This window comes from Streptomyces sp. NPDC046876 (genome assembly GCF_040645035.1).
Lineage (GTDB): Bacteria > Actinomycetota > Actinomycetes > Streptomycetales > Streptomycetaceae > Streptomyces.
Genome location: NZ_JBEYXK010000064.1, coordinates 1 through 41,680, shown reverse-complemented (window position 1 = coordinate 41,680; position 41,680 = coordinate 1). Strand labels below are relative to the sequence as shown.

35 protein-coding genes are annotated in these 41,680 nt (G+C 74.0%); 17 read left to right on the top strand and 18 right to left on the bottom strand.

Translation table 11 applies throughout. From position 1 onward, the window contains the following. Positions 1-357: 357 nt before the first annotated feature. Entirely contained in the window at positions 358-1,065 is a 708-nt protein-coding gene (locus ABZ924_RS26920; RefSeq protein WP_361914879.1) for a hemerythrin domain-containing protein, read from the bottom strand. A gap of 109 nt (positions 1,066-1,174) precedes the next feature. Between ABZ924_RS26920 and ABZ924_RS26915 the strand changes: the two genes are divergently transcribed. Both ABZ924_RS26915 and ABZ924_RS26910 read left to right on the top strand, forming a co-directional pair. Beyond that, positions 1,175-1,927: an IclR family transcriptional regulator C-terminal domain-containing protein gene (locus ABZ924_RS26915; protein WP_361914876.1), complete on the top strand. Its 753-nt coding sequence runs from the start codon at positions 1,175-1,177 to the stop codon at positions 1,925-1,927. A 94-nt stretch (positions 1,928-2,021) separates the two neighbouring features. After that, a complete protein-coding gene (locus ABZ924_RS26910) occupies positions 2,022-2,348 on the top strand; it encodes a putative quinol monooxygenase (RefSeq protein WP_361914874.1) in 327 nt (108 codons plus the stop codon). 21 nt (positions 2,349-2,369) lie between these two features. On the opposite strand, the gene ABZ924_RS26905 is transcribed toward ABZ924_RS26910, so the two are convergent. After that, a complete protein-coding gene (locus ABZ924_RS26905; RefSeq protein ID WP_361914871.1) occupies positions 2,370-3,998 on the bottom strand; it encodes an AMP-binding protein in 1,629 nt (542 codons plus the stop codon). Positions 3,999-4,032: 34 nt separating this feature from the next. Next, positions 4,033-5,850 carry a hypothetical protein gene (locus ABZ924_RS26900; RefSeq protein ID WP_361914868.1) on the bottom strand — a complete coding sequence of 606 codons (1,818 nt, stop codon included), beginning with the start codon at positions 5,848-5,850 and terminating at the stop codon, positions 4,033-4,035. A gap of 230 nt (positions 5,851-6,080) precedes the next feature. On the opposite strand from ABZ924_RS26900, the gene ABZ924_RS26895 reads away from it, so the two are divergent. After that, on the top strand, positions 6,081-7,673 hold the full coding sequence (locus ABZ924_RS26895) for an alpha/beta hydrolase (protein ID WP_361914865.1): 1,593 nt from the start codon (positions 6,081-6,083) through the stop codon (positions 7,671-7,673). A 13-nt stretch (positions 7,674-7,686) separates the two neighbouring features. Here the strand turns inward: ABZ924_RS26895 and ABZ924_RS26890 are convergent, their stop codons facing one another. The 3 genes from ABZ924_RS26890 to ABZ924_RS26880 all read right to left on the bottom strand — a co-directional run bounded on the left by ABZ924_RS26890 (position 7,687) and on the right by ABZ924_RS26880 (position 10,058). Continuing rightward, a complete protein-coding gene (locus ABZ924_RS26890) occupies positions 7,687-8,379 on the bottom strand; it encodes an RraA family protein (protein WP_361914862.1) in 693 nt (230 codons plus the stop codon). A 108-nt stretch (positions 8,380-8,487) separates the two neighbouring features. Beyond that, positions 8,488-8,736 (bottom strand): hypothetical protein, encoded by a 249-nt coding sequence (locus ABZ924_RS26885; RefSeq protein ID WP_361914859.1) that lies wholly within the window; start codon positions 8,734-8,736, stop codon positions 8,488-8,490. 95 nt (positions 8,737-8,831) lie between these two features. After that, a complete protein-coding gene (locus ABZ924_RS26880) occupies positions 8,832-10,058 on the bottom strand; it encodes a cytochrome P450 (protein ID WP_361914857.1) in 1,227 nt (408 codons plus the stop codon). 327 nt (positions 10,059-10,385) lie between these two features. Between ABZ924_RS26880 and ABZ924_RS26875 the strand changes: the two genes are divergently transcribed. After that, positions 10,386-10,886, top strand: a complete 501-nt coding sequence (locus ABZ924_RS26875) for a hypothetical protein (protein WP_361914855.1) — start codon at positions 10,386-10,388, stop codon at positions 10,884-10,886. Between the two features lie 101 nt (positions 10,887-10,987). Here the strand turns inward: ABZ924_RS26875 and ABZ924_RS26870 are convergent, their stop codons facing one another. Then, positions 10,988-12,649 carry a phospholipase D-like domain-containing protein gene (locus ABZ924_RS26870; protein ID WP_361914852.1) on the bottom strand — a complete coding sequence of 554 codons (1,662 nt, stop codon included), beginning with the start codon at positions 12,647-12,649 and terminating at the stop codon, positions 10,988-10,990. Positions 12,650-12,957: 308 nt separating this feature from the next. On the opposite strand from ABZ924_RS26870, the gene ABZ924_RS26865 reads away from it, so the two are divergent. Then, entirely contained in the window at positions 12,958-13,608 is a 651-nt protein-coding gene (locus ABZ924_RS26865) for an RDD family protein (protein WP_361914850.1), read from the top strand. Between the two features lie 258 nt (positions 13,609-13,866). On the opposite strand, the gene ABZ924_RS26860 is transcribed toward ABZ924_RS26865, so the two are convergent. Next, positions 13,867-14,844: an MASE1 domain-containing protein gene (locus ABZ924_RS26860; protein ID WP_361914847.1), complete on the bottom strand. Its 978-nt coding sequence runs from the start codon at positions 14,842-14,844 to the stop codon at positions 13,867-13,869. Positions 14,845-14,900: 56 nt separating this feature from the next. After that, positions 14,901-15,746: a PP2C family protein-serine/threonine phosphatase gene (locus ABZ924_RS26855; RefSeq protein WP_361914845.1), complete on the bottom strand. Its 846-nt coding sequence runs from the start codon at positions 15,744-15,746 to the stop codon at positions 14,901-14,903. 247 nt (positions 15,747-15,993) lie between these two features. On the opposite strand from ABZ924_RS26855, the gene ABZ924_RS26850 reads away from it, so the two are divergent. Both ABZ924_RS26850 and ABZ924_RS26845 read left to right on the top strand, forming a co-directional pair. Then, on the top strand, positions 15,994-16,926 hold the full coding sequence (locus ABZ924_RS26850) for a MurR/RpiR family transcriptional regulator (protein WP_361914842.1): 933 nt from the start codon (positions 15,994-15,996) through the stop codon (positions 16,924-16,926). A 317-nt stretch (positions 16,927-17,243) separates the two neighbouring features. Further along, positions 17,244-17,609 (top strand): hypothetical protein, encoded by a 366-nt coding sequence (locus tag ABZ924_RS26845; protein WP_361914839.1) that lies wholly within the window; start codon positions 17,244-17,246, stop codon positions 17,607-17,609. 51 nt (positions 17,610-17,660) lie between these two features. Here ABZ924_RS26845 and ABZ924_RS26840 read toward each other — a convergent pair whose 3' ends face one another. The 4 genes from ABZ924_RS26840 to ABZ924_RS26825 form a co-directional block, all read right to left on the bottom strand. Then, a complete protein-coding gene (locus tag ABZ924_RS26840) occupies positions 17,661-18,716 on the bottom strand; it encodes a serine protease (protein ID WP_361914836.1) in 1,056 nt (351 codons plus the stop codon). 24 nt (positions 18,717-18,740) lie between these two features. Continuing rightward, positions 18,741-19,904: a trypsin-like peptidase domain-containing protein gene (locus ABZ924_RS26835; RefSeq protein ID WP_361914833.1), complete on the bottom strand. Its 1,164-nt coding sequence runs from the start codon at positions 19,902-19,904 to the stop codon at positions 18,741-18,743. Positions 19,905-19,910: 6 nt separating this feature from the next. Continuing rightward, complete coding sequence (locus tag ABZ924_RS26830) at positions 19,911-23,942, bottom strand: hypothetical protein (protein ID WP_361914830.1); 4,032 nt, start codon at positions 23,940-23,942, stop codon at positions 19,911-19,913. A 74-nt stretch (positions 23,943-24,016) separates the two neighbouring features. Next, positions 24,017-25,003 carry a hypothetical protein gene (locus ABZ924_RS26825; RefSeq protein ID WP_361914827.1) on the bottom strand — a complete coding sequence of 329 codons (987 nt, stop codon included), beginning with the start codon at positions 25,001-25,003 and terminating at the stop codon, positions 24,017-24,019. Positions 25,004-25,203: 200 nt separating this feature from the next. Here ABZ924_RS26825 and ABZ924_RS26820 point away from each other — a divergent pair, with 200 nt between their 5' ends. After that, complete coding sequence (locus ABZ924_RS26820; RefSeq protein WP_361914824.1) at positions 25,204-26,013, top strand: caspase family protein; 810 nt, start codon at positions 25,204-25,206, stop codon at positions 26,011-26,013. Between the two features lie 127 nt (positions 26,014-26,140). On the opposite strand, the gene ABZ924_RS26815 is transcribed toward ABZ924_RS26820, so the two are convergent. Continuing rightward, positions 26,141-27,112, bottom strand: a complete 972-nt coding sequence (locus tag ABZ924_RS26815) for a MerR family transcriptional regulator (protein WP_361914822.1) — start codon at positions 27,110-27,112, stop codon at positions 26,141-26,143. A 166-nt stretch (positions 27,113-27,278) separates the two neighbouring features. Here ABZ924_RS26815 and ABZ924_RS26810 point away from each other — a divergent pair, with 166 nt between their 5' ends. Further along, positions 27,279-27,470 (top strand): DUF5302 domain-containing protein, encoded by a 192-nt coding sequence (locus tag ABZ924_RS26810; RefSeq protein ID WP_361914819.1) that lies wholly within the window; start codon positions 27,279-27,281, stop codon positions 27,468-27,470. A gap of 214 nt (positions 27,471-27,684) precedes the next feature. After that, entirely contained in the window at positions 27,685-28,095 is a 411-nt protein-coding gene (locus ABZ924_RS26805; RefSeq protein ID WP_361914816.1) for a rodlin, read from the top strand. Positions 28,096-28,203: 108 nt separating this feature from the next. On the opposite strand, the gene ABZ924_RS26800 is transcribed toward ABZ924_RS26805, so the two are convergent. The 3 genes from ABZ924_RS26800 to ABZ924_RS26790 form a co-directional block, all read right to left on the bottom strand. Further along, positions 28,204-30,984, bottom strand: coding sequence for a LuxR family transcriptional regulator (locus ABZ924_RS26800; protein WP_361914813.1), 2,781 nt, complete (start codon positions 30,982-30,984; stop codon positions 28,204-28,206). A 215-nt stretch (positions 30,985-31,199) separates the two neighbouring features. Next, positions 31,200-32,987, bottom strand: a complete 1,788-nt coding sequence (locus ABZ924_RS26795) for a S8 family serine peptidase (protein ID WP_361914882.1) — start codon at positions 32,985-32,987, stop codon at positions 31,200-31,202. Positions 32,988-33,517: 530 nt separating this feature from the next. Beyond that, positions 33,518-34,282 (bottom strand): DUF1838 family protein, encoded by a 765-nt coding sequence (locus ABZ924_RS26790; RefSeq protein ID WP_361914810.1) that lies wholly within the window; start codon positions 34,280-34,282, stop codon positions 33,518-33,520. A gap of 114 nt (positions 34,283-34,396) precedes the next feature. On the opposite strand from ABZ924_RS26790, the gene ABZ924_RS26785 reads away from it, so the two are divergent. The 7 genes from ABZ924_RS26785 (at position 34,397) to ABZ924_RS26755 (ending at position 40,279) form a co-directional block, all read left to right on the top strand. Further along, a complete protein-coding gene (locus ABZ924_RS26785) occupies positions 34,397-35,389 on the top strand; it encodes a DUF1996 domain-containing protein (RefSeq protein ID WP_361914807.1) in 993 nt (330 codons plus the stop codon). A gap of 117 nt (positions 35,390-35,506) precedes the next feature. Further along, positions 35,507-36,106, top strand: a complete 600-nt coding sequence (locus ABZ924_RS26780) for a sigma-70 family RNA polymerase sigma factor (protein ID WP_361914804.1) — start codon at positions 35,507-35,509, stop codon at positions 36,104-36,106. Then, positions 36,103-36,837: a zf-HC2 domain-containing protein gene (locus tag ABZ924_RS26775; RefSeq protein ID WP_361914801.1), complete on the top strand. Its 735-nt coding sequence runs from the start codon at positions 36,103-36,105 to the stop codon at positions 36,835-36,837. The genes ABZ924_RS26780 and ABZ924_RS26775 overlap by 4 nt, the downstream gene beginning before the upstream one ends. A 181-nt stretch (positions 36,838-37,018) precedes the next feature. Continuing rightward, a complete protein-coding gene (locus tag ABZ924_RS26770) occupies positions 37,019-37,924 on the top strand; it encodes a hypothetical protein (protein ID WP_361914798.1) in 906 nt (301 codons plus the stop codon). Beyond that, positions 37,921-38,772, top strand: coding sequence for an alpha-L-glutamate ligase (locus ABZ924_RS26765; protein WP_361914795.1), 852 nt, complete (start codon positions 37,921-37,923; stop codon positions 38,770-38,772). The genes ABZ924_RS26770 and ABZ924_RS26765 overlap by 4 nt, the downstream gene beginning before the upstream one ends. Before the next feature lie 97 nt (positions 38,773-38,869). Beyond that, positions 38,870-39,751, top strand: coding sequence for a DMT family transporter (locus ABZ924_RS26760; RefSeq protein WP_361914792.1), 882 nt, complete (start codon positions 38,870-38,872; stop codon positions 39,749-39,751). Between the two features lie 96 nt (positions 39,752-39,847). Continuing rightward, a complete protein-coding gene (locus ABZ924_RS26755) occupies positions 39,848-40,279 on the top strand; it encodes a hypothetical protein (protein WP_361914789.1) in 432 nt (143 codons plus the stop codon). A 15-nt stretch (positions 40,280-40,294) separates the two neighbouring features. On the opposite strand, the gene ABZ924_RS26750 is transcribed toward ABZ924_RS26755, so the two are convergent. Next, positions 40,295-41,383: a DUF2330 domain-containing protein gene (locus ABZ924_RS26750; protein ID WP_361914786.1), complete on the bottom strand. Its 1,089-nt coding sequence runs from the start codon at positions 41,381-41,383 to the stop codon at positions 40,295-40,297. Positions 41,384-41,680: the final 297 nt, after the last annotated feature.

Here is a 41,680-nt window from a genome sequence, read left to right as displayed (position 1 = left end):
CCGATGGGGGGGAGGGTCCGGGCAGAGCCCGGTACCCGGCGGAGCCGGGTTCCTTGGGGCTCCGCCCCAAACCCCGCGCCTCAAACGCCGGCGAGGCTGGATTGGCCGGGCCCCCGTCGCAGGGCGTCGGCGGAGCCGGCTGAACCTCTGGGGCTCCGCCCCAGACCCCGCTCCCTTCCGAAGCCGGGGCCCGGCATTTCCAGCCTCGCCGGCGATTGAGGCTGGGGGTACCCCCAGCGGTAGCTGGGGGAGGGTCCGGGCAGAGCCCGGTGCCCGGCGAAGCCGGGATCCCTGGGGCGCCGCCCCGAACCCCGCGCCTCAAACGCCGGCGGGGCTGAAATGCCCGGGGCCCGCGGGTCAAGCGGTGGGGAAGACCGTTGAGGCGTCTGCCGCGTAGGCGCGCAGCAGCGGCTGGATCCCGCCCACCGGATCGTCCGCGGGGCACGGCGGCAGCAGGCGCCGCAGTTCCGTAGGGGTGGCGTGGCTCAGCAGCCAGCCGCGGGCCCACGCCGGATCCGCGGCGCGATCGGCACTGCGGATACCGGCCTCGGCGGCGGCGTACGCGGCGCCCGGCACCTGCCCGGTGATGACCGGGAAGAGGTGCTCCTCCTCGGCCTCGATGTGGTCGACCAACAGGTCCCGCTGCCGGGCGAGGACGTCGGCCAGCGGCCGGGCATGCCGCCCGGGCTCGGCGGCGAAGCGGTCCGCGGTCTCGTCGCAGTCGGCCTGGAGGGCGTCGAGCGCCTCGTGGTCGTCGACGAAGCGCACGATGTCGGCGACGGCCTCCGCCGCGTCGGCCACTGCGTCGAGGACCACGGGCCACAGGATCTCGTCCTCCCCGCGGTGGTGGCCGCGTACGACCTCGTTGTAGCGGTGGACGTACGCGGCGATGGCGGCGGCCCGCGCGGGCGACACCTCGTCGGCGGCCGTGGCGAGGCCGTCGAGCAGCCGGGCGAGGCGGTCGATGTCGGTCAGGATCGCCCGGTGCGCCAGCCGGATCCCGGTCAGGTCGGGAACCGCCGGAAGGTGGTGCCGGGCCGGCGTGGTGTGGTGTTCGCTGTCCATGGCTCGACTGTGCGGGGTCGGGGTCGGCGTCCGGTCAACGTTCGATGAACGCCGCGGCCGCCCGTAGGCTCGTACCTCCGCCCCGCCCTCCTGATCCTGGGGAACCACCATGCCGTACACCGGTCCGCAGTCCGTCGACCGCGCACTGGAGATCCTCGACGCCGTCGCCGACGCGGGCGCTCCGGTCAGCGCCAAGGCACTGGCGCGCCGGCTGGAGTGCTCGCTGTCCACCGCGTACCACCTGCTGGCCCCGCTGACCGAGCGCGGCTACCTCGTGCGCACCGCGCAGGGGTACGCGCTCGGGCCCCGGATCCCCGGGCTGCAGCGGAGCCTGATGCAGCATCTGGAGCCGGTCCCGCGCATGGCGGACCTGCTGGCCCGGCTGCGCCGCGCGACCGGGGCCGAGGCGTACTACACCGCCTACCGCGGCGGGCTGATCACGGTGGTCGACACGACGGCCCCGGTCACCGACACCGGCAACCCGTTCGCCCCGGGCCGGGAGACCCGGGCCCATGCCACCGCGCACGGCAAGGCGCTGCTGGCCGAGCTGCCCCGGCCGGTGCTCCGCCGGTACCTGGCCGAGCACGGGATGCCCCGGCTGACCGGCGCCACCATCACCTGCGCCGAGCTGCTGGAGGCGGAGCTGTCCCGGGTGCGCGGGCAGGGCTTCGCGCTGTCGGTCGGGGAGGCCGATCCCGCGTACACCTGCCTGGCGGTGGCCCTGCCGCACGGGCCGGGGCGGGGCGGCGGTGACGGCGGGGCCGTGCACGCGCTGTCGGTGTCGCTGCCGACCGTGGAGTTCCGGCGGCGCCCGCAGCAGGTCCGGGCCGCGCTGGCGCAGGCGGCCGCGGGCTGCGGGTGACCCGCCTTCGGGACCGGGACCGGTTTTCCGATGCTGCCGGAAAACCGGGCGCCGCGGCGTGCACGGGGCCCGGCCGCCTGACAGGGTGGTCCGCATGATCTTCATCGCCGTCAGGTTCGACGTCCGCCCCGAGTTCAGCGACGACTGGCTCACGCTCGTCGACGACTTCACCCGTGCCACCCGCAACGAGCCGGGCAACCTCTTCTACGACTGGTCGCGCAGCGTCGACGACCCGAACAAGTACACGCTCCTGGAGGCCTTCGTGGACGCCGAGGCGGGCGCCGCGCACGTCGCCTCGGACCACTTCAAGGCCGGGATGGAAACGCTGGCCGGCGCCATCGCCACCACCCCGGAGATCATCCACGTCGAGGTGCCCGGCCAGGGCTGGAGCGCCATGGCCGAGCTGTCCCCGCGCGACTGACCGGCCGTAAGACCCGCGTCGTCAGGCGGGGAGGTCCAGCAGGCGCACGGCCATCTCGCGCATCTCGACCTTGCGGATCTTCCCGGTCACGGTCATGGGGAACTCCTCCGCGACGTGGACGTAGCGCGGGATCTTGAAGTGGGCCAGCCGTCCGTCGCAGTACGCGCGGACGGCTTCGGCCGTGAGCGGCTCGGCCCCCTCGCGCATCCGCACCCATGCCATCAGCTCCTCGCCGTACTTGGCGTCGGGCACACCGATGACCTGGACGTCCAGCACGTCGGGGTGGGCGTGGAGGAACTCCTCGACCTCCCGCGGGTACACGTTCTCCCCGCCGCGGATCACCATGTCCTTGATGCGGCCGGTGATGCTCAGGTAGCCGTCGTCGTCCATGACCGCGAGGTCCCCGGTGTGCATCCAGCGCGCCGGGTCGACGGCTTCGGCGGTGCGCTCCGGTTCGGCCCAGTAGCCGAGCATCACCGAGTACCCGCGGGTGCACAGCTCCCCCGGCTCGCCGCGCGGGACGGTCCGGCCGGTCTGCGGGTCGACGACCTTGACCTCCAGGTGCGGTCCGACGCGGCCGACGGTCGAGACGCGGCGCTCGACGGAGTCGTCGGCGCGGGTCTGCGTGGAGACCGGCGAGGTTTCCGTCATGCCGTAGCAGATGGACACCTCGGTCATGCCCATCCGGTCGATGACCTGCTTCATCACCTCGACCGGGCACGGGGAGCCGGCCATGATGCCGGTGCGCAGGCTGGACAGGTCGTACGAGGCGAAGCCGGGGTCGGCGAGTTCGGCGATGAACATGGTGGGGACCCCGTACAGCGAGGTGCAGGCCTCCGCTTCGACGGCGGCGAGGGTGGCCGCCGGGTCGAAGGCGGGCGCGGGGATGACCATGGCCGCGCCGTGGCTCGTACAGGCGAGGTTCCCCATGACCATGCCGAAACAGTGGTAGAAGGGCACCGGGATGCAGACCCGGTCCTGTTCGGTGTAGTGGCACAACTCGCCGACGAAGAAGCCGTTGTTGAGGATGTTGTGGTGCGACAGGGTCGCGCCCTTGGGGAAGCCGGTGGTCCCCGAGGTGTACTGGATGTTGACGGGGTCGTCGGGGCTCAGCCCGGCGGCCGCGCGCTCCAGGTCGGCCCGGTCGCCGCGGCGGCCGCGCTCCAGCAGGGAGGTCCAGTCGGGCCCGTCGAGCAGGACGGTGAACTCCAGCTCCGGGCAGCGCGGCCGCACCTCCTCGATCATGCCCGCGTAGTCGGAGGTCTTGAAGCGGTCCGCCGCGACCAGCAGCCGGATCCCGGACTGCCGCAGCACGTACTCCAGCTCGTGGGCGCGGTAGGCGGGGTTGACCGTGACCAGGACCGCCCCGATCCGCGCGGTGGCGTACTGCACCAGCGTCCACTCGGCGCGGTTGGGGGACCAGATGCCGACCCGGTCCCCCTGCGCGATGCCGAGGCCGAGCAGGCCGAGTGCCAGGGCGTCGACGTCGGCCGCGAACTGCGCGTACGTCCACCGCCGCCCCGTGGCCACCTCCACCAGGGCGTCGCGGTCGGGGAAGCGGCGCACGGTGCGGTCCAGGTTCTCCCCGATCGTGTCGCCCAGCAGCGGCACTTCGCAGGCCCCGGACGCATAGCTCGACGCGGCAGACACACGTACCTCCTGGATCGGTGGCGGACCTGCGTCCTCAGCGCAGGCAGCCGATGATCCGGATCGGGATCTCGGCGCTGCCGGTGAGTCCGGAGGCCGGGTCAGTGGCGGTGAATACTAGCGGGTACGTGCCGTCGGGCAGCAGGGGTACGAGGAAGCGGCCGGACGCTCCCGAACCCAGCGCCACCGGCCCGTTCGGCCCCTTGATCCGCCATGCCGTGTACTGCGGATCGGTCAGCGGGCGGTCGCCCGGCCGGGTGCGGGCGCTGCCGGTGAACGACTCCTCGCAGCCGCGCCGCAGGGTGGCGCCCTGCTGCGGCTGGGAGATGGCGACCTGGGGCGACTGCGGCCGCGGCGAAGGGGAGTTGTTCCCGGGCGGAGGGGACGACTGGCCGGGGCCCGGGGTGACCGATGCGCGGGGTGTGGCCGAGGCGCCGGGTGAGGCGGACTGGCCGGGTGAGGCGGAGGGGCCGGCGTCGGGCGATCCGGAGGAGCCCGCCCCGGGGGAGGCCGCGGAGTCCGAGGGGCCCGCCGACGTGCCCACGGGCGGGACCTGCGGGTGCAGGGGGGCCAGGGAGGTCTTCGACGGCGACGTCGGCTCGGCGTCGAAGCTCGCGCAGACCGCAGTGGCGATCAGCGGCTGCTGCGCGGGCATCGTGGCGCCGCGCAGTTCCTGGTCGTCGGGGCCGTGCCCGTGGTTGTCGAAGTAGGCGTTGCCGGTGAGGGTTTCGCGGTCGCTCTTCTCCAACCAGGCCGAATTGCGGTACAGATCGCCGGACTTCTGCTGGTTGACGCCGGTGACGTGCCATGCGGTCACGGCCCGGCCCGTCGGCTCGCCCCGGGCGGGCGCGTCCGCGGCCGCGTACAGGAAGCCGTCGCCGAGGAAGCGCTGCGGGGCCTCGGCGCCGTCCGATTCGTTGGGTGCGGGGAAGGCGAAGCCGCCGCCCACCACGAGCGTGCCCTTCGGGCAGCGTGCGACGGCCTCCGCGCGGCCGCCCGCGGCCACCGCCACCTGTGCGGTCGCCGTGGCCGACGACTTCACCCGCACGCAGACCGGCCGGGCGCCGACCGCGAAGTTCGCCTGGGGCGGCTGCGGGTCCAGGATCCGGGTCTCGCGGATCACGTCCTCCGACCTGGGGAGCCGGAAGGGGCGGTCGCTCAGCGCCGTGCCCGGGTTGACCGTCACCCGCCACTGGGTCGGGGTGGCGCCGGGCGCCGCGGCCCGGGGCGCCAGTTCCTCCAGCGGCACCGGGGCCGCGGCTTTGCCCGTCACGGTCCTGTCGGCCAGGAACTCGGTGGCGACGGGCGTGTAGCCACCCGCGCAGGACGGCTGGGTGGTGGGGTGGTGGGCCGCGTACGCGTACGGCCCCTCGGTGGTCAGATCGCGGATGAGGGTGCCGTCGCCCATGGCGGTCACTTTGTTGTCCCGGTCGCGGAACGCGGGCGCCTGCCAGGTGAAGTCCAGTCCGGACTGGCGCTCCACCCGCGCGTTGATGCACAGGGCGTAGACGGTGAGGGTGGCCGCCGCCTCCCCGGGGTTGGAGGCGACCGCCCGCCAGTGGTCGCCGAGGAAGTAGCTGCTGGTGGCGAAGGCCGCGCCGTCGATGGCGTACCCGCCGCCGATCGGGGTCTCGTGCGCCTGGCAGCCGACGAGCGTGCTCTGCTCGCTGCCCGGCGCGACGGCGACGGACTGGCTGCGCTGTACGACGGCGAGCCGCGGCCCGGTGTCGTTCGCTGCCGCCCACCACACGCCGGCGCCCACGGCGCCGGTCACCGCCAGGGCGCCGGCCGCCGCCACGGCCGCCGTCTTGGTGCCGGCCGCACCGCCCAGTCTCGCGAAGAAACCCGAGCCCATCGCCCCCGCCCCCCTCACGCCGCGATCAGTGCGGCGTGGGCAATGTAGCGCCGGTCGGGAAACGGCCACAGAGGCCTGAAGTATCGGTTTTCCCAAGGCTTTCCCATGGGCCGGGCGGGGGCGGGGGTGGCACTGGTGCCACCCCGGAACGGATGGCAGTGCCATCGAACACGGGCGGGCCGCCGGGCGAGGATCGAGGCGACCGACCGGCCCCGAGGGGGAGACACACCATGCACCTGTTCACCAAGCCCGCCCGCTGGCTCGCGGCCGCGGCCTGCGGACTGCTCGCCGCGGCGGCCCTGCCCGCCGGAGCCGCGGGCGCGGCAACGGCGGCAACGGCCGCCGCCGGAAGCGGAACCGGAGCCCGAGCGGCGTTCGGCGCCGGATCCGCTCCCGCTGTCCCGGCTCGCTACCTCCGGCAGAAGCTCGACTGGCAGCCCTGCGCCTCGGCTCCGCTGGAGTGCGCATCGATGACGGTGCCGCGGGACTGGTACCACCCCGACGCCGGCCCCTCCCTCACCATCGCGGTCTCCCGCCGGCGCGCGCCGGATCCGGCCGCCCGCAAGGGCGTGCTGATGATGGCGGCCGGCGGACCCGGTGCCTCGGGGCTTCCGCGCCCGGCCCGGCTGGCCTCGTACAGCCAGAAGCTGGCGGCCGCGTACGACATCGTCGGCTTCGACCAGCGCGGCGTCGGCGCGAGCACGAACGTGGTCTGCTCCGGCCAGGAGCAGGTCGACGCCCTGTTCTCCGGCGGCGACCTGCGCGACCGTTCGCCCGAGGCGGTCCGGCGGACCGTCGACCGGGCCCGTGACTTCGTACGGGACTGCCGGCGCAACTCGGGCGACCTGCTGCCGTACGTCACCACCGACCAGGCGGTCCACGACATGGACCTGTTCCGCCAGCTGCTGGGCGCGCCGAAGGTCTCGTACTACGGGCCGTCGTACGCCGGCTTCCTCGGCGCGTACTACGCCACCGAGTTCCCCCGCAGCGTCGAACGGGTCGTGCTCGACAGCAGCGTCGACTTCTCCGGGAGCTGGGAGTCGTTCATGACGGGCCAGCCGCTGAGCTTCCAGCGCCGCTACGAGCAGGACTTCCTGCCGTGGCTCGCCCGCAACGACGCCTCGTACCACCAGGGGCACACGCCGCAGGAGGTCCGCGCCGGGTACGAGCGGCTGCGGGCCGCCCTGAGCGAGCACCCCCTCGACATCGAGGGGACGGTCATCACGGCGAACCACCTCGACGCGGCGGCGAGCGACGCGATGTACAGCGAGGAGAAGTTCCCGGCCCTCGCGCAGCTGCTGGGCCTCCTCCAGCACCCCGACCAGGCCCCGGCCGCGGCGCGCAAGGCCGTTGCCGAACAGCTCAAGCACCCGCTGCAGGCCGGCTTCGCCGCGGACTTCTTCACGGTCACCTGCGGGGACACCGCCTGGAACCGCGACACCCGCGCCTGGGTACGGCACAGCGAGGAGTCCACGCGGACCCACCCGCTGGTCGGGGCGCGCGAGCTGACGTTCGCGTCCGTCTGCGCGAACTGGCCGCGCATGCGGACGCCGCAGGTGAAGGTGACCGGCGAGGGGCTGCCGCCGGTGCTGATGCTCGGCTCGCGGAAGGACCCGGCCACGCACTACGAGGGCGTGCTGCGCGCCCACGGGGCGCTGGCCGGTTCGCGGCTGGTCACGGTGGAGGGCGGTGACCACGGCCAGTTCCAGAACCACAACGCCTGCGTCGACGCGCACGTCGAGGCGTACCTGCTGGACGGCACCCTGCCCGCCGGGGACACCACGTGCCCGGCGCCGGTCCGGGCGGCGGCGGCCACGGGCTGACCGGCGGGGGCCGTCACTCCTCGATGGCGCCGCCGGTGCGCCGCAGGTGGCGGCGGAAGGTGTACGAGGGGTCGGCCTCGCGCAGGACGAGGTAGTCCTCGAAGGCGGTCTGGTGGCGCAGGGTCTCGCCCGTGCGGATCCGCCGGGCCTGCTCGCGCTCGGTCGCGCCGATCCGCAGGGCGGTCTCCAGCACCTCCTCGACCACGGCGGCGCCGACGAACAGCACCCCGTCGGCGTCGCCGAAGACGAAGTCCTCGCCGGTCACCCGGTGCGGACCGAACCGGGCGCTGCTCAGCGCCTCCGGCTCGCGCTCGTCCAGCCGGACCGGTCCGGCCGGGTAGGCGCCGTAGCTGAACACCGGGAGGCCGATCTCCGCCAGCTCGGGCGTGTCGCGGTGCAGCCCCCACACCACCAGGCCCGTGATCTCGGCGGACGCGGCCTCCAGGACGGCCAGGTCGCCGACGCAGGCCTCGTCGGTGCGGCCGCCGTTGTCGATGACCAGGACGTCGCCGGGCTCGGCCCGCCCGTACGCCTCGAGGAACACGTCGACGCTGCCGTAGTGGCGTACGGGCAGTACGGGCCCGGCGACCCGCCCGCCCGTCACCACCGCCCCGATGCCGGGCGGTGCCACGCGCAGCGGCACGCCGGTGCGCACGCACGCGTCGGCGATGAGCGGCGTGGACAGGTCGGCGAAGTCCTTCAGCATGGTGCCGGCTCCCCTTCTCTCCGGGCTCTCCCGGACCGGTGCGCTGCGGCCGCGGTCGGCCGCCGTCCTCCATGGTGCCGCGCCGGTGCCCGGGAGGGCGGGGCCGCGTCAGGGGATGTCGGTGTCCGAGGGCTCCGCGTCGTAGGCGTGCGGGTCGTCGGTCATCCACTCGATGAGGGCGGAGTCCCCGAGGACCACCTCGTCGGGGTCGGGCACGCCGGCGCGGCGCAGGAACTCGATCACGTCGGCGTCGCTGCGGGCGAGGCCCAGGACCGAGTCCTGGCCCTCGGCCCGCAGGGACACCCGGCGGCCTCCCGCCGGCGCGATCCGGTGGACGGTGATCGGCGCATGGTGCATGGGCCCAGCCTCCGCCCCCGGCGGCGGGGCCGCATCCGGACGCGGCCCCGCCGTCCGCCATCGGGGAGCCCGCCTCCGCCCGGCTCCCCGCTCGGCTACGGGGTCCCGGCGGGCGCGGTGGTGACCGGCAGGGCCCGCAGCGCGTGGAAGCGGAACGTGGCGGCCCAGGGGAGCTCGTCGACGGGCCGGGCCGGGCGGAGGCCGGGCAGCACGTCGAGGAGGGTGTCCAGCGCGATGGTCAGTTGCAGGCGGGCCAGCGGCGCGCCCAGGCAGTAGTGCAGGCCGTGGCCGAGGGCGAGGTGGGCCTTGTCCGCACGGGTGAGGTCGAAGCGGTCGGGGTCGGGGTAGCGGGCCGGGTCGCGGTGCGCGGAGGCCAGGCAGAACAGGACGGTGTCGCCGGTCGGGATCCGTACGCCGCCGATTTCGACGGGCTCGGTGGGGAAGCGGCGGACCGCCGTCTGGTTGGGGGAGGTGTGGCGCAGCAGTTCCTCGACGGCGGCGGGCAGCAGTCCGGGGTCCGCCCGCAGGGCGGCCAGCTGCTCGGGGTGGGTCATCAGGGTGAGGGCGCCGGCGCTGATGACGTGCTGGACGGTCTCACTGCCGGCCATCAGGATCAGGAAGGCGAGGGAGACCAGCTCGTCCTCGGTCAGCCGGTCGCCCTCGTCGCGGGCCGCGATCAGGTCGGACAGCATGTCGTCGCCCGGGCGGGCGCGCCGCTCGGCCACGAGGTCGACGAGGAACCGGTGGACGGACCCGACGGCCGCGCCCAGCTCCTCGCGCGAGCGGGGCGCGAGCATGGTGGAGATCCAGCCGGCGAACCGCTCCTGGTCGGCGTCGGGTACGTGCAGCAGTGCGCCGATGACCCGCAGGGGCAGGGGGTGGGCGTAGGCGGCGACGAGGTCGGCCTCGCCGTCGTCTGCCATCGCCTTTTCGAGGCGGGCGGCGAGGTCGCGGGCGCAGGCTCGGACGCCGTCGCCCAGCATCTCGACGTGGCGGGGGGTGAAGCCCTTGGAGACGAGGCGGCGCAGGCGCAGGTGGTCCTCGGGGTCGATGTTGAGGAGGTTGCTGTCGAGGGCGGGCGGCAGGGAGAAGCCGCTGAAGCCGGTGGTGGAGTGCCGCTTGTTGACCGAGAGCCGCGGGTCGGTGAGCCCGGCGCGCACGTCCGCCTCGTGGGTGACGAGCCAGACGGGCGAGCCGTCGGGCAGGGCGATGCGGTGCACCGATCCGGCGGCGCGCAGCCGGGCGTAGAGCGCGTGCGGGTCGGCCGCGAACGACTCGTCGAAGGGGCGCGGGAGTTGTGCGGTGTCGGGGTGCTGGTTCATGGGTGTCCTGGGTGTCCTCACGGGTCGAATGCCCCATGATGCACGGGCGATGGCCGGGCCCGAACCGGCGCCTGCACGAGCGGCCGTGCCGGCGCCCGCACTGGCGGCTGTACGGGGCGCCGGAATCACGCCATCGGGAGCCATCCGGCCATTCTCTTGGCATGGCCCTGACATTTCATGGTCCTCGTGGGACCTTCCGTGGCGCAACGCAGAACCCTCTCCCCCGGCCGGACGACGAAAACCGCCCCCGCCGGCCGGGTGCACGCCGGCGCGGCCCCCCGGGCCGCGCTCACACCCCACGAGGACGTGGCGAAGAGGAGCGACAGCATGAGGATTTCGACCTGGACGGGCACGGCCGCCGTGGCCGCCGCGCTGCTCGTCAGCGGTGCGGTGCCGGCGAGCGCCCTGGGCCCCGCGGCCGACCAGCAGCTCGACGGCGTCATCGTGGTCGCCGGCAACACCTGTACCTGGACCAATGCACGGACCAGCGCCAGCCCCCCGAGCACGCTCAGCGTCGACCGCACGACCATCAACTCGCCCGGCGGCAACCTGAGCTGCGGCGGCGGCATCACCGCCACCCTCAACAACAACCCCGTCTTCACCTTCGACGACGCCGCCGGCACCGCGAGGACGGACGTCATCGACATCACCGGCAAGCAGTCCTTCATCAGCTGCCGCTTCAAGGCGACGAACATCGTGTGGAACCGTGACGCCTCCACCCGCAAGTACGTCAACCAGGCGTTCACCGCCACCAAGGTCTCCGGCAGCTTCCTGTGCCCCGGCTCGGTGACCACGGCGGCCGGCGACGCCTCGATGCTCTTCCACTGACGCCCCGCCGTCCTCCGACCGCCGACCGCCCGGCCCGTACGACACGTACGGACCGGGCGGTCAGGCGACGATGCGGTCAGGCGGTCGGGCGGTGAGCCGGTTCAGCCCTGGCAGAGGCCGCGCTCGTGGTCGACCGTCGCGGTCGCGCGGGAGTACTGCCACTGCGGCGCCAGCAGCTGGTCCTTCAGCTGCACGGCCGCGGCCGGGTCCTCCACCACGTAGCCGAAGTCCTGGAGCCATGCCGGGTAGAGGTTCTTCGAGCCGATGTAGAACGCCGAGTCGTCCACCGAGACCACCTTGTGGTGCTGCGCGTACGGACGGCCGTCGGCCCACTTCGGGCTCTGCGAGCTGCGGAAGGTGGCCAGCTGGAGGTTCGAGCACATCGCGGCCTTCGCCGTGCCCTGGTCGCCGGTCACCAGGGCGAGGCGGTCGCGGAGGGTGTCGCTGATCTCCGACAGCGACTTGATCTGCGAGTAGCCGCCGCTGCCGACGGCGCCGCGGTTGGCGGGGTCGCTGACGACGATGCGCACCTTCACACCGCCGGCGATCTTCGCGGCGAGGGCGTCGTAGACGCGGATGTCGTAGCGGGGCAGCGGCGGGCAGGTCGCGTTCATGTCCTGCTGGGAGATCTCGATGTGCGAGGTGGCGCTGGAGATCAGCGTCCGCAGCGCGCTCTCCTCCGGGTTGACGGTGTCGTAGTCCCGGTCGGCGTTGGTGTTGTCGTGCAGGCCGACGACGCACTTGGTGTCGGGCGCGCTGGGGAGGGTCGGCCGGAAGGCGGAGGCGGGGTCGTTGCGCTTGACGCCGACGCCGAGGCCGCCGACGGCGATGGCCTGCACCCCGCCCGCGTTCGCCGGGCTCGCCGAAGAGCGCGAGGGCGCCGAGGGGGCCGAGGGGGCGTTGTCCTTGGCCATCGAGGGCATGCAGCCGGCGCCGTTGGAGGAGGCGAACCAGACGCTGGCGATGTTGCCCTTGTTCTGGCAGGTCCAGGACCACAGTTCGTCGAGGTACTTGCCCGCCGAGGCGGCGGCCGGACCGCGCAGCGCGAGGTCGACGTCGGCGACCGGGTGGGCGGTCTCCAGGTAGTCGTCCTTCCAGCCGTTGATGCCGCCGGTGATCACGGACTGGCCGTCCACCACCAGCAGCTTGGAGTGGTTCCACGAGAACGCGGTCTTGGAGGTGGTCATGGAGGCGACGTTGAGGTCGACGTTCGCGGCGTCCGGGCCCAGCTTGGCCACCAGCTCGTCGCGGTACTTCGACGGCACCACGTTCAGGTGGTAGACCGGCGCGGCACCGACGAGGATGCGCACCTTGAGCTTGTTCCCGCGCCCCGCCGAGGACTTCAGGCCCGCCACGATCGCGTCCTGGAACGCACCGTTGGGGAAGGGCGCGAGGGTCGATATGTCGACGGTCCGCGTGGCCTGGGAGATGTTCTCCGTCATCTTCGCGAGCAGGCGCTGCGTCCCGGGCCGCGTTGCGCAGGTGTCGTCACCCCAGCAACCGGGCGTCTGCAGCAGCCAGTCGCCGCCGCCCGCGGCCGAGGCGTCGAGGGTGTTGCCGGCCGTGCGCTCCCACACCTGGCCTTCGAGGCCGGGGGACACCTGGCGCAGCGACTGCTCGACCGTGTCGAGGTGGGGCGTCCCGGTGGCTCCAGCGCCGGGTGCGGCCGCGGCCGGGACGGCGGAGAACAGGGCCAGCAGCGCCGCCGAGGCCGCGGCGCGCGTGACGAGGACGGAGGGGCGGTGAAGGAAATGGCGGTGCAATGTGACTTCCTTGAACGAGGGATCACCGTCGCGGCATCGAGACCGCAGGCAAGATCAACTCGCGGAAGTTACCACCCGGTCACCGGAGTCGGCGCCCGGAGGAATCGAATCCGGCCACCTATGACGGGCCCCCGCGCGGGCTGCCGCACCGTCCGCGCAGGGGCGAGGATTGGACAAGCGGTCGACCGACCGACCACGATGAGCCAGCAACATCGCGGCAGCTCAGGGGGGCAAACCGGTCACTTGGTGTCGTTTCTCCGCTCGGTTCCGCATCGTCCCCGTTTCCGACACCGGAGAGATTTCGCCACATGAGCTTCGGCGACCCGAACAACCCGTACGGCCAGCAGCCCCCGCAGGGTCAGCCCGGTTACCCGCAGCAGGCCCCCCAGGGTGTCCCCCCGCAGTACGGCTACCCGCAGCAGCAGCCCCCGCAGGCCGCCCCGCAGTACGGCTACCCCCAGCAGCCGCCGGCGGCCCCGTACGGCGGCTACCCCGCCCCGGGCATGGTGCCGGGCATGCCGGGCATGCCGGGTGCCGGGATGCCGCCGCTCGCCCACTGGGGCCAGCGCGTCGGCGCGTACCTGCTCGACGTCCTGATCACCGTCGTGCCGATGTACCTGCTGGGCTTCATCGACCTCGCCACCGGTGACAACCCGGACGAGCCGGGCGTCTTCTTCATGATCGGCGTGCTGTACACGATCGGCATGGCCTTCTTCCAGCTGTACAAGGAGGGCTCCACCGGCCAGACGACCGGCAAGAAGATCGTCGGCATCAGCCTGCGCCGCGAGGCCGACGGCAACGTCCTCGGCTTCGGCATGGCGTTCGTCCGCAAGCTGGCCCACATCCTCGACGGCATCCCCTGCTACATCGGCTGGCTGTGGCCGCTGTGGGACGACAAGAAGCAGACCTTCGCCGACAAGGTGTGCAGCACCGTCGTCATCCAGGTCCCCAAGGGCTGAGACCGCCCCTCCCCCGCACCTCCACCCGGCAGCGCCCCCCGCGCTGCCGGGTGGACCCGTTTCCGGGCCCGGGGCCGGGTGCGCCGCGGTACTCCGCGCAGTCCGCGGCCACGCGGCCCGGCAGTGAGGGCGCGAGGGTGTGCGCGGGCGAGTGCCTGCGCGGCTCGGCTTGCGAACCGGCCCGCCGGGCCCCGCCCCTGACCACCCGTCCGCCGACTGCTCCCGTCACCCTCCCCTCACCCTCCCCTTGCAGTCCCCTCACCCTCCCCGCTCGCTCCTCCCGCGGCCCTCCCTCCGCTCCTCCGGCCGGCCGGGGGCGAGCCGGTCGACCACCTCGGCGAGCTCTTCACACAACTGCTCGATCTTCAGGCGGATGTTGTTCTGCTCGGTGACCAGCGCGGACAGCAGCAGCACGGTCAGCGCGGCCGATCCGTTCAGGCCCTGGAGGTTGACCATCACGTCGAACAGGGTGTGCCCGGCGAAGGGCCCGGCCTGGTCGATGGCCGCCCAGATGGCGAGGACGGACACCAGCAGCGCGCACGGAGCCCCCATGGAGTGCTGGAAGCGCACCGCCACCCAGATCAGCATCGGGAAGACCAGGAAGAGCAGCGAAAGGGAGCTGCGGGCGGCGAGGACGGTGACGGCTGCGCAGCCGGCGAACAGCGCCGCCGCCTCGGCCACCCGGAGCGGGTCCTCGGGCCTGCGCAGCCGCGGCAGGACGAGCAGCACCGGGGTCACCAGGAGCACGCCCATCGCATCGCCGGTCCACCACGCCGCCCACACGGACCAGAACTGGTCCGGCGGCAGGTCGCCGGTGGCCTCGAGCGTCGCGGCGCCGACGGTGGCGCTGATCAGCATGGGCAGCAGCCCGCCCAGGAAGACCAGGGCCAGCCCGTCCCGCAGCCGGTCCATCTCGGGGCGGAAGCCCACCCGGCGCAGCATCAGGTACGCGCACACGGGCGCCAGGGTGTTGCCGACGAGGAGCCCGAGGTCAGCGGGCTGGAAGGTACTGATGTGCTCGATGGAGAGGTACGCGCCGAGGGTGATGCCGGGCCACACCCGCAGGCCCCACCACAGCAGGGCGGCGACGGCGATCCCGGTGGGCGCCCACAGCGGGGTGACCTCGGCTCCCCCGACGACGACGCGCAGCTGGAGGCCGATCCGTCCGGTGGCGTAGTAGGCGGCCGCAACGGCGAGGATCCGGAGGGTGTCTGCGAGGAGACGTCGCCATTCCACGGTGCGCACCACAGCATCAGACAACAACCGCAGCCCCGGGGCGGGCGTGACACGCGCTAGCGGGATGCGGGTCCGCCCGCGTCGTGGCTGATGACGAGGACGGCGGCGTCGTCCGCGTGGCCGGTGGAGTCGGCCACCTTCATCACCTCGGCGGCGAGTTCGTCCGGGTCGGCGCCCGCCGCCTCGCGCACCACCTCGACGACGCGTTCGAGGCCCACGTCGATGGGGAAGGACGGCCCTTCGACGACCCCGTCGGTGAGCAGGACGATGGAGCCCGCCCGGTCCAGTCGGCGGCGGGTGACGGGGTATTCGGCGCCGGGGAGCATGCCGAGCGGCAGGCCGCCCTCGTCCTCGGTCATCCCGTAGCGGCCGTCGACCGTGGCCCACACGGTGGGTATGTGGCCGGCCCGGGCGCTGTGCAGCTCCCAGGTGCCGGGGTCGAAGCGGAGCAGGCTGCAGGTGGCGAAGAGTTCGGGTCCCGTCGAGAGCAGGACGTCGTTGGTCTTGCTGAGCACCTCGCCGGGGTCCGCGACGACGGAGCCGACCGCGCGCAGCCCGATCCTGACCTGCCCCATGAAGGCGGCCGCCTCCGCGTCGTGCCCCTGGACGTCGCCGATGGAGAACGCGAGGGCGCCTTCCGCCAGCCGGAAGCCGTCGTACCAGTCGCCCCCGATGTCGAGGCCGTGGCGGGCGGGCGAGTAGCGGGCCGCGGTGCGCAGCCCCGGGAGGGAGGGCAGCGAGGCGGGCAGCATCTCGCGCTGGAGGGCCTCGGCGAGCTCGACGCGGGCCAACTGGTGTTCGGCGCCCGCCCGCGCCCGGGCGGTGAGCCGGCCCAGCGTGCTCAGCAGGTCGTCCGCGCTCACCGAACGCGGGGTGCGGCGCGGTGCACGGCGCGGGTTCACGGACCGCTCCCGGGTGCCTCCACGTCCATAGGCCGCTTGTCCCCTGTCCTCGGCGCCCTCGGCTCAGGGCCGTCACGGCGCGGCGCGCCGCAGTGCCCGGCCCATCATATTTCCAGGGCTCCGCAGGCCGCGACAGCTGCGGGCCGGGGCTCCGTCTCACGGGTCGGTCAGGACACCGCCGACCTGGCCGCCGACCACAGGGCGTGAGCTATGTTGGAGGAAGAGTGACGCGAGAGGGAGGCCACCGGTGTCATCGGGGCAGCAGGAACGCGCCCAGGCGGCTGCGATCACGCCGACGACCGGGCCGACGACCGGGCAGGCGCCGGACCACGGGCGTGCTCCGGGCGACCGGGTCCGCGCCCTGTTCGACGGCCACCGCCTCTCCCCCGGCCAGCGGCGCATCGCCCAGTACCTGGTCGACCACCTCACCGAGGCGGCGTTCCTGTCGATCACCGAGCTCGCTGAGCGGGTCGGGGTCAGCCAGCCCTCGGTGACGCGCTTCGCCACCGCCCTGGGGTTCAGCGGCTATCCGGCGCTGCGGGACGCCCTGCAGCCGATGGCGCTGAGCGCGGTCGCGGGCTCCCCGGAGAGCCGTGAGCAGTACCGGCGCAACGAGCTCCAGGCTGCGGTGGACGCCGAGATCGAGAACCTGGAGAGCGTGCGCAGGCTGCTGGCCGACACCAACCAGGTGCTGGACATCGGCCGCGAGCTGGCCCGGTCGGTGCCGCTGACGGTGCTGGGCCTGCGGATCTCGGTGTCGCTGGCGGAATACTTCGCGTACGCGGCCCGGCGCATCCACCCCGACGTGCGGCTGGTGACGAGGGGCGGCAGCGTGGCCTACGACGCCCTGCTGCAGTCGCGGGAGGCCGGCGGGACGTGGGCGCTGGCCTTCGCCATGCCCCGGCACGCCAAGGAGACCCTGTCGGCGCTGCGGGCGGCGCGGCACGCCGGGCTGAAGATCGCGCTGATCACGGATTCCGCGCTGGGGCCGCTGGTGGAGGAGGCGGACGTGACGCTGGCGGCCGGGACGGGGGCGCGGCTGGTGTTCGACTCGTACGCGGCGCCGGGCGTGCTGTCGGCGGCCCTGCTCCAGGCGATGGCCGATGCGGACCCGGAGCGTACGCAGGCGCGACTGGAAGGTTACGAGCAGGTGGCGGACCAGCACGGATTCTTCCTCTAGGTCCGGATTTCAACCGATATAAGGCCGTCCTTTTTCATGCCGCCGAGGCGTATGTAATTTTTCATTCTCTTGTTTACTCGACGGTATATATGTTTACTGAGCAGCGCGCCGGATCCAGCAAGCGCCAAGGAGAGCGACCCCTACGCTCTCCCGGAACAGATACCCGGGCGGGACGACTCCTCCTCACGTCCCGCCCGGGTGCCGGTCCCCGGCATGAGGATCCACCAGAGCGCTCCCGGCGGCCCCGGTCAACCCCTGGACCGGGGCCGCCCACCCACGTCTCGATCAGAGTTCGACACCATTCGGAAGCGACGAGAATGAGCCAGACGCTCTCCCCCACGCTCAGCCCGGACTGGCCCTGCCAGGTCAAGGCCCCCGGCACGCACGACTGGGAACGCACGGCCATGCGGTGGCTCCGGGACCTGCTCCCGGCCCGCTACGGCGCGTACTCCACGCTGACCCGCAGCCCCGTCCTGCTCGCCCGGCACGCGCAGCTGCAGCTGCAGCACGAGATGCGCGCCGTCCGGGTGGCGCTCGAGACGAGCCGGGCCGAGCTGCCCTCGATGGGCGTGGCCGAGACCGTCATCGAGAACTCGATCCGCATGTACGCCGTGGAGCTCCAGCAGCTCGGCCGCCTCTCCCGCGCGGTCCGGCTCGTCGGCGACGCCCTGCGCGTCAGCTGAGCGCCGCCCGCACACGTCGGACAACTGTCGGACCACGCGTCGGACCACGGCTCAGACCCAGTTGACGCCCGCGCGGTCGAGCAGCGGGTCGTCCACCAGCTCCCAGAGCGGGACCGCGTAGTTCCCGAACCCGTACCGGCCCCCGTAGTGCAGGCCGAGGACGCGGTGGTCGGCCAGGTCGAAGACGGGTGAACCGCTGTTCCCGCCCAGCGTCGAGCAGTCGTGCTTGACGGTGAGCGTGTCGGGGAGCAGCCCGGTCGTCGTACCCGGCTGGAGGCGCTTGACGTTGTAGACGTCCATGAAGATCCTGCGCATGGCCTCGGGTTCGTTGCGGCGGCCGTCCTCCGCCGGGTAGCCGATCACGTACACCGGCCGCCCGGGCACGTCGCCGGGCGGATCGGCCGCCACCGCCAGCGGGGTCACCGGCGCGCGGCCGCCCGCGGCGGCGGTGTCCACCCGCAGCAGCGCGAGGTCGGCCTCGGGGTGGATCCCGACCACCCCGGTGACCGCGTACTCGAACGAGGTGTCGCCCGGGACGGCGGACAGCTCCTCGGCCAGGTCCAGGCGGGCGGTCATCCCCGGCTGGAAGGTCCAGCCCGCTCCGTCCTCACGGGCGAACTCGACGGCCACGTGGCGGTTGGTCATCACCACGTCCGGGGCGACGAGGAAGGCGGTGCCCACCCAGTCCAGGCGGGCGTGCCCCGTGACGTCGACGCGGCCGACGCGTGCGATCGACTCCCGGATGCCGGCCCGCTGGCCGTCGAGCACGGCCCAGTCGCCCTGCTGCGAGGGGAAGTCCTGGCCCTGGATGACGATGGCGGGCCTGCCCTCGAGCAGGACGATCGCCTCGACGCCGAAGTACTCGTCGTCCTCCACCTCGTCCTCGCGGCCGGCCGCGATCTTCTCCAGCCCGCGGGCGCCGGCCGCCAGCACCTTCGCCCGCTCCTTCCGGGCGAAGGCGCCGATCTGGCCGTCCGGCGGGAGCTCCTGGAAGGACTCGTCGACGTCCTCGTCCGCCCGCAGGCCCCGGCGTACGCGGTCGGCGACCTCGCCGAGGTCCCGGAAGACCTCCTCGGGCCGTGTCGCCACGGGTGATCGGCTGCCCATCGCTCCTCCTCTCACTGCCCCGGCTCACTGCCCCGGCGCGCCGTTCGGCCCGCCGAGCGCGGACTGCGCGGCCGCGATCTCGGCGTGGACCGCGGGACTGTGCTCCGCGAGGTGCCGCATGACGCTGCTCATCTGGGTGCCGAGGTTGACGAACCCCTCGGTCCGGCCCTGGAACACGATCCCCTCCTCGACCCGCCGCGTCCCGCGGTGCAGCGCGACCACCGTCCAGTCGTCGGTGAAGACGGGCGAGCCGGAGGAGCCGCCGCGGGTGTCGGTGAAATAGCGCAGGTCCTTGTCGTCCGCGTCGAAGACCAGGTTGTTGCGCAGGCCTACGCGCTTGGGCTGGCCCCCGGGGTGCTGGATGATGTTGACCGGCACCGGCTGGGCCAGCGCGGCCTGCAGCGGCTCGGTGGCCACCCGCAGGGCGGGCCGCGGCGACTGGTCGGCGATCCGCATGACCGCGTAGTCGAGCTCCTCGTCCCAGGCGAGCAGCTCACCGGCGGTCACCTCCTCGGTCTCCGTCTCGTCGGCGCCGTAGTCGAAGCGCGAGCGGGAGTTCTTCGCCTGGAGCCGGAGGTCGGCCGGGTCGACGGTGCCCCGGTCGCCGGCGGTGCGGGTGCGGGCGTAGACCACGTGGTGATTGGTGATCAGCAGGCCGGGGGCGATGAGCCAGCCCGTTCCGGCGTGCGGGTAGCCGTTCGGCTGGAGCGGGGCGCCCGCCTGGTACGGGGTCACCTTGAGCCGGGCCACCGAGGCGCCCGCGAGGAGCCCGCGCTGCAGGAACTCGAAGGGCACGGTGTCGTCCAGGTAGACGATCTCCTCCTTCGTCTCCCCCGCCGGCGGCGACGCCACCGGTACGTCGGGTTCGCCGGCCGCGTCCCGGGCCACCCGGTCCAGGGCCCGCTGGAAGACGGCCAGGGGGCCGGCCTCGGCCGTCTGGGCGACGGCGTTGCGCAGCCAGATCTCCAGCGGGACCGAGCCGTCGACCAGCCGCTCCGTGCGGTTCATCTCGTTCAGGTCCGAGGTCACCTGCATGCCGGGGGCGTCGACGAGCGGCAGCACCCCTGCGTACTTGGGCAGGATGCCGTCGAGGAGGAGCCTGCGGGCCGCAGGGTTGGCCAAGCCCGCTTCCAGGGCGGCGTCCTTGATCTGGGCGATGTCCTGCGTCGGCAGATACGGGTCGCTCATGCCTGCTCAGGCCGCTTGCGGGCCGTTCCTTTCCGCTGTGCGCCGGGGTCGGTGCGGCGTCGGGCCGGGGGCGTCCGGGGCGGTCGCCGCCGCCACACCGGCGACGAGCAGGCCGCTCGGGTCGCGCAGCACGAGCAGTCGGCGGGCGAGGGCGAGGAGGCCGTCGCGGCCGCGGGCCTCCCGCAGGACATCGGCCGCCCGCAGCGGCGGCGGCGCGGGTCCCTGGGCGAGCCCCTGCGCGGCCGGGGCCGGTATGCGGCCGGCGGCCTCCGCCAGGATCTCCTCCAGGGCCGGGCGCAGTTCGGGCTGTTCCTGCGCGGCCCCGTCGATCGCTTCCCCGAGCGTGTCCGCGACCGCGTCGGCGGCCTCCGGGAGTCCCACGGCCTGCAGGACGCGGTCCAACGCGGCCGGGTCCTGGCGGGCCGCCTCGGCCGCGGCGTCCCGTACGAGGTCCGGCCGTTCGCGCAGCAGCTCGTCGGACAGCTGCCGCAGCATGCCCGCGAGGCTGTGGTCGAGCTCCGCCCGCACCTCCTGCTCGGGGGCGAGCCGGGCCCGGCGGAGCTGGGCCTCCACGGCGTCGAAGGGCCGGCCGAGCGCCGTGGCGACGTCCTGTGCCGCGGCGAGGTCGCGTCCGGCCTCCTCCAGGTCGCCGTCCTCCTCCGCCAGCTCCGCGGAGAGCATCAGCAGGTCGAGCTGCGCCTCGGCCTCACCAGCCTCCTGCGCGCGGTCCACGGCTTCCTGCGCCAGCTGCCTCGCCTCCGCCCGGCGTCCGCTGCGCCACATGGTCGCGACCTGCAGGGAGTACAGACGGCTGCCCGGGGTCCAGGGCGGGCGGGCGGCCAGCCGGGCGGCGGCCTCGTCGACGTAGCCCTGCGCGAGCAGGTCCTCGACCTCGTGGGCGATGATGCGCTGCCAGTCCTCCGGGTCGGCTCCCCGCAGGTCCTGGTCGGAGATGTGACCTCCCAGGCGACCGACCAGGAAGGCCGCGGAGCGGGGTGCCATGTCCGCGGCGGCGTCGCGGAGGTGGCGTTCGACGCCTGCCTGCCAGCGTTCCTCCACGGCCCGCGGGTTCTCGTTCAGGCGCAGCCGGTGGTAGATCTCCTCGGCGCGGTCGTCCACACCGCCGCGGGCGGCGTAGTACTGCACGGCGCGCTCCGCGACGGACCGCATCAGGCCGGTGTGTGCGGTGTTCGCCAGGCGCAGCATGTTGGACCGCAGGTCGCCGGTGTGGCGTACGGCGTCGGGGCCGGCCGGCTCGGTGAGGTCGAGCCGGGCAAGCTTCTCGAAGAGGCGCCGGGCCTGGGCCTGGGAGTCGACCCGCAGCCCGCACGCCCCGGCGAGGACGTCCTTGACCAGGCCGGGGGTGATGGTGCGCAGGGCCAAACCCGCCTCGGCGAGGGCCCGTACCGCGTCGTCGGGGATGTGCTTGAGGATCCGGTCGTACAGGATGTGCTGGACGAGCATCTGGTCGACCTTGCGGTCGAAGTCCCGCTGCCGGGCGGGCAGGCTCTCGACCAAGTCGCTCAGCGACCCGGCCTCGTCGGCCACGGCCGCGGCGGCCCGGGCCGCGAGTTTCAGGCTGAGCGGATGCCCGCCGACCCGCTCGGCGAGCGTACGGGCCACGGCGGCGTCCGGGACTCCGCACGCCGTCAGGAGCCCCACGGCGGCGTCGGCTTCGAGCTCGCCGAGTGCGATGGTGCGCAGGTCGACGACGCGCGCCGGGTGGTCGACCGGGGCGCGTCCGGCGACGATGAACCGCAGCCGCGGGCAGGCCTCCTGGAGGGAGGTCCACAGGGACCACAGCCGTCCGATCGCGATGCTCGCGCGGTACTGGGCCGTCTCGAAGGAGTCGATGGCCACCACCAGCAGCGGGCCGTCCCCGTCCGCCGGTCCCGCCGCCTCCGCGAGGAGCTGCGCGACCCGCCGGACGAGGACGCTCTCCCGTTTGCGGGCCACGGCCTGGAACCGTTCGGCTGCCGTGCGCCCGTCCTGTGCGCGGACGGTGGACAGCTCGTGCCTGTCGTCGAGGGTGTTCTGCTCGTCCCGCTGGGTGCGGGCCGTCTCCTCGCTCTCGCTGGCCAGCGCCTCGAACGCGCCGCGGTGGCCGGGGTACTGGACGGCGAGCTGGCGGGCCATCTCGGCGATCAGGGTGGCCGGCTCGTGGACCGAGAGGGTGGGCCGGTCGAAGTCGATGTAGGCGAAGGGGAAGGAGAACGGGGATCCGGCCGGGCCGTCGGTGCTGTCGAGGAGGAACTTGGCGAGCAGGGTCGTCTTGCCGATCCCGCCGACCCCGTGGACCACCAGCGGCGGGCGGCGGGCCGGGCCGTCCTGGCCGAGGACGTAGGACCGCAGCTCGGCCAGCGCGGCAGCGCGGCCGCAGAAGGTGTCCTGCACCAGGCGGCGGAGCGGCTGGAGCAGCCGCGCCCGCTCCAGCTGCCGCTGGACGTGTTCGGGGGCGGGGAATCCGGTCGTGCCCGGGATCAGCGAGAGCCACAGCGCCGCTTGGAGGGTGGCGGTGAGGGTGTCGACGTCCCCGTCCTCCAGCGGGGCCGGCGGCTTGCCGCAGAGGTGGTCGAGGGCGATCCGTTCCGGCCCGGGGCCTTCGGGGACCTGGTCGAGGTTGGCCTCCAGGGCGCGACGGGCGGCGTCGGGGCCGGTGAGACCGCGCAGCGCTTCGCGGCGGACCTCGTCCTTCAGGGCCCAGACCGCCTCGGGAGGCAGGGCGAGGGTGGTGCTGTCGTGGACGAGCGCCAGCTGCGCCCCGCCGTCGGCCTCCCGCTCGCCGGGCAGCTTCAGGGCCGCCGGGTCGAAGCGGGTGAGCAGACAGGCGGCTTCCCGGTAGGCCCTGCGGACTTCCGTCACGGGCGGTGCCGCCTGCGGGCCCGCGACCTCCTGCAGCGCCTGGTGCAGCCGTGCCGCGAAGTCCTCACCGGGGTTCAGGGAGCCGAAGGTGCGCACGGTGGTCTCGGCCGCCATGCGGAGCCGGCTCATGTACGAGTCCTCGCCCGGGGCCTTCGCCATGCCGAGGACCGCTTCGACGGCGAGGTCCACGCGCGCCGCGAGGGTGTCGGCGTCCTGGAGCACCGGCGCGCTGGTGAAGAACTCCAGGAAGAAGGCGCGCAGCTCGTCGGGCCCGACGGCGTGCGCCGTGTCCCGGAGCACGTTCTTGCGGATGTCGTACGGCAGCTGGGGCATCGTGGGCCCGTAGCCGAGCAGGACCAGCTGGGGCGGGGTCTCGTCCGGGGCCGGGGCGTAGTCGTAGACGGCCTGGGCGAGCTGGCCGATGCAGTCCCACACGTCGGAGTTGGCATCGAGGGCGTCGCAGTCGTCGAGGACGATCCAGAACCGCTCCGGTACGGCCGTCGCCCGGGCGACGACGTTCTGCACGGCCTCGCCGACCGACCACAGTGGATCGTTCAACTGTGTGGGGTTCAACGGAGATGAGGTGTCGGGGTCGACCCGTTCGGTGATCTGCCGGATCAGCTGTGCGGCGGTCGTCGTGCGCGACAGCTTCACGCGGACCGGGCGGAACGCGCAGTGCTGGCCGAGGTACCGGATGAGGTGGTAGGTGTACGACCGGCCGCTGTCAGGCTCCCCGTCGACGACCAGCACCGTCTTCTCGGGGTCGGCGACGAACTCCTTCAGCCGTTCGCGCAGGTCGGCGCGGTCGATGAAGACCTCGGTGCCGTTCCTCAGCACGCTGGTGAGGAAGTGGTCCCCGGTGACGATGTGCACCTGCTCGTCCTCTTCGAGCCTGGCCCGGTACCCCTTGAGCTCCGCCTCGAAGTTCTCCCGAACGGTCAGGCGGTCGAGGGTGAGCAGCAGGTCGACGAGGAACAACTGCGAAACGATCGTCCTGCGCACCGCCCTGACGAGGCTTGCGGCGTTCTCCGCGCTCACGTTCGTCAACCGGAGCCCCCCGATGAACTCCGGGGGGTATCCGGCCCCCCGGAGCCGGCCGTAGGGGTCGTTGGTGTCGAGCAGGTAGTCACGCACCCATGCGGTGACCAGAACCCACTCCGTTTCGGAGAGCGGCATGGCACACCCGTCCCGCCGCCTACAAGGGGCGACAGAGGGATCGATTGGTGATACCTGTCATGGTTTCACCTGGTTCACCCGACTGCAAGGCCACCGAACAGCCCGCGGACGGGTTCCCGGACCGGGCCGGTCGCCAGGTACTCCAGGGCTCCGTGGTGGTTGCCGCTGCTGTTGACGACCAGATGGTCCGAGACGAGGTGGACCGGGGCGTACTCGGGCCGCAGGGTGTGGTCCAGCGCGACGAGGTCCCGAGGATCGGAGGCGTTGCGCCAGGCGGCCACTCCCACCGGGACCGCGGGCGGCTCGCCCAGGACGTCCTGCACCTCGCGGACCCCCAGGGGCGAGCCGATGGTCACCAGGAGGCCCACCTCGCGCTGCTCCTGCCTCAGGTGCTCGTACGCGGCGATGCTGCCGAGGCTGTGGCCGATGACGGCGAGCGGACCGCCGACCCCGGCGCCCGCCAGCAGCTCGTCGCACGCCCGCCGGACCACGTCCCGGATGGCCGGCCCGGCCCCGCCGAAGAAGTAGGCGTAGACGTCCTTGAAGGTGTGCTTGACCAGCAGCCGGAAGACGGAGGTACGGGCGGGGCCGGGCAGCGGCAGCGCCTCCGGAGCGCCGCCCGCCGGCGGCGGGGCCTCGCCGGCCTCGGCGAGCGCGTCCGCGAAGTAGGTCATGTCCCGCAGCCAGGCGGCGAGGGGCGCGTCGGACGGCGTCGCGGCCGCGCCCTCCCCCTCCCCCTCGCCACCGCCACCGCCACCGCCACCGCGCCCGGGGCCGCCGCCGGTCACCTCGGCGTCGGCCGCCTCGGCGCGCGCCTCGGCAAGCATCCGCGCGACGAACTCCTCCGCCGGTTCCGCCGCCGCGGAACCCGGATCCGCGTCCTGGGACTCGGGTGGCCCGCTGTCGGGCAGCGGGGCCGGATGGCGCAGCGGGGCCCAGTAGGCCATGCGTGAGGCGCTGCCCATGTCGGTGCCGAAGAGCGCGGTGTCCCACCGGGACTTGAGCAGCTCCTCGCGGACCTTGTTCCCGTTGCCGTGGACGTAGAGGACCCGGGGTTCCATCGCACCTCCCGTACCGGAGCACGGATGCCGGCCACGGCCAGTATTGGTCGGCCGACCGGGTGCCGCCAGTCGGTCGCGGGCGTTGCTCCGGCCGCCAGGCCCGATCGGGCGTCGCTCGGCGCTGCGGGGTTCGCCGCGCCGCCCGCCGCGGAAGCCATCCCCGACGTACACCCCCGTCACTGCTTCCCCAGGAGGAACCCATGCCCAAAGGCCTGTCCATCCATGTAGGCCTCAACAACGTCGACCCCGCCAAGTACGGCGGCTGGGACGGACAGCTCATGGCGTGCGAGAACGACGCCCGCGACATGGCGGCCCTGGCCCGCGCCGCCGGCTTCGAGGACACCGTGCTGCTCACCGCGGACGGCACCGTCGACAACATCACCGCCGAGCTGCGCAAGGCGGCCGAGAGGCTCGAGGACGGCGACATCCTGCTGTTCACCTACTCGGGCCACGGCGGCCAGATGCCCGATACCGAGGGAGACGAGCCGGACGAACTCGACGAGACCCTGGTCTTCTACGACCGCCAGTTCCTCGACGACGAGCTGCACCGGGAGTTCCTCCGGTTCTCCCCCGGCGTCCGCATCTTCACCCTGCTCGACTGCTGTCACAGCGGTACGGCCACGGAGGTGGCCCAGCCGGGCGCCGCCGCGGACGAACCGGCGCCCCGCGTGATGCCCGAGGTGCGCCAGCAGCAGAACTTCGAGCAGAACAAGGCCTTCTACCAGGAGCTCCAGCGCGAGCTGAGGAAGAACGGCAGCAACGGCGCCGAGCCCGGTACCGTGCTCATCTCCGCCTGCCAGGACCGCCAGGTCGCCCTCGACGGCCGGGTGAACGGCAAGTTCACCGAGACCCTGCTGCGCGTGTGGAACGGCGGGGCCTTCAGCGGCGGCGGCTACCAGGCCTTCCACGCGGCCATCAAGCAGCTCATGCCGCGCTCGCAGGTGCCCAACTTCTTCACCACGGGCAACCCCACGCCCCAGTTCCTCGACCAGAAGCCCTTCACCGTCTGAGCCGGCCGGGAATCCGTCCCGCAGGCGGTGACCTTCGGAGCGGTCCGTCGTTGAACACGGCGGTCATGCGAAGTGCACCCGCGGAGTCCCGGGCCTCGGCCGAGGTCCGGGACTCCGTGTTTGCCGCTCAGCGTCCGCCGACCGGCGGGCCGTCCTCGCCGCGCGGCTGCTCCCCGCTGCGCAGGGCCTCGATGAACCAGGTGAAGACGGGGGCGAGGCTCGCCACGGGCGGCCAGCCGTTGACGGTGGCCAGGAGCTGCCAGTACCGCTCGGCCCGCGGATCGGCGGCCGCCTCCAGGCGGGCCAGCAGCCACCGGCGCAGGTCGCCGTCGTCGGCGCGCGCGAAGGCGTGGGCGTACAGGGCCGTCAGCGCCTGGGTGACGGGCAGCGCCTCCGCGGAGGTCGGCAGGATCCCGGCGGCGAGGGCCTCGGCAATGCGGTCGCGGACCGCCTCGTTCAGCTCGTGGTGCAGGGCCCCGGTGTCGCCGCCGGCGCGGTCAGCGGCCTGCATCTCGGCCATACGGCGCACGGAGGCGCGGAAATCGGCGTCCTGGCAGAGCTCGGCGAGCTCCACCCAGGCCTCGACCTGCTCGGTGGTGGGGTCCTCGGGGAGCTCGGGCATGGCCGAGCGCATCATGGCGACGAACTCCGGGTTGGCGTCGAAGCCGCCGAAGGTGTCGTCGATGAACGCGTGGACGAGCCGGTGCCGTTCGGCTCCGGACAGTTGGGCGAGCCGGTGCATCAGTCGGGTCTCCTGGGGTGAGGCGCCGCGCCGGGCCACCGCCCGCAGCACCGCCCGCCGCAGCCGCAGCGTGCGGATCTGCACGTCCAGGGCGTCGGCGTGGGCTGCGGCCACCTCCGGTACGGAGGTCTCCCGGTCCAGCACCCTGCGGACGGCGGCCAGGTCCAGGCCGAGTTCGCGCAGGGTGCGGGCGAGGTCGAGGCGGGCCAGCGCGTCGATGTCGTAGAGCCGGTAGCCGGCGTGGCTCCGGCCGGTCGGCGGCACGATGCCCGAGTCGGAGTAGTAGCGGATGGTCTTCACCGTCAGTCCGGTGCGCCGGGCCAGTTCCCCGATCGAATAGAGCGCGTCGCCGTTCATGCCCCCACCCTGCTGTCTCCCCCGGCGGGAGACTCAAGCCCGTCCCCGCACCACCCCGTTGTCCGAGGGCAGTCTCCCCGACCCGGACGGCCGGTGGGGAACTCGCTGGTCCGCGCGAACCCCGGCTGACAGACTGAAAGCGCTTCAGATCATCCGAGGAGGACGCATGGCACAGGAATCGGACACCCCGCAGGACGAGTCGCCGGCCGACACGGCCAAGCGCAGGTTCCGGGAGGCTCTGGAGCGCAACGCCCGCAACGCGCAGGCGCAGCAGGCCCACCAGAGCCGGGCGAAGATCCAGGGGAACAGTGCGGGCGCCGGCGCCAGGACCAAGCGCACGCGCCGCAAGACGGGCTGACGCCACGGCCCCGGGGCCGCGGGCCGGCATTGCGCCGGGCCGCGGCCTTTGCCATGTCCTCCGAACCCTTCCGGGGCCCCGGCGACCCGCGCGCCCGGTCGTGCGCTCGGCCACCCGGGTGACAGGCGATAACCCCTGGACCGGACGGCAGTTGATCAGCTCGCCCCGCCGGGGGCATCCGCCCGTACGACAGTCCGAGAGAAGGATTCTCCCCATGCTCAAGAAGATGATGGCCACCGCCGCGGTCACCGCCTCGGTGCTCGGCGCCGGCGCCGCGGTTGCCTCCCCGGCGATGGCGATCGGCAACGACGGCGGCGTCACCACGATCAACGGCAACGACTCCGACCAGATCTACGGCAACCAGGAGACCAAGGGCGTCCAGAGCCCGCAGCTCAGCCTGGTCCAGGGCTCGCTCAACAAGCTCTGCGTGGGCCTGCCCGCCAAGGCCAACCTCCAGTCGCTGGTCGGCATCGTCCCGATCGGCGTCCAGGACATCAACGTCCTGTCCAACCCGATGAACCAGCAGTGCGCCGAGAACTCCACCCAGGCCAAGGGCGACGAGCCGCTCTCGCACATCCTCAGCAACATCCCGGTCCTGTCCGGCAACCTCTCCGCCGGCAGCTGACCACCGGCGCGCCCCGGCACGTCCGGGCCGCACCCGGATCCCCGCAGGCAGGGCCCGTACGCCATCGTGCGTCCGGGCCCTGCCCGTCGTCCGGGCACGCCGCCCGACTCACCTGCCGACGCCCGGGGCCCGCAGGGTGGTGGCCAGCTGGGCCCGGGAGCGGACCTCCAGCTTCTGGTAGATCCGCGTGAGGCGCGCCTCGACCGTCTTGACGCTGACGAACAGTTTCGCGGCCGCCTCCTGGTTGCTGGCGCCCTGGGCCACGAGCAGCGCGAGACGGGCCTCCCCCTCGGTCAGCGCGGCCAGGGCCACGGCCGGGCCGGCCGCGGCGGGCACCGGCTCCGGGCCCTCGCCGGCCAGCTGCGCCCAGGGCTTCGCCCCGGCCTCCGCGAACACCTCGGCCGCGGCCTGGAGGGCGGCCCGGGCGGGGGCCCGCCGCCGGCGGCGCCGCTCCACGCGGCCCAGCGCGAGCAGCGTACGGCCGCGCTCCACCGGGAGCCGGAGCTCCCGGAACCGCTCGGCGGTCTCCGTCAGGAGGTCGACCGCGGCCTCGGCGGCCCCGTGCGCGGACAGGGCCAGACCGCGGGCCCGGTCGAGGGCGGCGACCACGGGAGCGCGCCCGAGGCTGAGGGCGCTCGCGCGTACGGCGTCGATGAGCCCGGCGGCCTCGTCGGGGGCGTCGGCGGCGACGAGGGCCTCGGCGAGCTCGCCGTGCCAGCGCAGGATGGAGGGGTCGACGACCTGCTGGGCCGCCTCCAGTTCGGCGACCCGGCGCAGGGTGGCCACCGCCTTGGCGGCCTCTCCCGTCGCGAGCTCGACCAGGCCGAGGGCGTACAGGCTGCGCGAGAGGAAGACCTGGTCGCGCTCCTCCTCGGAGGCCTGGATGCCGCGGCGGGCGTATCCCGCGGCGCGCGCGAAGCTGCCGCCGGTCGCCTCGGCCATGGCCGCCACGTACCAGGCGGGGCCGGGCGAGAGCCCGGCTTCGATGGTGAGTTCCAGGGCCCGGCGGGCGTGCGCGGAGGCCACGGCGCACCGGCCCCGCCGCAGTTCGACCTCGCTGAGGCTGCGCAGCACCTCGAAGACGTCCTCGGAGGAGCCGGTGCGCTGGACGGCCGGCAGCAGGACGAGGAGCTGGCTGCGGGCGTCGTCGAGCCGGTCGTCGAACAGGGCGTGCCGGACGGCCAGGTACTGCGGGGCGTTGCGCATGCCGAGGGGGACCTCGGGGGCGGGCAGGGCCAGCGCCTCGGCCAGGATGTCCTCGGCGTCCGGGTCCCCGAGGATGCGGCCCATGCGGGCCCGTACGGTCAGGGCCATGGCCTCGGCCACCTGGTCGCCGCCCGCGGCGGCGAGCGCGCCCGCCTCGGCGGCGGCGTCGCGGGAGCGGACGGGGTCGCCGTCGCTGAGGTTGCACTTCCAGGCGACGCGCAGCTGGACGGCGGCCTGGAGGGCCGGGTCCCCCTCGGCCTCGTCCATGGCGTGCGCGAAGGTCTCGTCGAGGGTGCCGAGGGCCTGGCCCGCGGCGTCGATGACGGCGAGGCGGGCCCGTACCCGGTCGGAGGGCGAGGCGTCGCGGGCGAGGACGGCCCGGGTGGCGCGGCGTGCGAGGTCGGCGCGGCCGGCCCAGCCTGCGTCCTCGGCGGCGGCGACGAGGCGGGCGAGCTCCTCGCCGGGGCGGTCGAACGGGGTGCGTTCGGCGGCGAGCAGGCCGAGCTCGGCGGCGAGGGCGCGCTGGCCCCGGCGGCGGCAGTCCGCGGCGGCGCGGGCGATGTCGGCGGCGAGCCACTCGTCGGGGGCGTCCACCGCCAGGGCCCGGTGGCGTACGGCCTGGACGGGGTCGTCGACGGCGGCGGCGAGCGCGGCATGGCCGGCGGCGCGCTCGGGCCAGCCGGCATCGGCGGCGAGCGCCATGGGCAGGGCGCCGGCGGTGAACGTGACGGCGCCGTCCTCCCCCACGGTGACCAGCGCGGCCCGTTCGGCCTCGGCGAGCTCGGCCTCGGCGTCGGGCCGCCCGGCCCGCCGGAGCAGGGCGGTGGTCGGGCGGGCCGCGAGCGCGGCGAGCAGCAGGGTGCGGCGGGCCGGCGCGGGGGCCACGGCGAGGAGCCGGCGGGCGACCTCGCGGGCCTGGCCGGACAGGGGCAGCGGGTCGGCGTGGTGGGCGCTGCCGTCCCGGGCCCCGGCGGCTTCGGCGAGGGAGTGGCCGAGGGCGAGGGCGAGGCGGGGGTTGCCGCCGCTGGCCTGGTGGACGCGGCCGGCGAGGCGGGCGGGCAGGCCGTGGCGGACGAGGAGTTCGGCGACCTGGTCGGCGCCGAGCGGCGGGATCCGGATCGCCGGGGTGCCCGGACCGCAAAGGGGCTCGGCCGCCGGGGTGCCGCCCTGGACGCATTCGGCGACCAGGACCCGGACCCGGGGCGGGGTCAGCCGCAGGGCGAATCCGAGCAGGTCGGTGCTCTCGGCGTCGAGCCACTGGGCGTTGTCGAGGACGAGCAGGAGGGGGGTGCGGGCGGCGAGCGTGCGCAGCACCTCGACGACGGCGAGGCGCAGTGCGAGGTGGTCGCGGCCGGCGCGGGGGGCGTCCGCTTCGCGGCGCAGCAGCGCGACGGCGGTGCGCTGGGGCCCGGCGAGCCGCTCCAGCACGGCGCACGGGACGGAGGCGAGCAGGGCGGCGGCGGACGCCTCGGGTATCCACCGGTCGGCGGCCTCGGGAGCGAGGCGGAGCACGGTCTCGTGGCGGGCCTCGGCCGCGGCCGCGACGGCGGCGGCCACCTCGGACTTGCCCGCGCCGGCGGGTCCGGTGAGCAGGGCGCGCCCGTGCGCGGTCAGCGCCTGCTCGACCGCCCTGATCAGTTCACCGTGTCCGACGGTCGCGTCGGCCCGCCCACTCGGCGCCACGCACAGCCACCAGCCTCTCGGTCCCCACAACCTGTGCCCTTCCTGTGAGAGGCGAGAATACGAGGTCGGGGGCCGGATGGAACCGGACTGTGACGCAGAATTCAGTCGGCGGACGACAAGGCCCTGCGGTACCGCCGGTACGGGGTGTACCGGCGGCGCCGCAGGGCTCATTGGTCCGTACTAACCACCTGTCGGCCGGTGGGGCCGTCCACCTGTCAGAAGGTGAGGTTCCAGGAGTCGATGTAGCCGGTGTCGCCGCCGGCGTTGTCGTTGACCCGGAGCTTCCAGGTGCCGTTGGCGACCTCGGAGGAGGCGTTGACGGTGTAGGTCTGCAGGATGTTGTCGGCGCTGCCGCCGGCCCGGTTGTGCAGGGTGTAGACGGAGCCGTCGGGGGCGACGAGGTCGACCTTCAGGTCACCGATGTAGGTGTGCTTGATGTCGACGCCGACCTTCAGCGTGGCGGGCGCGTTGCCGGCGACACCGGTGACGGTGATGGGGCTCTCGACGGTCGTGTTGTCGTTGATGTTCACGTTCGTGGTGTTCTCGAAGCCCGTGGTGGGCGTGGTCGAGGTCACGGCGGTGACGGTGGCGGCCGCGTCGGCGAGACCGGCGCCGCAGCCGCCGGTGCAGGTGCCGGCCAGCGGGCGGGCGTTGGCCTTGATCGCGGCCTCGACCTGCGCCGGGGTCAGCGAGGGATTGGCGGCGACGAGAAGCGCGGCGAGGCCCGCGATGTGCGGGGCGGCCATGCTGGTGCCCTGGTACGGCTTGTAGATCTCGGAGCCGGGGGTGGTGGCGCCGTTGTTCAGCGTGGAGAGGATGCCGTTCTCGGGCGTGGTGACGGTGCCCGGCGTGTCGGTGGCGCGGCGGGTCTCACCGCCCGGGGCGGCGATGTCGACGGTGTTGCCGAAGTTGGAGTAGAAGGAGCGGTCGCCGGTGCGGTTGGTGGCGGCCACGGTGATGACGTTGCTGCAGCTGGCGGGCGTGAAGCCGCTCGCGTCGGCGTTGCTGTTGCCGGCGGCCACGACGACGGTGGTGCCGCGGGCGACGGCCGCGTTGATCGCGTTCTGGTAGCTGGTGCTGCAGGTACCGGAGCCGCCGAGGCTCATGTTGATCACCTTGGCGGGGGTGGCGTTCGCCGGGATGCCCGCGACGGTGCCGCCCGAGGCCCAGGTGATGGCGTCGACGATGTCCGAGGTGGCGCCGCCGCACTTGCCGAGGACGCGGACCGGCTGGATCTTCGCGTTGTACGCGATGCCCGCGACGCCCTTGGCGTTGTTCGTGGCCGCGGCGATGGTGCCCGCGACGTGGGTGCCGTGCCAGGAGGAGTCGCTGGCCTTGGAGCCGGTGCCGCACTCGCCGGCGGCGCTCCAGTCGCCCTCGTCGGCCGGGTTGCTGTCACGGCCGTTGCCGTCTCGGGCGGCCGAGGAGGTGCTGATGAAGTCGTAGCCCGCGACGATGTTCGGGGCGACGTCGGAGTGCGCCACGTAGCCGGTGTCGATCACGGCGACGGTGACGCCCGCGCCGGTGGTCTTGTCCCAGGCGGCCGGAACGTTCATGCCGGCGGTGGGCTCGAAGAGGTCCCACTGCTTGGCGTACTCGGTGTCGTCCGGGGTGGCCATCGCGTAGGCGCGGGAGTCGGGCTCGACGTAGGCGACGTCCGGGTCGGACCGGAACTGGGCCATCAGCTTCGCCGCGTCGGCCGGGGCGGTCGCACCACCCAGGCTGACGAGGGCGGCGCCGGTGCCCAGGCGCCGGTCGAACTTCGCCTTCTTGCCGGCCTTCTTGCTCTTGGAGGCGGCGTCGGCGGCGGCGGCCTGGTTCGAACTGGCCTCGGAGGCGGAGTTCTTGTAGCCGACGATCAGGTTCTCGACCGGAGCGGCAGCCGGGGCGGCGGGCTCGCCCGCGGCGGGGAGGGTCGAGGCGGCGGACTGGGCCGGCGCGGGGGCCGCGCCGGTCAGGGCCACGGAGGCGGTGGCGGTGCCGGCCAGCAGGGTGACGGACATCGCCGCCACGGATATCAGCCTGCGTCGCGTTGCGTGCACGGTGTTCCCTTTCGCGGGCCGGATCCGGGCAGGCCGGAGCGACCCCGGTTGGGGCTGTGGGAGGTGGACGGCGCTCACGGGGCCGGGGCGGGCTGGTCAGTTCCGCTCCGGCCACCGCTTCGCCTTCGTTGCCCCGGCCGCTTCGGCGGGGCGGGGGCAACGGCGGTGCGGGCGATCCACCCGGCCGCTCGGCTTCACACCATGTGGGGTTGGGGCGGGGGCCGTTCGGGGGGAAGATCGCCGGTGGGCAGACAGTAGGCAACGAGGGGATGAACGCGATACGGGGAAAACCCTTGTCCGCCCCTCGCAGGGCCCTTTGCGCCCCTTGGGGGCTCTTGGCCGCTCCCCTTTGCCGCCCTTCCTCCCTTTTTGACCCCCGAGTTTCGGCCACCTGCAGTCCCGGGGGCGTCTCAGTACCTGGACTTCCATCCCTGGACTTCAATCCCGCGCTTCCGCCATCGGACTTCAGCCCCGGACTTCAGCCCCTGACTTCAGTCCCCCTGCTGCGTCCCGGTCGTGCCGAGCCGGCGGAAGTACGTCCAGCTGGTCTCGTTGGGCTCGGTCCACTTCTCCGGGGCGTGCGCGTACTGCGGGTGGCGCTCCGCGATGTACGCACGCGTCCGCTCGGGCACCTCGTCGTACGAGCCGAGCTTGCGCCCGCGGCAGTGGAAGGCCAGCCCGCCCGGCCGCTGCCCCTGCTCCATCCAGGGCAGCCACGGCGACATCCGCATCCAGGACATGGTGCACGGCACACCGGGCGCGTCGGTGGTGAGGACCGACTCCGGGGCGAAGAACTGGAAGAGCTCCAGCGCCCGGTAGGTGTCCCCGGCGGAGTTCAGCGGGTAGTCGGCGACCGGCAGCGGCGAGGGGTAGGCCAGCGGGATCTCCAGGCTGAAGCAGACCTGGTCGCCGAGCCGGGTCAGCGGGACGGGGAACGGCCGCAGCCTCAGGTTCGCCGGGTCGTTCCAGACGTGGACCACCGGCTTGCCCTCCCAGGTCTCCAGGATCTCCCTGGTCTGCGGGTCGAGGTAGAACGCGGCCTCGCGGGTGAGCAGCCGGTAGCCGCCGGCCTCGTCGCCGACCCCGCCGTCCTCCACCAAGCGGGCGACGTTGACCCCCTCGAAGCCGAACAGGCGCCGGTAGGGCTCGTCCGGGGCCCAGGAGAACACGTCCCCGGACCACCAGAAGACCACCTCGGCGCCGTCGAGGGAGGCGCGGGTCCGGGCGAAGGCGTGCAGCAGGTCGGCAGGCGTCATGCCGGGTACTGTGCTCGGCCGCCACCGTCGGCGGCAAGAAGGGCACGAGCCGATCCGTGGCCGACATGCGGATGCCGGTTGACGCCGGTGCGGGCAGCCGCAACCGTGATCCGCATGGGGATGGGGAACGAACGCCGCCTGCTGACGCTGCTGGTCTGCCTCGTGCTGGGCACGGGACTGGTCGCGGCCGTCCTGGGCGCCTCACGCGTCACCGGCCCGCGTCCGGCGCAGGCCGCACGCCCGGGCGACACGGTGGACCTGCGCGACGTGCCGCCCGCGCCCGCCGAACCGCCTCCCGGGCCCGACGCGTCCGCCGGCACGGTGACGGTGGACTGCGGGCGGAACGAGGAGGGCCACTACAACGAGGACAACCTCGTGGTGTCCCCGGGGCTCCGCTCGGGCGCCCACCACACGCACGCCTACGTGGGGAACCTGTCCACGGACGCCTTCTCGACCGACGCCTCCCTGGCCGCCGCCGCGACCGGCTGCCGCGGCGGCGACCGCTCCACGTACTACTGGCCGGTCCTGCGCCGCCCCGACCGGGCGGGCACTCAACCGCACGAGCACTCCGCCGGCCACGGCAACAGCGGGGAGATCCTGCACGAGGCGTCGGTCACCGTGGAGTTCCGCGGCAACCCGGTCGGCAAGGTGGTGCCGATGCCGCCCTTCCTGCGCGCCGTGACGGGCGACGCGGTGGCCGCGACCGCACGCACCGAGGCCGACGTCCGCGCCCGCTGGGGCTGTTCCGGCTCCCCGGAGCGGACCACCACCCGCTACCCGCGCTGCCCGGCCGGCGACCGGCTCACCCGCACGCTGGTCTTCCCCAGCTGCTGGAACGGGCTGGACCACGACAGTGCGAACCACCGCGCCCACCTGGCCTTCCCCGCCGCCAACGGGGTCTGCCCGCAGGGCGGCTTCGCCGTGCCGCAGCTGCGGATCACGCTGGCGTACGACGTACCGCCGGGCGCGGCGGTGGCGGTGGACTCCTTCCCGGAGCAGCGGCACAGCCCGAAGACCGACCACGCCATGTTCGTGAACGCCATGACGGACGCGCAGATGGCCGCCCTCGTGGACTGCCTCAACCAGGGCCGCACCTGCCGCACCTGAGCCGGCGGCACCCGCGGAACGCGGCCACGCCCGCGAGTGACGCAGGTCACATGAACCGGATTCCGGCCCACCGCGTGTTCTGACCGCACGGCTCGGCGAGGAAGAGGAAGAGGTGCGATGGCCGGACCACTGTGGCCCCGTACGCGGCGGGGCTCGACGGACGAGGCACTGATCAGGTCGGTGTACGAGGAGCACGGCCATGCGCTGCTCGCGTACGCCACCCGGCTGACCGGGGACCGGGCCACCGCCGAGGACGTCGTCCAGGAGACGCTGATCCGGGCCTGGCGGCATTCCGAAGCCCTGGTCAACGGAAAGGGATCGGTGCGCGGCTGGCTGCTGACGGTGGCCCGCAACATCATCACCGACCGCTACCGGGCCAGGGCCGCCCGCCCGCAGGAGGTCTCCGGGGCGGCGGCCGCTCCCCCGGTGGAACTCGACCACGCCGATGCGGTCGTGGACACGATGACGGTGCTGGGTGCGCTCGACCAGCTCACCCCGGAGCACCGGGACGTGCTGAAGGAGTTGTACTACCGGCAGCTCAGCGTCGCCGAGGCCGCCGACAGCCTCGGCATTCCGGCCGGTACGGTCAAATCGCGCTCGCACTACGCGCTCAAGGCGTTGCGCGAGGTATTCCGACAGAACAGCACCAAGGAGGCGAATCGCATGGGCGGCAGGCCGCCCCAGCAGCCCGCCGGACTGCGGGAGGTGGTGGCATGAACCGGCAGCGGCACGAGGAGGAGGAACTCCTCGGCCCGTACGTCCTCGGCGTCCTCGACGGACACGACGTACTCCGGGTCGAGGGGCATGTGAGCGGCTGCGTTCAGTGCCGTGAGGAGGTGGCCGCGTTGCGCGAGATGGAAGCGGCGCTGGGCGAGGTGCCCGCGGAGGCGTTCCTCGACGGGCCGCCCCAGGGCGGCGACCTGCTGCTCCAGCGCACACTGCGGCAGGTCCGCGGGGAGGCGGCCGCGCAGCGGCGGCGCCGGCTGGGCCTGACCGGGCTCGCCGCGGCGGCCGCGCTGGCCGCGGTGTTCTGGGCCGGGGCCCGGGTGGGCTCGTCCGACGGCGAGGCCGTCGCCGTCCCGCAGCCGCCCGGGGCCACCGTCTCCGCGGCGCCGTCCCCACCGCCCGCCGGGACCAAGGTGGCCTCGGCCGCCGATGCCGGCTCCGGCGCGCGGATGACCGTCCAGGTCACGCCGGCCGCCAAGTGGGTTCGGGTGCATGCGGCGGTGACCGGGATCCCGCCGGGCGAGCGGTGCCGGCTGGTGGTGGTCGGCAAGGACGGCAGCCGCACCTCCGCGGGCAGCTGGGTCGTCGGCAGCCAGGAGAACGGCGGGGGCAAGGGCGCGGCCCTGGACGGCTCGGCGGCCGTCGACCCGTCCCTGGTCAAGGCGGTGGTCGTCGAGAACGAGGCGGGCAGGACCTTCGTGTCCGTCCCGATGCCGGCGTAAGCCATCCAAGTCGGCCCGCCCGCCCGGGAGTCCGGCCTGCCGCTCGCAGGCCGGACTCCCGTCCGCCACGCCCGCTCCGAGTCGGACCGATTGTCACATTGCGGTCCATGACATCCTGTGACGTCACAACTCGCCGGGCGGAATCGGCGGACGTCCGGGGAATACGGGGTGGGAAAAGGCGATGAGGCTCTGCTTCCTGGTGGAGGAGCACTACCGCCACGACGGGATGCCCAACGAGGTGATCGGGCAGCTGACGGCGTGGGGGCACCGGGTGGACGTGGTGCGGCCGGGCGGCTCGCTGCTGCGGATGACCGAGGCCGTGGACGCGGGCGCGCACGACGCGTGGGTGCTCAAGACGGTGTCCGGCGGGCCGGGGCTCACCCTGCTCGAGGCCGCCGCCGCGGCCGGGCTGACCACCGTCAACGACGCCCGGTCGATCCGGGGCGTACGGGACAAGGCGCTGGCCGCGGCCGTCGGGCGCGCCGGGGGCCTGCCGATGCCGGCGACGTACGCGGTGGCCCGGCCCGACCTGCTGCGGGAGATACCGGCGGCCGAGTACCCGCTGGTCGTCAAGCCGGCCGACGGCAGCTCCGGGCGGGGGGTGCGCCTGGTGTCCTCGCCCGAGCGGCTGGAGCAGCTCCTGCCGGAACTCGCGGGCGAGGGCATGCTCATCGCCCAGCCGTACGTGCCGAACCCGGGCACCGACGTCAAGGTGTACGCGGTCGGCGGTGAGCTGTTCGCCACCGAGCGGTGCTCACCGCTGCACCCGGATCCGGCGGTGCGCGAACGGCGGGTGCCGCTGTCCGGCGAGGTCGCCGCGATCGCCGCGCAGGTGGGGGCGGTGTACGGGCTCGACCTGTACGGGGTGGACGTGCTGCTGGGTCCGGACGGGCCGGTGGTCGTCGACGTGAACGACTTCCCGAGCTTCCGCCAGGTCCCCGATGCGGCGGCCCGGGTGGCCCGGGCGGTCCTCGGGCTGGCTGCGGCGGGCGGCTCCGCGTCGGCCGGCGGGTGCCGGACCCGGGCGCGGGCACTGCCGGTGGCGATTCCGGCGCAGGCCGCGCGGGCGGGCGAGGCCGCGCGGTGAGGATCTGCCTGATCACGCCGGAGCCGGGGCATCCGCTGCTCGCCGGTGCGGCGGAGCTGCTGCGCGGGGCGGGGCACCGGGTGGAGACCCTGGACCCGGGCGCCGCCGGTGGGGCCGGTGAGCCCGGGGAGGTGCCTGCGCCCCGGGGGTCCGGGCCGGGCCCGGCCGACGTGTATCTGCTGAAGGCGCGGACCCCGCGGGCGCTCGGCTTGGCGCGGGAGCTGGAGCGGCGCGGCGCGCCCGTGGTCAACTCGGCCGCGGCGACCGCGCTCTGCCAGGACCGTACGGCGATGGCGGAGCTGGCCCTGCGGGCCGGGCTGCCGTTCGCCGGGACCCGTACGCACGGCTCGCTCGCCGCCTGGGCCGCATCCGCCGGGGCCCGGCAGGAGCTGGACGCCGGGCCCGTGGTCGTCAAGAGCCGGCACAGCCGGCGGGACGACCTGGTCGCCCGGGTCGACGGCCCGGCGCGGCTGCGGGAGCTGGCGGCGGCCTGGCCGCAGGAGCCGGTCGTGGTGCAGGACTTCGCGCCGAACAGCGGCTGGGACCACAAGCTGTGGGCGATAGGCGACCGGGTCTTCGCCGCCCTGCGCCGCTCCGAGCTCGCACCCGGAGACCGGGGCCCCGCGCAGCCGCTCGACCCGGCGGGACTCCCGGCCGGCTGGGAGCGGCTGGTCCGCCGGGTGGGCGAGGTCTTCGCCCTGGACGTCTACGGCGTCGACGTCATCGACGCCGGTGACGGCAGCCCCTTCATCGTGGACGTCAACGCCTTCCCCGGCATCCGCGGCCAGGCCGCCGCCCCCCGGGCCCTGGCCGACCTGGCCCTGGCCCGCGCCGGCCGGGGCTCGTAGGGTCCGGCCGACCGGTTTCGGGACCGGTCGGGGGAATCCGGAGGGCGGGGCGTGTCGGCCGGGGCCCCGGCGTCCCGGGCGGCACGAGGATCGGCGGATGGGCGTCGTACTGCCGGTCCTCTTCGCGCTGTTCGCCGCGCTCAGCAATGCGCTGGCCACCGTGCTCCAGCGGCGGGCCGCCCTCACGGTGCCGCAGAGCCAAGCATTCCGGTTCGGGCTGGTCCTGGACCTGCTGAGGCGGCCCGTCTGGCTCGGCGGGATCCTCGCCGTCATCGCGGCCGGTGCGGGGCAGGCCGCGGCGCTGGCCACCGGCGCACTGGTCCTCGTACAGCCGCTGTTCGTGCTGGAGCTGCCGTTCGCCCTGCTCATCGCCTCGCTCGTGACGCGGCACCGGCTGCCGGGCGCGGTGTGGCGGGCCGTGGCGGCGGTGGTGGCCGGGCTGGGGCTGGCCCTGGCCGCGGCCTCACCCGACGGGAACCGTACGCACGTACCGCTGGACCGGTGGCTGTCCGCGCTGGTGGGCTGCGCGGCCGCCGCCGCGGCCCTGGCCCTGGCCGGGCTGCGCCGGCCGCCGGGGCGGGCCCGCGCGGGGTGCCTGGGCGCGGCCACCGCCGTCTGCTACGCGCTCACGGCCGCGCTGATGAAGGACTCCGTGCCGCTGCTCGGGGAGGGCGGGCTCGGGGCGTTCCTGAGCGCGTGGCAGACGTACGGCTTCGCGGCCTGCGGCGTCTGCGCCCTGCTGCTGCTCGAACACGCCATGCAGGGCGGCCCGCTGGTGGCCTCCCAGCCGGCGCTGACGCTGGGCGACGCGACGGTGAGCGTCGCGCTGGGCGTGGCCCTGTACGACGAGCACCTGAGGACGGGCTGGTGGGTGCTGCTCCAGCTGCTGGGCATCGCCCTGATCTGCACCGGCGTCATCGCCCTCGCCCGGGCCGGGGCGGTCGAGGGCGGGGGCGGGGACGGCGGCGGAGGGGGGTAGCGTGCGCGGGAGTCCGCCGCGATCTGAGCTACGATCTGCCGCACTTCGATCGACCGATCGAACGAACGTGAAGGGGTGGGGTGGGTGGTGGGCGCGATGTCCCGCACGACCGTGACGGCACGGGCCGCGACCGGGGTACTGGCGGCACTGGCGGCCGTGGTGCTGGTCGGCGGCTGCTCGGGCAAGGCTCCGACGGCGGACAAGCCCGCCGCGCCGGCCCCCGCCTCGCCCACGCCGTCGCCGTCGACGTCCGCCTCCGATCCGGCGCAGGCCCCGAGCCCGTCGCAGGAGCCGTCGGGGGCCTCGGAGCCGGCCGAGACGCCGGACCCGACGGCCACCCCGGGGGCGCGGCCGAAGACCCCGCCGACGGCGGGCGGATCGGGCGGCTCGGGTGGCTCGCAGATCCCGCAGAACCCCAACCGCGGCCCGAACCCGCCGCCCGCGCCGAAGCACACGCCGGTCCTGGACTGGACCCCGCCGCCCTTCGACCCGGGCGCCACGTACACGGTCCCGCCGCTGCCGAGGTAGCCGCCGGACGGGCGGTCATGCCGTGGGCGCCTCCGGGGAAACGCGCCGGGCCGTGCGGCGGCGCCGGACGAACACCGCCCCGAGCAGGACGAGAAGAAGCCCGCCACCGACCGTCAGCAGCCAGGCCGGCACGCCGCCGACCTCGCGGATCAGGCCGTAGTAGACGGTGCGCCGGTACGGGGTGTCCGCGGCGGTGGCGCGCAGTTCGTGGTCGCCGTCGATGCGGCCGGGCTCCGGGAACTCCTGGTCGATCGCGGTGAGGAAGGCGTCCTTGCCGTCGGTGAGGGGGGCGAGGTGCCGGTCCGGGGTGATCCGCCCGGCGAAGGTGACCTCCGGCGCGTCACCGCCGATCCGGCCGACCGGCTCCATGCGGTGGTCGGCCAGGACGTACAGGCCCAGCGACTGCGGGGTCTTGGCCATGCGGGAGAGCCGCATCGGGTAGACGAGCCGGTCGCTGTCGAAGCGGATCCGCAGCGGGTCCAGGGTGCCGTACAGGGTCCGGCCCTTCTCCCGCGGGGCCAGGCGGACCGCGACGTACTCCCATCCCTGGTCGACGTACGGCTTGACCTCGGTGGCGAGCGTGTCCGGCAGCCGGAAGCCGTTGGATTCCAGCCAGCCGCGCAGGGCCTCGGGGTCGGTGGCGGTCAGCCGGGCGACGTCGAAGTCGCCGAGCTGCTCCCGGCCGACGACGCCGACCGAGGCCGCGGCGTCGCGGGGCGGGGCGCCGGCGGCGGCGTCGCCGATGGAGGAGGAGAAGGGCCAGTCCCCCTGGCGCGGCCAGAAGTAGTACCGCGCCTTGCGCTCGGGCCGAGTCGCCGACTGCAGTTCACCGAAGACCGCGGGATCGCCGAGCTCCACCGTGGCGCGCGTGGGCACCGGCATGATCCAGGCGGCCTGCTTGGCGTTGCCGCCGACGGTGAAGCGCATCACGATCTGCTCGGTGCGGCCGTCGAACCGGACGACGGAGGTCTCGCGGGAGACGCCGATGCGGGACTGGCCGTCCGGGATCATCGCACCGCAGCCGCAGGCCCAGGCGGGGCTGATGAGCGAGCCGAGCTGGGTCGCGAGCAGCGCCAGCAGCAGGGTCAGGATTCTTCTCTTCATCCACACGGGCTCTCAGACGACCCCCCGCTCGATCCGGTTCCCCCAATTCCGCTTCCCCGTTCGACCACGGGGGTCCGGCAACTCCAGCCCAGCCTCCCGCTTCAAAGCCGGGGGTCGGCAAATCCAGCCCCGCCTCCCGCTTCGAAGCCGGGGGTCGGCAAATCCAGCCTCGCCAGCGTTTGAGGCGCGGGGTCTGGGGCGGAGCCCCAGAAGCCCGACCGGCTCCGCCGCCCCCTGAGCCGGGGGTCCGGCACATCCAGCCTCGCCGGCGTTTGAGTGGGGGTCCCCCCGGACGGA

Excerpts from the sequence above, each read along its gene's own strand:
- ABZ924_RS26880 (WP_361914857.1), bottom strand. The coding sequence starts at position 10,058 with ATGAACCAGCACCCCGACACCGCACAACTCCCGCGCCCCTTCGACGAG.
- ABZ924_RS26900 (WP_361914868.1), bottom strand. The coding sequence starts at position 5,850 with ATGGGCTCGGGTTTCTTCGCGAGACTGGGCGGTGCGGCCGGCACCAAG.
- ABZ924_RS26835 (WP_361914833.1), bottom strand. The coding sequence starts at position 19,904 with ATGAGCGACCCGTATCTGCCGACGCAGGACATCGCCCAGATCAAGGAC.
- ABZ924_RS26770 (WP_361914798.1), top strand. The coding sequence starts at position 37,019 with ATGAGGCTCTGCTTCCTGGTGGAGGAGCACTACCGCCACGACGGGATG.
- ABZ924_RS26810 (WP_361914819.1), top strand. The coding sequence starts at position 27,279 with ATGGCACAGGAATCGGACACCCCGCAGGACGAGTCGCCGGCCGACACG.
- ABZ924_RS26825 (WP_361914827.1), bottom strand. The coding sequence starts at position 25,003 with ATGGAACCCCGGGTCCTCTACGTCCACGGCAACGGGAACAAGGTCCGC.
- ABZ924_RS26920 (WP_361914879.1), bottom strand. The coding sequence starts at position 1,065 with ATGGACAGCGAACACCACACCACGCCGGCCCGGCACCACCTTCCGGCG.
- ABZ924_RS26875 (WP_361914855.1), top strand. The coding sequence starts at position 10,386 with ATGAGGATTTCGACCTGGACGGGCACGGCCGCCGTGGCCGCCGCGCTG.
- ABZ924_RS26885 (WP_361914859.1), bottom strand. The coding sequence starts at position 8,736 with ATGCACCATGCGCCGATCACCGTCCACCGGATCGCGCCGGCGGGAGGC.
- ABZ924_RS26805 (WP_361914816.1), top strand. The coding sequence starts at position 27,685 with ATGCTCAAGAAGATGATGGCCACCGCCGCGGTCACCGCCTCGGTGCTC.
- ABZ924_RS26760 (WP_361914792.1), top strand. The coding sequence starts at position 38,870 with ATGGGCGTCGTACTGCCGGTCCTCTTCGCGCTGTTCGCCGCGCTCAGC.
- ABZ924_RS26845 (WP_361914839.1), top strand. The coding sequence starts at position 17,244 with ATGAGCCAGACGCTCTCCCCCACGCTCAGCCCGGACTGGCCCTGCCAG.
- ABZ924_RS26790 (WP_361914810.1), bottom strand. The coding sequence starts at position 34,282 with ATGACGCCTGCCGACCTGCTGCACGCCTTCGCCCGGACCCGCGCCTCC.
- ABZ924_RS26795 (WP_361914882.1), bottom strand. The coding sequence starts at position 32,987 with ATGTCCGTCACCCTGCTGGCCGGCACCGCCACCGCCTCCGTGGCCCTG.
- ABZ924_RS26755 (WP_361914789.1), top strand. The coding sequence starts at position 39,848 with ATGTCCCGCACGACCGTGACGGCACGGGCCGCGACCGGGGTACTGGCG.
- ABZ924_RS26830 (WP_361914830.1), bottom strand. The coding sequence starts at position 23,942 with ATGCCGCTCTCCGAAACGGAGTGGGTTCTGGTCACCGCATGGGTGCGT.
- ABZ924_RS26820 (WP_361914824.1), top strand. The coding sequence starts at position 25,204 with ATGCCCAAAGGCCTGTCCATCCATGTAGGCCTCAACAACGTCGACCCC.
- ABZ924_RS26890 (WP_361914862.1), bottom strand. The coding sequence starts at position 8,379 with ATGCTGAAGGACTTCGCCGACCTGTCCACGCCGCTCATCGCCGACGCG.
- ABZ924_RS26915 (WP_361914876.1), top strand. The coding sequence starts at position 1,175 with ATGCCGTACACCGGTCCGCAGTCCGTCGACCGCGCACTGGAGATCCTC.
- ABZ924_RS26910 (WP_361914874.1), top strand. The coding sequence starts at position 2,022 with ATGATCTTCATCGCCGTCAGGTTCGACGTCCGCCCCGAGTTCAGCGAC.
- ABZ924_RS26785 (WP_361914807.1), top strand. The coding sequence starts at position 34,397 with ATGGGGATGGGGAACGAACGCCGCCTGCTGACGCTGCTGGTCTGCCTC.
- ABZ924_RS26840 (WP_361914836.1), bottom strand. The coding sequence starts at position 18,716 with ATGGGCAGCCGATCACCCGTGGCGACACGGCCCGAGGAGGTCTTCCGG.
- ABZ924_RS26775 (WP_361914801.1), top strand. The coding sequence starts at position 36,103 with ATGAACCGGCAGCGGCACGAGGAGGAGGAACTCCTCGGCCCGTACGTC.
- ABZ924_RS26815 (WP_361914822.1), bottom strand. The coding sequence starts at position 27,112 with ATGAACGGCGACGCGCTCTATTCGATCGGGGAACTGGCCCGGCGCACC.
- ABZ924_RS26865 (WP_361914850.1), top strand. The coding sequence starts at position 12,958 with ATGAGCTTCGGCGACCCGAACAACCCGTACGGCCAGCAGCCCCCGCAG.
- ABZ924_RS26750 (WP_361914786.1), bottom strand. The coding sequence starts at position 41,383 with ATGAAGAGAAGAATCCTGACCCTGCTGCTGGCGCTGCTCGCGACCCAG.
- ABZ924_RS26780 (WP_361914804.1), top strand. The coding sequence starts at position 35,507 with ATGGCCGGACCACTGTGGCCCCGTACGCGGCGGGGCTCGACGGACGAG.
- ABZ924_RS26895 (WP_361914865.1), top strand. The coding sequence starts at position 6,081 with ATGCACCTGTTCACCAAGCCCGCCCGCTGGCTCGCGGCCGCGGCCTGC.